Source organism: Pseudoxanthomonas sp. PXM02 (assembly GCF_014851805.1).
In the GTDB taxonomy this organism is placed as follows: domain Bacteria; phylum Pseudomonadota; class Gammaproteobacteria; order Xanthomonadales; family Xanthomonadaceae; genus Pseudoxanthomonas_A.
This window is the reverse complement of record NZ_JACVAK010000001.1, coordinates 287534-343201: the sequence shown is the minus strand read 5'-3', so window position 1 is coordinate 343201 and position 55668 is coordinate 287534. Positions and strand designations below refer to the sequence as shown.

General features: G+C 67.3%; 54 protein-coding genes and 1 pseudogene (1 of these 55 running past the window's edge). 33 read left to right on the top strand and 22 right to left on the bottom strand.

Annotated features, from left to right (window positions below; genetic code table 11):
* Nucleotides 1–534, top strand: a complete 534-nt coding sequence (locus IB225_RS01505) for an OsmC family protein (protein WP_225583176.1) — start codon at nt 1–3, stop codon at nt 532–534.
* Nucleotides 535–1512, top strand: coding sequence for an AraC family transcriptional regulator (locus IB225_RS01500; RefSeq protein WP_192309093.1), 978 nt, complete (start codon nt 535–537; stop codon nt 1510–1512).
* 15 nt (nt 1513–1527) lie between these two features.
* Here IB225_RS01500 and IB225_RS01495 read toward each other — a convergent pair whose 3' ends face one another.
* Nucleotides 1528–2130, bottom strand: a complete 603-nt coding sequence (locus IB225_RS01495) for a DUF1579 domain-containing protein (RefSeq protein ID WP_192309090.1) — start codon at nt 2128–2130, stop codon at nt 1528–1530.
* Between the two features lie 193 nt (nt 2131–2323).
* Here IB225_RS01495 and IB225_RS01490 point away from each other — a divergent pair, with 193 nt between their 5' ends.
* A complete protein-coding gene (locus IB225_RS01490) occupies nt 2324–2917 on the top strand; it encodes a hypothetical protein (RefSeq protein ID WP_192309088.1) in 594 nt (197 codons plus the stop codon).
* Nucleotides 2918–2926: 9 nt separating this feature from the next.
* Here IB225_RS01490 and IB225_RS01485 read toward each other — a convergent pair whose 3' ends face one another.
* Nucleotides 2927–3799 carry an SAM-dependent methyltransferase gene (locus IB225_RS01485; protein WP_345776559.1) on the bottom strand — a complete coding sequence of 291 codons (873 nt, stop codon included), beginning with the start codon at nt 3797–3799 and terminating at the stop codon, nt 2927–2929.
* Nucleotides 3800–3892: 93 nt separating this feature from the next.
* Here IB225_RS01485 and IB225_RS01480 point away from each other — a divergent pair, with 93 nt between their 5' ends.
* Both IB225_RS01480 and IB225_RS01475 read left to right on the top strand, forming a co-directional pair.
* Complete coding sequence (locus IB225_RS01480) at nt 3893–4819, top strand: M14 family metallocarboxypeptidase (RefSeq protein ID WP_192309084.1); 927 nt, start codon at nt 3893–3895, stop codon at nt 4817–4819.
* Nucleotides 4820–4914: 95 nt separating this feature from the next.
* Nucleotides 4915–5181 (top strand): DksA/TraR family C4-type zinc finger protein, encoded by a 267-nt coding sequence (locus IB225_RS01475; protein ID WP_192309082.1) that lies wholly within the window; start codon nt 4915–4917, stop codon nt 5179–5181.
* A 127-nt stretch (nt 5182–5308) separates the two neighbouring features.
* Here IB225_RS01475 and IB225_RS01470 read toward each other — a convergent pair whose 3' ends face one another.
* Complete coding sequence (locus tag IB225_RS01470) at nt 5309–5764, bottom strand: PA2169 family four-helix-bundle protein (RefSeq protein WP_192309080.1); 456 nt, start codon at nt 5762–5764, stop codon at nt 5309–5311.
* A 278-nt stretch (nt 5765–6042) separates the two neighbouring features.
* Here IB225_RS01470 and IB225_RS01465 point away from each other — a divergent pair, with 278 nt between their 5' ends.
* Together IB225_RS01465 and IB225_RS01460 are read left to right on the top strand one after the other, a co-directional pair.
* On the top strand, nt 6043–6885 hold the full coding sequence (locus tag IB225_RS01465; protein WP_192309078.1) for an HDOD domain-containing protein: 843 nt from the start codon (nt 6043–6045) through the stop codon (nt 6883–6885).
* A 102-nt stretch (nt 6886–6987) separates the two neighbouring features.
* Nucleotides 6988–7584, top strand: coding sequence for a DUF6151 family protein (locus tag IB225_RS01460; RefSeq protein WP_192309076.1), 597 nt, complete (start codon nt 6988–6990; stop codon nt 7582–7584).
* A 30-nt stretch (nt 7585–7614) separates the two neighbouring features.
* On the opposite strand, the gene IB225_RS01455 is transcribed toward IB225_RS01460, so the two are convergent.
* Nucleotides 7615–9690, bottom strand: a complete 2076-nt coding sequence (locus IB225_RS01455) for a bifunctional diguanylate cyclase/phosphodiesterase (protein WP_192309074.1) — start codon at nt 9688–9690, stop codon at nt 7615–7617.
* A gap of 415 nt (nt 9691–10105) precedes the next feature.
* Here IB225_RS01455 and IB225_RS01450 point away from each other — a divergent pair, with 415 nt between their 5' ends.
* The 4 genes from IB225_RS01450 (at nt 10106) to thpR (ending at nt 21591) form a co-directional block, all read left to right on the top strand.
* Nucleotides 10106–10963 (top strand): sulfotransferase, encoded by an 858-nt coding sequence (locus tag IB225_RS01450; protein ID WP_345776558.1) that lies wholly within the window; start codon nt 10106–10108, stop codon nt 10961–10963.
* Nucleotides 10960–18561: a fibronectin type III domain-containing protein gene (locus IB225_RS01445; RefSeq protein ID WP_192309070.1), complete on the top strand. Its 7602-nt coding sequence runs from the start codon at nt 10960–10962 to the stop codon at nt 18559–18561. The genes IB225_RS01450 and IB225_RS01445 overlap by 4 nt, the downstream gene beginning before the upstream one ends.
* Before the next feature lie 199 nt (nt 18562–18760).
* Nucleotides 18761–20881 (top strand): M13-type metalloendopeptidase, encoded by a 2121-nt coding sequence (locus IB225_RS01440; RefSeq protein WP_225583174.1) that lies wholly within the window; start codon nt 18761–18763, stop codon nt 20879–20881.
* Between the two features lie 119 nt (nt 20882–21000).
* Nucleotides 21001–21591, top strand: a complete 591-nt coding sequence (gene thpR / locus IB225_RS01435) for an RNA 2',3'-cyclic phosphodiesterase (RefSeq protein WP_192309057.1) — start codon at nt 21001–21003, stop codon at nt 21589–21591.
* Between the two features lie 15 nt (nt 21592–21606).
* On the opposite strand, the gene IB225_RS01430 is transcribed toward thpR, so the two are convergent.
* On the bottom strand, nt 21607–22644 hold the full coding sequence (locus IB225_RS01430; RefSeq protein ID WP_192309055.1) for a tetratricopeptide repeat protein: 1038 nt from the start codon (nt 22642–22644) through the stop codon (nt 21607–21609).
* 90 nt (nt 22645–22734) lie between these two features.
* Here IB225_RS01430 and trxC point away from each other — a divergent pair, with 90 nt between their 5' ends.
* From trxC to IB225_RS01405, 5 genes are all read left to right on the top strand, one after another.
* Nucleotides 22735–23175, top strand: coding sequence for a thioredoxin TrxC (trxC, locus tag IB225_RS01425; RefSeq protein WP_192309053.1), 441 nt, complete (start codon nt 22735–22737; stop codon nt 23173–23175).
* Nucleotides 23176–23200: 25 nt separating this feature from the next.
* Nucleotides 23201–23746, top strand: a complete 546-nt coding sequence (locus IB225_RS01420; RefSeq protein WP_192309051.1) for a GNAT family N-acetyltransferase — start codon at nt 23201–23203, stop codon at nt 23744–23746.
* Nucleotides 23743–24534 (top strand): SAM-dependent methyltransferase, encoded by a 792-nt coding sequence (locus IB225_RS01415; RefSeq protein WP_192309049.1) that lies wholly within the window; start codon nt 23743–23745, stop codon nt 24532–24534. The genes IB225_RS01420 and IB225_RS01415 overlap by 4 nt, the downstream gene beginning before the upstream one ends.
* 169 nt (nt 24535–24703) lie before the next feature.
* Nucleotides 24704–24979: a hypothetical protein gene (locus IB225_RS01410; RefSeq protein ID WP_192309047.1), complete on the top strand. Its 276-nt coding sequence runs from the start codon at nt 24704–24706 to the stop codon at nt 24977–24979.
* A 76-nt stretch (nt 24980–25055) separates the two neighbouring features.
* Nucleotides 25056–26807 (top strand): GGDEF domain-containing protein, encoded by a 1752-nt coding sequence (locus tag IB225_RS01405; protein WP_192309045.1) that lies wholly within the window; start codon nt 25056–25058, stop codon nt 26805–26807.
* 9 nt (nt 26808–26816) lie between these two features.
* Here the strand turns inward: IB225_RS01405 and IB225_RS01400 are convergent, their stop codons facing one another.
* Entirely contained in the window at nt 26817–27902 is a 1086-nt protein-coding gene (locus tag IB225_RS01400; RefSeq protein WP_192309043.1) for a diguanylate cyclase, read from the bottom strand.
* Between the two features lie 175 nt (nt 27903–28077).
* On the opposite strand from IB225_RS01400, the gene IB225_RS01395 reads away from it, so the two are divergent.
* Together IB225_RS01395 and IB225_RS01390 are read left to right on the top strand one after the other, a co-directional pair.
* Complete coding sequence (locus IB225_RS01395) at nt 28078–28740, top strand: DUF998 domain-containing protein (RefSeq protein ID WP_192309035.1); 663 nt, start codon at nt 28078–28080, stop codon at nt 28738–28740.
* A gap of 29 nt (nt 28741–28769) precedes the next feature.
* Nucleotides 28770–29114 carry a RidA family protein gene (locus IB225_RS01390; protein WP_192309033.1) on the top strand — a complete coding sequence of 115 codons (345 nt, stop codon included), beginning with the start codon at nt 28770–28772 and terminating at the stop codon, nt 29112–29114.
* Nucleotides 29115–29507: 393 nt separating this feature from the next.
* Here the strand turns inward: IB225_RS01390 and IB225_RS01385 are convergent, their stop codons facing one another.
* Complete coding sequence (locus tag IB225_RS01385) at nt 29508–30770, bottom strand: TIGR03862 family flavoprotein (RefSeq protein WP_192309031.1); 1263 nt, start codon at nt 30768–30770, stop codon at nt 29508–29510.
* A 99-nt stretch (nt 30771–30869) separates the two neighbouring features.
* Between IB225_RS01385 and IB225_RS01380 the strand changes: the two genes are divergently transcribed.
* Entirely contained in the window at nt 30870–32468 is a 1599-nt protein-coding gene (locus tag IB225_RS01380; RefSeq protein ID WP_192309029.1) for a serine hydrolase, read from the top strand.
* A gap of 152 nt (nt 32469–32620) precedes the next feature.
* Here IB225_RS01380 and IB225_RS01375 read toward each other — a convergent pair whose 3' ends face one another.
* Nucleotides 32621–33055, bottom strand: coding sequence for an FKBP-type peptidyl-prolyl cis-trans isomerase (locus IB225_RS01375; RefSeq protein WP_192309027.1), 435 nt, complete (start codon nt 33053–33055; stop codon nt 32621–32623).
* 87 nt (nt 33056–33142) lie between these two features.
* Here IB225_RS01375 and IB225_RS01370 point away from each other — a divergent pair, with 87 nt between their 5' ends.
* Nucleotides 33143–33505 (top strand): DUF6164 family protein, encoded by a 363-nt coding sequence (locus tag IB225_RS01370; RefSeq protein ID WP_192309025.1) that lies wholly within the window; start codon nt 33143–33145, stop codon nt 33503–33505.
* Nucleotides 33506–33508: 3 nt separating this feature from the next.
* Here the strand turns inward: IB225_RS01370 and IB225_RS01365 are convergent, their stop codons facing one another.
* The 4 genes from IB225_RS01365 to IB225_RS01350 are packed head-to-tail and all read right to left on the bottom strand — an operon-like array spanning nt 33509 to nt 35372.
* Nucleotides 33509–34066, bottom strand: coding sequence for an SRPBCC family protein (locus IB225_RS01365; RefSeq protein WP_192309023.1), 558 nt, complete (start codon nt 34064–34066; stop codon nt 33509–33511).
* Entirely contained in the window at nt 34063–34542 is a 480-nt protein-coding gene (locus tag IB225_RS01360) for an SRPBCC family protein (protein ID WP_192309022.1), read from the bottom strand. The genes IB225_RS01365 and IB225_RS01360 overlap by 4 nt, the downstream gene beginning before the upstream one ends.
* 18 nt (nt 34543–34560) lie before the next feature.
* A complete protein-coding gene (locus IB225_RS01355; RefSeq protein WP_192309020.1) occupies nt 34561–35013 on the bottom strand; it encodes an SRPBCC family protein in 453 nt (150 codons plus the stop codon).
* Nucleotides 35010–35372: a metalloregulator ArsR/SmtB family transcription factor gene (locus tag IB225_RS01350; RefSeq protein WP_192309018.1), complete on the bottom strand. Its 363-nt coding sequence runs from the start codon at nt 35370–35372 to the stop codon at nt 35010–35012. Before IB225_RS01350 ends, IB225_RS01355 begins: the two co-directional genes overlap by 4 nt.
* An 87-nt stretch (nt 35373–35459) precedes the next feature.
* On the opposite strand from IB225_RS01350, the gene IB225_RS01345 reads away from it, so the two are divergent.
* The 4 genes from IB225_RS01345 (at nt 35460) to IB225_RS01330 (ending at nt 39648) form a co-directional block, all read left to right on the top strand.
* Nucleotides 35460–36209 carry a sulfurtransferase gene (locus IB225_RS01345; protein ID WP_192309017.1) on the top strand — a complete coding sequence of 250 codons (750 nt, stop codon included), beginning with the start codon at nt 35460–35462 and terminating at the stop codon, nt 36207–36209.
* A complete protein-coding gene (locus IB225_RS01340; RefSeq protein ID WP_192309016.1) occupies nt 36206–37774 on the top strand; it encodes a YdiU family protein in 1569 nt (522 codons plus the stop codon). The genes IB225_RS01345 and IB225_RS01340 overlap by 4 nt, the downstream gene beginning before the upstream one ends.
* Nucleotides 37775–37905: 131 nt before the next feature.
* The gene (locus IB225_RS01335) at nt 37906–38577 is read left to right on the top strand and encodes a glutathione S-transferase (RefSeq protein ID WP_192309014.1); all 672 of its coding nucleotides are present in this window, start codon (nt 37906–37908) and stop codon (nt 38575–38577) included.
* 84 nt (nt 38578–38661) lie between these two features.
* Complete coding sequence (locus IB225_RS01330) at nt 38662–39648, top strand: LLM class flavin-dependent oxidoreductase (RefSeq protein WP_192310811.1); 987 nt, start codon at nt 38662–38664, stop codon at nt 39646–39648.
* 3 nt (nt 39649–39651) lie between these two features.
* On the opposite strand, the gene IB225_RS01325 is transcribed toward IB225_RS01330, so the two are convergent.
* The 3 genes from IB225_RS01325 to IB225_RS01315 all read right to left on the bottom strand — a co-directional run bounded on the left by IB225_RS01325 (nt 39652) and on the right by IB225_RS01315 (nt 43079).
* Nucleotides 39652–41265: a carboxylesterase/lipase family protein gene (locus IB225_RS01325; protein ID WP_192309012.1), complete on the bottom strand. Its 1614-nt coding sequence runs from the start codon at nt 41263–41265 to the stop codon at nt 39652–39654.
* Nucleotides 41266–41335: 70 nt separating this feature from the next.
* Nucleotides 41336–42514 (bottom strand): NAD(P)/FAD-dependent oxidoreductase, encoded by a 1179-nt coding sequence (locus IB225_RS01320; protein ID WP_225583172.1) that lies wholly within the window; start codon nt 42512–42514, stop codon nt 41336–41338.
* A gap of 7 nt (nt 42515–42521) precedes the next feature.
* Nucleotides 42522–43079, bottom strand: a complete 558-nt coding sequence (locus tag IB225_RS01315; protein WP_192309008.1) for a YaeQ family protein — start codon at nt 43077–43079, stop codon at nt 42522–42524.
* A 314-nt stretch (nt 43080–43393) separates the two neighbouring features.
* Here IB225_RS01315 and IB225_RS01310 point away from each other — a divergent pair, with 314 nt between their 5' ends.
* Entirely contained in the window at nt 43394–43603 is a 210-nt protein-coding gene (locus IB225_RS01310) for a cold-shock protein (protein ID WP_055942770.1), read from the top strand.
* Between the two features lie 179 nt (nt 43604–43782).
* On the opposite strand, the gene dbpA is transcribed toward IB225_RS01310, so the two are convergent.
* From dbpA to IB225_RS01290, 4 genes and pseudogenes are all read right to left on the bottom strand, one after another.
* A complete protein-coding gene (gene dbpA / locus IB225_RS01305) occupies nt 43783–45159 on the bottom strand; it encodes an ATP-dependent RNA helicase DbpA (protein WP_192309006.1) in 1377 nt (458 codons plus the stop codon).
* 41 nt (nt 45160–45200) lie between these two features.
* Nucleotides 45201–45635 (bottom strand): barstar family protein, encoded by a 435-nt coding sequence (locus tag IB225_RS01300; protein WP_192309004.1) that lies wholly within the window; start codon nt 45633–45635, stop codon nt 45201–45203.
* A pseudogene (locus IB225_RS20285) lies at nt 45632–45961 on the bottom strand (ribonuclease domain-containing protein); the annotation flags it as partial. The pseudogene IB225_RS20285 and the gene IB225_RS01300, both read right to left, overlap by 4 nt.
* A 247-nt stretch (nt 45962–46208) precedes the next feature.
* Nucleotides 46209–46997, bottom strand: coding sequence for a YbaY family lipoprotein (locus IB225_RS01290; protein ID WP_225583170.1), 789 nt, complete (start codon nt 46995–46997; stop codon nt 46209–46211).
* Nucleotides 46998–47135: 138 nt separating this feature from the next.
* Here IB225_RS01290 and IB225_RS01285 point away from each other — a divergent pair, with 138 nt between their 5' ends.
* The 3 genes from IB225_RS01285 to IB225_RS01275 all read left to right on the top strand — a co-directional run bounded on the left by IB225_RS01285 (nt 47136) and on the right by IB225_RS01275 (nt 49535).
* Nucleotides 47136–47741, top strand: a complete 606-nt coding sequence (locus IB225_RS01285) for a YdeI/OmpD-associated family protein (protein WP_192309000.1) — start codon at nt 47136–47138, stop codon at nt 47739–47741.
* 108 nt (nt 47742–47849) lie between these two features.
* On the top strand, nt 47850–48731 hold the full coding sequence (locus IB225_RS01280) for a ZIP family metal transporter (RefSeq protein ID WP_225583168.1): 882 nt from the start codon (nt 47850–47852) through the stop codon (nt 48729–48731).
* A 51-nt stretch (nt 48732–48782) separates the two neighbouring features.
* Nucleotides 48783–49535, top strand: coding sequence for a glutathione S-transferase family protein (locus IB225_RS01275; RefSeq protein WP_192308996.1), 753 nt, complete (start codon nt 48783–48785; stop codon nt 49533–49535).
* A 32-nt stretch (nt 49536–49567) separates the two neighbouring features.
* Here the strand turns inward: IB225_RS01275 and IB225_RS01270 are convergent, their stop codons facing one another.
* Nucleotides 49568–51322 (bottom strand): M14 family metallopeptidase, encoded by a 1755-nt coding sequence (locus tag IB225_RS01270; protein WP_192308994.1) that lies wholly within the window; start codon nt 51320–51322, stop codon nt 49568–49570.
* A gap of 149 nt (nt 51323–51471) precedes the next feature.
* Between IB225_RS01270 and IB225_RS01265 the strand changes: the two genes are divergently transcribed.
* Together IB225_RS01265 and IB225_RS01260 are read left to right on the top strand one after the other, a co-directional pair.
* A complete protein-coding gene (locus IB225_RS01265; RefSeq protein ID WP_192308992.1) occupies nt 51472–53088 on the top strand; it encodes an MFS transporter in 1617 nt (538 codons plus the stop codon).
* A gap of 9 nt (nt 53089–53097) precedes the next feature.
* Nucleotides 53098–53721: a rhomboid family intramembrane serine protease gene (locus IB225_RS01260; RefSeq protein WP_192308990.1), complete on the top strand. Its 624-nt coding sequence runs from the start codon at nt 53098–53100 to the stop codon at nt 53719–53721.
* Nucleotides 53722–53740: 19 nt separating this feature from the next.
* Here the strand turns inward: IB225_RS01260 and IB225_RS20280 are convergent, their stop codons facing one another.
* A complete protein-coding gene (locus tag IB225_RS20280; RefSeq protein WP_225583167.1) occupies nt 53741–54208 on the bottom strand; it encodes a hypothetical protein in 468 nt (155 codons plus the stop codon).
* A gap of 52 nt (nt 54209–54260) precedes the next feature.
* On the opposite strand from IB225_RS20280, the gene IB225_RS20275 reads away from it, so the two are divergent.
* The gene (locus tag IB225_RS20275; protein WP_225583166.1) at nt 54261–54482 is read left to right on the top strand and encodes a hypothetical protein; all 222 of its coding nucleotides are present in this window, start codon (nt 54261–54263) and stop codon (nt 54480–54482) included.
* A gap of 146 nt (nt 54483–54628) precedes the next feature.
* Here IB225_RS20275 and IB225_RS01250 read toward each other — a convergent pair whose 3' ends face one another.
* Nucleotides 54629–54832 carry a hypothetical protein gene (locus tag IB225_RS01250; protein ID WP_062355340.1) on the bottom strand — a complete coding sequence of 68 codons (204 nt, stop codon included), beginning with the start codon at nt 54830–54832 and terminating at the stop codon, nt 54629–54631.
* Between the two features lie 198 nt (nt 54833–55030).
* Between IB225_RS01250 and IB225_RS01245 the strand changes: the two genes are divergently transcribed.
* Together IB225_RS01245 and IB225_RS01240 are read left to right on the top strand one after the other, a co-directional pair.
* Complete coding sequence (locus IB225_RS01245; RefSeq protein WP_192308986.1) at nt 55031–55324, top strand: GNAT family N-acetyltransferase; 294 nt, start codon at nt 55031–55033, stop codon at nt 55322–55324.
* A gap of 120 nt (nt 55325–55444) precedes the next feature.
* A protein-coding gene (locus tag IB225_RS01240; protein ID WP_225583413.1) for a DUF3298 and DUF4163 domain-containing protein crosses the window boundary here: on the top strand, nt 55445–55668 show its beginning. Its footprint extends 571 nt past the window's final position; the window shows 224 of its 795 coding nt (coding positions 1–224); the start codon lies at nt 55445–55447; its stop codon lies beyond the right edge, outside the window.

The following is a 55668-nucleotide window of genomic DNA, read 5'->3' as shown; positions in this document are numbered from 1 at the left end:
ATGGACATGCACCACGACATCAACGCGGCATTGCAACGCGCCGTCGCCGTGTTCACCCGCCGGCCCGACAAGGGCCTGCACGACGATGTCAGCGCCCGCGCGCAGTGGGACGGCGGGATGCGCGTCACCGCCACGCATGCGTCCGGTGTGCGGATCGGTACCGACATGCCGGCCGAACTCGGTGGCGGTGGCGAGCTTCCATCGCCCGGCTGGTACTTCCGCGCCGGCATCGCCGCCTGTGCGACCACCGCTATCGCGATGGTGGCTGCAGAGCAGGGCATCGTCCTCGACCGTCTCGACGTGGAGGTCGGCAGTCGCACCGACACGCGCGGCCTGCTGGGCATGCGCGACAGCGACGGCGTGGCCGTCGACGCAGGTCCCGTGGCGATGCAGGTGGCGGTCGATGTCGCGGCGGCCGGCGTTGCACCTGACCGGCTGCGTGCGCTCGTCGAGGAGGCATTGCGGCGATCGCCGATGCAGGGTGCGATCGCAGGACAGCCGGTCATGACGGTCGCCATCACGGGTACGACCTGAGTGGATGCGCTGTCGGAAATCCTGCGCGTCGTGCAGATGTCGGGGGCGTTCTTCGTCAACGCCCGCTTCAGTGCACCCTGGTGCTACCAGTCGCCGAAAGCCGCGCTGGCGGCGCCGTGGCTGGATCCGTCGGCCGAGCAGGTGGTGATCTTCCACCTGATCACCGAGGGCGAGTGCGTGGTGGAACGGGAAGGCGCAGCGCCCGTGCATGCGCGGGCCGGCGACGTGGTGATGTTTCCCAATGGCTGTGCACACCGCATGGCGTCGACACCGGGACTGCCGCCGCCGAGCGGCGCGGCCGACCTGAAGAAACTGTTTTCCAGCCGGCCGCGCCGTCTTGCCTACGGCGGAGGCGGCGCACCGACACGCATCGTCTGCGGTTACCTGGCCTGCGATACACGGCTGGCGCGCCTGCTGCTAGATGGCCTGCCGCCGGTCGTGCGCGTCAGCCTGCGCGACACGCATGCCGGTCCATGGCTGGAATCGTCGGTGCGCTATGCGCTGGCCGAAGCGAAATCGCCGCGGCCGGGCGGCAATGGCCTGCTCGCCAAGCTTGCCGAGCTGCTGTTCATCGAGATGCTGCGTCAGCACGTGCAACAGAGCGAGGGGCACGCCGGCTGGCTGGCGGGACTGGGCGATCGCGTCGTCGGTGGCGCGCTGAACGCGATGCACCAGCGCCCGGCGCACGACTGGACGCTGGCCGAACTCGCACGCGCGGCAGGCACCTCGCGCTCGGTGCTTGCCGAGCGCTTCCAGCACCTGGTGGGCACATCGCCCATGCAGTACCTGACGCAGTGGCGCATGGTGATGGCGGCCAACCTGTTGCGACGAAGCAATGCGCCGCTATCGCGCGTGGCCGAGGAAGTCGGTTACCAGAACGACACGTCGTTCAGCCGCGCGTTCCGTCGCGAATACGGCCAGCCGCCGGCATCGTGGCGGCGCAGCCTGGCCGAAGCCGGACAGGCTGTGAACGCGTGATCCCGGCCGCGGCGCTCAGGGGCGCCGCTTGTAGGTGATCTCCATCATCTTGGTTTCCTTGCCGTCCGGACCGGGACCGTACATCTCGAACACTTCGGTGTCCTTGTCGCTCCAGCGCGTGGTCATGCGGCTGGTCTGCGGCTTCTTCGTCACCGGATCGTGGTGGGTGCCGGTGTAGGTGCAGGTGAGCTGCGCATCGCAGGTCCCTTCGCTGAGCATCACGCCGGTGCTCATGCTGTCGTTCCAGGTACCCCAGTACTTGCCGGTGACATTGTCGAAACCGTGCAGGCCCTGGCCGGTGAACGGCTGGCCCATCACCTGCGACGTCACTTCCTCCAGCATCACGCGGTTGCCGAGGATCATGCGGCGCGTCGCGGTGCCGGGATCGGTGCTGGGCGGTGCGCCGGGCGCATGCCAGCTCTTCACCGTGAGGTCGTAGTTGCCGGCCATCCCGGCCAACCTGCCGTGTTCGATGCCGGGCGTGCCGGCCTTTTGGTACGCCTCCATCTGCGCCTGCATCTCGGGTGTCATCGAGGGCGCCTTCTCCTGTGCGAAGACCGCAATCGTGGCAAGCAGTGCGGAAACGGCAACGGACAGCTTCATCGAGGTGTGACGCATGGGTGCCTCCTGCAGCGGACGGGAGCAGCCGGAATGCACGACGAAACGTTCAACCTCCGTGAAAAACCGCGCCGTTGCGCGTTGATCCGGCGACGGTCCGACGTACGGCGCTGTCCGCTGCCGCTGCGATGCCGCGTTGGCCCTGATTGCAAGCCACCGCACCACGCGGTGGCGGATCCACGGAGAATGGAACATGGCAATCCGCACGATGCTATCTGCACTGCTCGTCGTCGCCTGCGGGCAGGCACTGGCGGCTCCTCCGCCCGATGAGCTGCTCCGCAAGAGCACGCCCGTTGTCGATCTGGTGTCGGTGCTGTGCGTGCAGCAACCCGTCCGCTGCCCGCGCTTCACCCGCAACATCACCGTGCCGGCGCATGCGCTGTCGAGGTCGGCGACGCCGGGCGCGTTCGACGTGCACACGCGTGGCGTGAACTGGAACGGCGGCACCGGCGTGATGTCCTTCACCCTGAAGCGTCCCGCGGATTTCACCGGCACCCGCATCCGCCTGCGGTTCTTCTACGAGATGGTCGGGGATGAAGGCGGCGACCTGCAGTTCGTGGTCACGCCGGTGACGCTGAGGCACGGCAGTGGCTTCGAGACCTACTCGAGCTACGGCACGCCGCTGGCAGCGGTGCCGGAGTCGCCGACGATCATGCAGGAAGCCTCGCTGATCCTGACCAAGAACAGCGGTTCCCCACCGGACGAGCAGTGGTGGTACTTCGACGTCGTGCGCCAGGGCACCTTCGAAGGGCGCCTGCGCCTGTACGCGGTGGTCATGGAGTACTGACGCAGCGGCTCAGCGGCGCAGGCCGGTTACTCCGTCCAGCGCCCGCTGCGCCTTGAAGCCGGCCTTCTCCAGGCGCTTCGCCACTTCGCCGGGCACGTCGCGACCGGTGGTCAGCTTGTTGGGGCTGCCGGTGTAGTGGAACAGCGAGCCGCCCCGGCGCAGTACGCGGGCGAGCTGGTCGTAGAACGCCTGCGAATACAGCTCGCCCGCAATGCCGAAACGCGGCGGATCGTGCAGCAGGGCATCGACGGAACCTTCCGGTACCTGCGTGATCGCCTGCGACACGTCGGCATGCGTGAGCTGCAGGCGACCGCCGGCTGCGGCATCGTCCGGATCCGGCGACCACGGGTTCAGCGTGCGCAGCCACAGCACGTCGGCGTTCTTCTCGAATGACAGGATGCGCGCGGCGCCGGCGTCCAGGCAGCAGGCCGCGAAGTAGCCCAGTCCGCCACAGGTATCCAGCACGGTCCTGCCGCGCGGCTCGACCAGCGCCACCTTGCGGCGCGCGTCGTCGAGCGGGGATTCCTTCGAGGTCGGCAGCATCTTGATGCCGTCGATCTCGAACGTGGGCACGCCCCACTCGGTAGGCACCAGCTTGATCAGCGACCCGCTGTAGCGCGACACCGGTTCGAAGTCCTCGCCATCCCACCAGTACAGCGTGCGGTCCTTGAGCTTGCCGGGGTATGGATACGCCACGCCGTGCCAATGCCAGCCGTCGGCGTCCAGCAGCGCTTCACCCTGCGAACGGTCGAGGTCGAGCGAGCCTGTCCACCGGGCCTCGGCACGGTCGCGGGCGGCAAGCAGGGCGGTGGCGGTACCGCGGGTCAGCAGGGGGCCGGTATAGCGGGGCATCGGGAATTCGCACGGGACGTCGAAGCGCATTTTCGCCGCGATGGCCCGTGGGGAACAGTGCGGCGGGGCGAAAGGACCGCGCTGGTATAGTGCGGACCCCTTGGTTCCAGCACCGCCATCGCCATGACCACGTTCGAGCGTTTCCATCCCATCGGTACCCCCGGCCAGCCCTGGGGCGCAGCGGAGAAGGCGCAGTGGCGCGCGCAGCAGCGCGTGCGCAGGCGATACGTGGATGATGTGGGCGTGGCGATCGATGCGCTGCGCGAGCGTTTCGACGTGCAGCCGTACGGCACACTCGACTACGGCCCCGGCGAAACCTATCCGCTGTTTGCCGTGCGCAGCCGCGGCTGGGACGAGGCATTGCCCACGATGCTGGTGACCGGCGGTGTGCACGGCTACGAGACCAGCGGCGTACACGGCGCGCTGCAGTTCCTGGAACAACGTGCCGGCGACTACGCGGGCAAGGCCAATCTGCTGGTCGTGCCCTGTGTCAGCCCGTGGGGCTACGAGCGCATCCATCGCTGGAACGCCGACGCGCTGGATCCGAACCGGTCGTTCCGCGCCGACAGCCCTGCGCAGGAATCGGCCGCGCTGATCGACCTGGTGGCGCCGCTGAAGGATCGCGTGCTGATGCATATCGACCTGCACGAGACCACGGACAGCGACGAGACCGAATTCCGGCCCTCCCTCGCGGCGCGCGATGGCAAGCCGTACGAGCCGGGCGAGATTCCGGACGGGTTCTACCTGGTGGACGACAGCGAGCGTCGGCAGCCGGACTTCCAGCGTGCGGTCATCGCCGCGGTCGCCGCAGTGACGCATATCGCGCCGGCCGACGCGCAGGGCGAGATCATCGGTTCCCCGGTCGTCGCCGAAGGCGTGATCGAGTATCCGGTGAAATCGCTCGGCCTGTGCACGGGCATCACCGAGGCGCGCTACACCACCATCACCGAGGTCTATCCGGACAGTCCCAAGGCCACGCCGCAGCAGTGCAACGATGCGCAGGTGGCGGCGGTGGTGGCGGCGATCGACTACGCCTTGACGCACGGTTGAAGCGTCGCGGCGCAGACCCCATTTCTGTTCGTGAATACCTGATGCGGGTGCAGGCGTAAGCTGGCCGTGCACCCGCGATCCACGAGGAGACGACCATGGCAACCGGATGGGCCGGCGACGGCGCCGTACAGGACCAGATCGATGCGACCGTGAAGGACGGCATCGAGCGGGCGCGGCGCGCCTTGCCCCAGGGCCCCAGCCTGACGCACTGCGAGGAGTGCGAGAAGCCGATTCCCGTGGCGCGCCAGAAGGCCGTGCCGGGCGTGCGCCTGTGCGTGGCCTGCCAGGAGGCCGCCGACCAGGAAGAGCAGGGCGCCGGTCTGTACAACCGTCGCGGCAGCAAGGACAGCCAGCTGCGCTGATCCTTGCCGCAAGCGTCTAGGCCGTGACGCTTCCACGCCTGTTTCCATTGCCGCGGCGCATCCGCTCCCTGCCAGAAAGAAGAAGCCCCGCAGTGCGGGGCTTCGTCGCTTCGGGTCAGGTCCGCACTCAGCTGGCGCGCTTCAGGACCAGCTTGCGGTCGCGCATGACGTTGTGGCACTCGCGCACGCTGGGCAGCAGGGCCTGTGCTTCTGCACGCGCGGTGGGCGGCGTGGATTCGTCGCTGATAGTCTCGTTGAAGGCGTTCAGCAGGCGGTCTTCCGATTCTTCCAGTTCGGCGACATAGCCGTAGGTCGTGTCGCCCAGCGTGGCACGGACCTTGCCATAGAACTGCTGCATGCTGCCGACCAGAGTGCCGTGCTCGGCCGGCGTTCCGCCGGTCGAGGCGACGACCGCACTGAGGCGCGCGACGATATCCTGCTTGACGCCGGCGATACGCGTGAACAACGAGGCAAGCTCGGCGTCCTTCACCTTGCCGGCCGCTTCGGTGTAGAAGCCGTGGCCGTCGCGCGCGATCTCGATCAGGTCGTTGAGGCTGTGCTGGATCTTCTTCTGCGTGTTCATGGGGAGCTCCCATTGGGATGTGCTGCCACCGTCGCGCAGCCGGCATCAACAGCATGTAACCATGCAGTGCGGAGATTCATGAACATCGCGACGGTGCGAAAGTGCCGCAACGCGCGCTAAAGATTTTCGCCGTGCGGCCGATGGCATGAGGTCGAACATGCGGAAGAAGGCGGGTACGCGTGCCGCTGCTTGCACGAGTCACGGGGTGGTGGTCCAGGGGCCGGCGCGAGCCGGTGGCAGCGCCGTTGGCGCGTGCCGTGCCAGCGGCTGCGGAAGCCGTGGCTGCGTCCGCCCCGCCGAACGCCCCCTCGCGGGACTGGGCGCTCAGCCTGTTGCGACTTGCCGGCATGGATGCGGGGAGCTGCCGTTCGCCAGAGGACAGCCTTCCGCTGATCGCGGACGCCCGGCGCGCCCTGGTGCGTTTCGCCGAAGATCCGCAGCGCCTGCCACGGCGCCCGCAACTGCTGCCGCAACTGCTCAGCACGATCAACGATGATGCTGCCTCGGGTCGCGACATCGCCGGGATCATCGCCCGCGATCCCGCGCTGGCCGCCAACCTGCTGAAGCTCGCCAACAGCGCCCTGTACCGCACCCGTGGCGATGCCGTGGAGAGCCTGGACCGTGCCGTGGCGATGGTCGGCGTGGATGGCCTGCGCCATCTGGTCGCCGTCGCACTGATGCAGCCGGTGATGCGAATGGAGGGCGGTGTGTTCGGTCGTCTTCCCGATCTGATATGGGACCACACCCAGCGCACCGCGCTGATCGCGTCGGAAACTGCCGCAGCCGGGGGCCGGGAAGACGTGTTCGCCGCCCAGTTGCTGGCGCTGTTGCAAGGGCTGGGCGCCATCGTCGTCGTACAGGTATTGCGGGATGTCACCGCGCAGCACGGCGCAGGGCTGCCCGATGCCGAGGCGATGGCACGCCTGCTGCAACGCTGGTCGCCGCGGCTCGGCCGTGCGGTCGCGCGCGAGTGGGGCCTGTCGGAGCGCGTGATGCAGGCACTGCACGAGCAACTGGCCGACGATGTGGCAGCGATGGGTCCGCTCGCCCGCGCGCTCGCGTTCGCAGCGCCCGAGGCCAGCGATGCGATGGAGCAGCCGGCGGTGGATGTCGCGGCCTGAACCGCGCCTGTGTTCCGCCGCCAGTCAGGAAATCCACGCGCGTTTGACGCGATCCTTATCTTGCATGCGCTATCCCTCGACGTGGCACAACAACGACGAGGCATGCCAATGACACTCGAACTGCGTTGCCGATGCGGAAAGGTGCGGGGCACGGTGGATGTGCGTCGCGCGTATGCACGTGCCACCTGCTACTGCGGCGACTGCCAGGCGTACGCACGCCATCTCGGCACGTCCGGCGTGATGGATGCGCACGGGGGCACCGACATCGTGGCGATGAATCCGGATGCCGTGACCTTCACCGCAGGCGAAGAACACATCAGCGGCCTGTGCCTGCAGGAAGGCGGCCCGTTGCGCTGGTATGCGGGCTGTTGCCGTACGCCGCTGGGCAACACGCCGCGCGATGGCAAGGTCGCGTATGTCGGCATCGTGTCCACCTGCCTGCCGGACAAGGTGGCCGTCGACGCCGCGTGCGGTCCGCCGGGTCGGATCGTGTTGAATGCAGGGTCTGCGCTGGACGATGTACGGTCCACGCCGTTGGCCATGGCCACTGGTGGCCTTCGCATCGCGGCCGGTATCCTGATGGCGAAGCTGCGAGGGCAGGTGCCGTCGTTGTTCTTCGACGCGGGCGGACAGCCGCATCGGACCGCGCATCCGCTGGGGCCGCAGGAACGCGCCTCCGCGCGGCTCGAGTCGGCCTGATATGGGTCCCACGTCCGCCGGCGGCGGACGTCAGGCCAACTGGCGTCCGTCCTGCGTGGCGAACAGCATGTCCGCCGCCACCGGCTCGCCCATCAGGTAGCCCTGGTACAGGTCGCAGCCGAGCCGGCGCAGGTGATGCCGCTGCCCCGGCGTTTCCACGCCTTCGGCCACGACGCGCAGGTTGAGCGTCTTGCCCAGCGCGATGATGGACGACACGATCGCGACGTCGTCGGAGTTGGTTTCCAGTTCGCGCACGAACGCGCGGTCGATCTTCAGTTCGTCGGCCGGCAGGCGCTTGAGGTACAGCAGGCTGGAGTAACCGGTGCCGAAATCGTCGATGGAGATTTTCACGCCCATCGCGGTCAGCTCGTCGAGGATGCCCAGGCTGGCGTCCGCATCGCGCATGGCGGTGGTTTCGGTGATCTCCAGCGTCAGGCTGGAGGCAGGCACCGCGTGCCGCTCCAGTGCGCCGGCCACTGTTTCGACCAGGTTGGGTGACGAAAACTGCAGCGGCGACAGGTTGATCGCGACGTTCGCAATCTCGTGGCCATCATCGCGCCACGCACGCAGCTGGCGGCAGGCTTCGTCCAGCACCCAGTCGCCGATGGCGAGGATCAGGCCGCTGCGCTCGGCGGCGGGAATGAAGGCGCCGGGCGCGAGCAGGCCGTGCTCCGGGTGCTGCCAGCGCAGCAGGGCTTCCGCGCCGACCATGCGGTAATCGGGGGCGGCGAACTTCGGCTGGTAATGCAGCACCAGCTCGTTGCGCTCGACCGCGCGGCGCAGCTCGTTCAGCAGCTTCACCTGCTGGTGCGCACTGATGTTCATCGACGGCGCGAAGAAGGTGTACCCGTTCCGGCCGTTGTCCTTGGTGTGGTACATGGCGGCATCGGCGTGCGCCATCAGTTCGCGCTCGCTGTCGCCGTCCGACGGATACAGGGCGATGCCGATGCTGGCGGTGACATGCAGGTCGACGCCCTGCGCCCACAGGATCGTGGCGGCGACGGTGTCGATGATGCGCTGCGCGACCATCGCGGCGCCTTCCGGATCGGTGGTCGCGATGATCAGCACGAACTCGTCGCCACCCAGGCGCGAAAGCGTGTCCTGGCTGCGTAACAGGCCGCGCACGCGCGCGGCGACATCCACCAGCAGGGCGTCGCCCGCCTGGTGTCCGTAAGCGTCATTGATGCCCTTGAAGCCGTCCAGGTCGAGGAACATGACGGCGAACTGTTCGTGCTTGCGCTTGGCCTTCTCGATGGCCTGCTCGATGCGGTCCTGCAGCAGGATGCGGTTGGGCAGCCGGGTGAGCGGGTCGTGCAGGGCGGCCTGCACCAGTTCCTCGTTCGCGCGCGCCAGCGAGTGCGCCAGATGGTGCGTGCGCGCGTGCATCTGCCGGTCCAGCACGGAGACGATCAGCGCGATGCCCATGATGGCAACGGTCGCCACGACCACCAGGATCGCCAGCCACTGGGCGGGCACGCCACCGTCGCGCGCCGCGCCGCACCAGCTGTCGGCGGGGAATTCGGCTGCGGCCATGCCGGTGTAGTGCATGCCGACGATCGCGAAGCCCATGACCACCGCCGCCAGCACGCGCAGCAGGTGCTTGCGGCGCCCACCACGGCGCAGGTGGAACGCGATCCACAGCGCGGCGCCGGACGCGACGACCGCGATCACGATCGACAGCGTGAACCAGCCGGGGTGGTAGTCGATGCCGGGCTGCATCTGCAGCGCGGCCATGCCGATGTAGTGCATCAGCGCGATGCCGATGCCCATCAGTACCGCACCCAGCGCCAGGCGCTGGAAGGGCAGCTGCGCCTGCGATACCAGCCACAGCGCGAACGCCGACGAACTGATGGCGGCCAGCATCGAGCAGAAGGTCAGGGTGATGTCGTAGCCCAGCGGGATCGGCAGGTCGAAGGCGAGCATGCCCACGAAGTGCATCGACCACACGCCCAGTCCCATGGCGAATGCGCCACCGGCCAGCCACCAGCGCGCCGCGACACCCTGCGTGGTCGCGACGCGGCCCGCCATGTCCAGCGCGGTGTAGGAGGCGAGGATGGCGACCAGCAGGGAGAAGAGGACGAGGATCTCGTTATAGGTGCCGGTCATGGGGCGGTTCGTGGCCCGAGGGGAGGGCTCTCGCAGCTCTTTAGCGACCGTAACCGATGTTTCTTTAGGGGTATCCGGCCTGCATCGACCCCGTCTGGTCCAGGACTTGCATCGTCTCGACGGCCGCGCGTGTCGTCGTCGCGAGGGGTGGAGTAACTGCGATTTCGCCGTTACCATGCCCCCGTCGCGTCGACGCTGCGGGGCCATGGGGTGGCTGCCGCAATCCAGCGTTCATGCGCACGGATGCCAGGCCCGCCGCGCTTTTCGGTGGGGCTTCAATGCAACAGGGGAATCGCTTGGAAACGTTGACCGACATGCCGTCCGCATGGGCCGTCGTGCGCGCCGCAAGCACGCGCGACGCCGTGATGCACGACCGTCTGCTCCGCCTGCGGGCGTCGCAGGGGAGGCGGATCGCGTGAGCCGGCCGTTCCATTTCATTTCCGGTCTGCCGCGCTCGGGCTCTACCTTGCTGGCCGGCATCCTGCGGCAGAACCCGCGTTTCCATGCCGGCATGAGCAGCCCGGTCGCCGGCCTGATCAATGGCGCGCTGGAGCAGATGGGTGCCGGTGGCGAATCCTGGGCGTTCTTCGATGAGGCCAAGCGCCGCACGATCTGTCGCGCCCTGCTCGATGCGTATTACGCGGACACCCAGGCCGAGGTGGTGTTCGACACCAACCGCACCTGGACCGCGCGCATGCACCAGCTGGTCGAGCTGGTGGACGACTTCAAGGTGATCTGCTGCGTGCGCAATCCCGCGTGGATCATGGACAGCTTCGAGTCCATCTACCGCAAGAATCCCTTCGACTACAGCCGCATGTTCAACGCGTCGACACGACAGACCGTCTACAGCCGCTGCGAGCAGCTGATCAACAGCGGTGGCGCCGTCGGCGGCGCCTGGACGGCGTTGAAGGAAGCCTATTACGGCGAGTTCTCCGACCGCCTGCTGCTGGTCGACTACGAGCTGTTGACGCGCCATCCGGCGCGCACGATGGAGCTGGTGTACGACTTCATCGGCCAGCCGCGGTTTGCCCATGATTTCGACAACGTCGACTACGCGGAAGAAGCGTTCGATCAGGGGCTCGGCGTCAAGGGCCTGCATACGGTCAGGCGGAAAGTGGAATTCAAGACCCGGCGCAGCATCCTGCCGCCGGACCTGTTCGCGAAGTACCAGGACATGGATTTCTGGCAGGACCAGGCCGGCACGGCCGCGGGGATCATCGCCCCGCGCCGCGACGGCAGCCAGACCACGGACATCACCAAGGACACACCATGAAGCGTGCTCTGCTCAGCGGCCTCTCGACGCTGCTGCTCCCGTTCTCCGCGCAGGCGGCTGCCACTTCGGCAGGCGGCTATCTGATGCGCGGTGGTTACCAGCCGCGCAGCTACATGAAGATGGACCAGCAGGCGGGTTCCGACGTGTCGGCGCTTTCGCGCGATGGTGCGCGTGCCTCAAAGCCGCGCTTGCCCGCGTCGCACGGTGCTGCCGCCGGTTCGTTGACGGTCCGGCAGACGGCTGCCGTCACCGAACTGGTGGTGATCGACTCGGCGGTGCCTGACAAGGCGGTGTTCTACCGTGGCGTGCGTCCGGGCGTGGCCATTGTCGAAATCGACGCGTCCAAAGATGGTCTGGTGCAACTGGAGCAGGCGCTGGCGCCGTACCGCGATCTGGTCGCGCTGCACATCGTGTCCCATGCCGAGGATGGCGCGCTGCAGTTGGGAAACAGCCGGGTGGACGCGCAGCGGCTCAAGCGGGAAGTCGACACGTTCGCCGCCCTGCGCGGTGCGCTGGCCGATGGTGCCGACCTGCTGTTGTACGGCTGCGACCTCGCCAGCACCGGGCATGGTGAAGAACTGCTGGACATCCTCCGCGAGGGCTCCGGCGCGGACGTGGCCGCTTCCGCCAACAAGACGGGTGCGACCGCGCTGGGCGGAGACTGGGACCTGGAGGTCAAGCGGGGTGACATCACCGCTGACCTCGCGTTCTCGCCGCACAGCCTTCGCGACTTCAGTGCAGTGCTGGCGACGCAGTCGTACGACAGTACCGATTTCTGTCCCGGCTCAGGGAACGTCAGCCAGAACTTCTGCGGTGGTGGCTCGTTTGTGTCCACTGATGGACAGCTGAGGGTTTCCGCCTCGACACCTTATGTCTACGCGACTTCGGAGCACGCGATGAACGTGTCCCCTTCCGGGGACGCTTCGCTGATGCCCGCTTATGGATACGGCAACAGCGGTCATCTGGATTTCCAGGCCACTGGATCGCTCGCATCGTTCGTTCTGACCAGTGTCGGCAAGTCGAGTGGCACCTACGCATGCTCGAACGCTACGCTGGTCGGCACGCGAAAGTCTGACGGCATGGAAGTGAGCACGCCCATCGCCTGGGGTGCGGGCACCAGCACATTCACCGCGGGCGCACTGGCCGGGGTCGAACTCACGAAGCTGAGGGTTCGCGTCGATAATTGTCCGGGCGATGCCCAGCTCGGGCTCATGGTGAAGAGCCTCGTCATCGAGACGGTCGATCCCTTGCCCGTCGTCACCGACGGCCGGATCAGCATCTCCGGCGCCAGCGGCACCGCAGGCGCCTACAAGATCGGCGACACGGTCACCGCGACCTGGAACAACACCGTGGGCGGTGACAACAGCGCCGGCATCACGGGTGTGACGATGGACTTCTCGCAGTTCGGTGGCGGTGCAGCGGTCACGGCCAGCAACACCGCGAACACCTGGACGGCGACCTACACGATCGTCTCCGGCGCCATCGATGCGACCAGCCGCAACGTCAGCGTTACCGCGACCAACGCCAGCGGCAGCACGACCACGGCGGACACCACCAACGCCACGGTCGACAACATCTTGCCGACGGTGACAGACGGCCGCATCAGCATCAGTGGCGGGACCGGCACGAGCGGCGCCTACAAGATCGGCGATACGGTCACCGCGACCTGGAACAACACCGCCGGCGGCGACAACAACAGCGACACCATCAGCAGCGTCACGGTGAATTTCACCCAGTTCGGTGGCGGTGCGGCGGTGTCGGCCAGCAACAGCTCGGGCACGTGGACGGCGACCTATGCGATCGTCGCTGGCGCCATCGACCTGACCAATCGCAACGTGACGGTGACGGCAACCGACAACGCCGGCAATGCGACATCCACGTCGGATACGACGAATGCGACGGTCGACAACATCGCACCGTCGGTCAGCAGCATCACCCCGGCGGGTGGGGCGGTGTCGAGCGACACGACGGTCGACTTCACGGTCGACTTCAGCGAGTCCGTCAGCAACGTCTCCACCGATGATTTCACGCTGGTGGGCACGGGCAGCGCCACCGGTACCATCGCCAGCGTGTCCGCCAGCAGCGGCGACCCGATCACGGTGACCGTCGGCGCTATCACCGGCACCGGCACGTTGAAGGTGAATCTCAACGGGTCCACCAACATCGTCGATGATGCCGGCAACAGCATCGCGGCCTACAGCGGTGGCACCACCCACACCGTCAGCATCTTCACCGCGCCGGATGCGCCCACCATCGGGGCGGCGACGGCCGGCGACGGCCAGGTGTCGGTCGCCTTCACCGCACCCGCGAGCAACGGCGGCTCGGCGATCACCGGCTATACGGTCACCTCCAACCCGGGCGGCATCACTGGGGGCGGCAATGGCTTTACGACCTCGCCGATCACGGTGTCCGGTCTGACCAACGGGCAGGCGTACACGTTTACTGTCACCGCGACGAACTCCATCGGCACCAGCACGGCCTCCGGCGCGTCCGGTAGCGCAACGCCCATGGCCGACCAGACCATCACGTTCGCCAATCCGGGGGCGCAGAATTTCGGTGCCACGCCGACGCTGTCTGCGACGTCGACGTCGAGCCTGGCGGTAACGTTCAGTTCCAGCACCACCGGCGTGTGCACCATCACCTCCGGCGGCGCGCTGACCCTCGTCACCGCCGGCACCTGCACCATCGATGCGGACCAGGGTGGCAACGCCTCGACCAATGCCGCTCCGACCGTCAGCCGTACGTTCACGGTGAACGCGGTCGTCCCGGGTGCGCCGACCATCGGCACGGCCACGGCCGGCGACACGCAGGCGGACGTTTCGTTTGCCGTGCCCAGCTCGAACGGCGGCGCCACCATCACGGGTTACACCGTCACCGCCAATCCGGGCGGTTCCACCGGCACCGGCGCAGGTTCGCCGATCACGGTGGCCGGCCTGACTAACGGCGTGTCCTACACGTTCACCGTCACCGCGACCAATGTGGCCGGCACGGGTGGCGCGTCGGCGCCCTCCAATTCGGTCACCCCGGCCTCGCCGCAGGTGATCACGTTCGCCAACCCCGGCGCGCAGAGCTTCGGCACCGCGCCGGACCTGTCGGTCCTGGGTGGCGGCGCCAGTTCCACCTCGGGACTGACGATCACGTTCACCTCGTCGACGACCGGCGTCTGCACCATCACGTCCGGCGGCATCCTGACGTTCGTCACCGCCGGCACCTGCACGATCAACGCCAACCAGGCGGGCAATGCCCAGTACCTCCCTGCGACCCAGGTGAGCCGCAGCTTCACCGTCAGCCCGGTCGTCCCGGACGCGCCGACCATCGGCACGGCGGTCGCGGGCGATACGCAGGCGGCCGTGGCGTTCGTGGCGCCGTCCAGCAACGGCGGCACCACCATCACCGGCTACACCGTGACGGTCTTTCCGGCGGACGTGGCACCGGTCAACGGCGCGGCGTCGCCCATCGTGGTGACCGGCCTGACCAATGGGCAGGCGTACACCTTCACCGTGACCGCCGACAACTCGGCGGGCACAGGTCCGGCCTCGTCGGCGTCCAACAGCGTCACGCCGAAGGCGACGCAGACGATCACCTTCAACAATCCCGGCACGCGGGACTTCGGCACGACGCCGACGTTCACGGCGACCTCCGACTCCGGCCTGTCGCCGACGTTCACCTCGTCCACCACCGGTGTCTGCACGATCACCTCGGTGGGCGTGGTGACCTTCGTCGCCACCGGCACCTGCACGATCAACGCCGACCAGGCGGGCAACGGCAGCTATCTGGCCGCGACGCAGGTGACCCGTTCGTTCACCGTCAATGCCGTGCTGCCGGGCGCGCCGACCATCGGTGCAGCCGTCCTTGCCAGCGCGAGCGAGGTGGACGTCGCGTTCACCGCGCCTGCCAGCAACGGTGGCGCGGCCATCACGGGTTACACGGTCACGGCGAGTCCCGGTGGCGTCACCGCGACGGGCAGCGGCAGCCCGATCCGTATCGGTGGTCTCGACCCCGGCACCAGCTACACCTTCACCGTCCGCGCAGAGAACAGCGTGGGCCTGGGCGACCCGTCGGCTGCTTCCAGCGTTGTCGTCACCGCGGTGGCGCAGGTCATCACCTTCACCAATCCTGGTGCACAGGATTTCGGTACCACGCCGACACTGTCGGCGACGGCGGACTCCGGCCTGACGGTGAGCTTCGCGTCGACCACCGCGTCGGTGTGCACCATCACGCCGGCCGGCGCGCTGACGTTCACCGGCGTTGGCGCATGCACCATCACGGCCGACCAGATCGGCGATGCCAGCCATCTGCCGGCTCCGCAGGTCAGCCAGACGTTCACGGTGAATGCGATCGCACCGGGAGCACCGACGATCAGTGCCGCCACGATCGCATCGCCAACCTCGGCCCAGGTGTCGTTCGCTGCGCCCGGCTTCAGTGGTGGCGAGCCGGTCACGGGCTACACGGTGACGGCGAGCCCCGGCGGTGCGACGGCGACCGGCAGCGGTAGCCCGATCACGATCACCGGACTGGCGAGCGGCACGACGTACACGTTCACGGTTACCGCGCAGAGCGCGGGCGGTGTGAGCGCGCCGTCGGCGGCGTCGAACGCCGTCACGCCGATGGCGAACCAGAGCATCGCCTTCGCCAATCCAGGCGCGCAGGATTTCGGTAGCACGCCGACGCTGTCGGCGACATCGGACTCCGGCCTGCCGGTCAGTTTTGCCTCGAGCACGCCGTCGGTGTGCACGGTCACGCCGACCGGTGCTTTGACGCTCGTCGCGGTGGGCAACTGCACCATCACAGCCGACCAGGGCGGCGACACCAGCCATCTGCCTGCAGCGCAGGTCAGCCAGACGTTCTCCGTGGACGCGGTGGCCCCGGCGGCTCCGGTGATCGGTTCGGCCGTGATGGCGTCGCCGACGTCGGTGACGGTCGCGTTCACCGCACCGGTCTTCACCGGCGGCGTGCCGGTCACCGGCTACACCGTGACGGCCAATCCGGGCGGCGCCACGGCGACGGGAACCGGCAGTCCGATCACGATCACCGGCCTGGCCAGCGGCACCGCGTACACGTTCACGGTGACGGCGCAGGGCAGTGCAGGTAGCAGCGCCCCGTCGGCGTCGTCGAATGCGGTCACGCCGATCCCGACGCTGGAAGTCTCCGCCGTCAATGCCTCGCTGCCGTATGGCGCACCGGCCACGGCGCTGACGCTGTCGATCACCGGCACCGCCACCTCGGTGGCGGTCGGCACCGCGCCCTCGCACGGTACCGCGACGGTCAGCGGCACCACGATCACCTACCAGCCGGCGCCCGGCTATGCCGGCCCGGACAGCTTCACCTACACCGCCAGCGATGCGTACCAGACCACGGCGCCCGCCACGGTGACGATCACCGTCACTGCGCCGACCGTCGTGCTGGATGCGGCGAACCCGGCCAACGGCACCGGCGGCAGCACGTACGTGCATGCCTTCGCTGCCAGCGGTGGCGCCGCGCCGTACACGTTCCAGCTGACCGGCGGCACCTTGCCCGACGGGCTGGCGCTGGGCACGGACGGCCGCATCACCGGCACGCCGACCGAGGCGGGCAGCTTCACGCTGACCGTGCAGGTCACCGATGCCAGCACCGGACTTGGACCGTTCACCACGCAGCGTCAGTACACGCTGCAGGTGGCGGCCCCGCAGATCGTGTTCGCCCTGCCGGCGCTGCCGCCGGCGACGCATGCGGGCGCGTTCAATCAGACGCTGACGGTCAGTGGCGGCACCGCGCCTTACACCTACGCGGTGACGGCGGGCACCCTGCCGCAAGGCGTGTCGCTGAGCGCGGCCGGTGTGCTGTCGGGTACGCCCACGCAGGCCGGCACGTTCGCCTTCACCATCGAAGTGCGCGATGCGAACGGCTTCACCGGCGCGCAGGCCTATGAGCTGGTTGTCGCGCAGGCGGCGCAGGCCATCACCGGTTTCAGTGCCAATCCGAGCGCCCCGGTGTTCGCGCCGAACGGCACGTTCGAACTGGTGGCGACGGGCGGTGCGTCCGGCAATCCGGTCGTCTTCGCCAGCACCACGGCGCAGGTCTGCCAGGTGAGCGGCACGACGGTCACCATGCTGGCGGCCGGCCTGTGCTCGCTGACCGCGGACCAGGCAGGCGACGCTGACCATCAGGCGGCGGCGCAGGTGCGGCTGGATGTGGACATCGCTGCGGCCGTGCCGACGCTGGTGTGGCCGGAGACGCTGCGCAAGGTCTATGGCGAACCCGCGTTCGAACTGACCAATCCGCAGAGCCCGAGCAGCGGTGCCTTCACCTTCACCAGCAGCAATCCCGACGTGGCCAGCATCAGCGACCGCACGGTGACGCTGCACGCGGAAGGCGAGACCGTCATCACCGCGACGCAGGCGGCCGCCGGCAGTTACGCCGGGGCCAGCGTACAGATGCGCCTGCAGGTGGAAGTGCGCCCCGATCCGACGCGCGATCCGGACGTGGTCGGCGTGCTGCAGGCCCAGGTGGACGCCAGCGTGCGCTTCGCCAACGCGCAGCAGTCGAACATCCGTGACCGCCTGCGGCAGGTGCGCCAGGGTGCGAATGCATCCAGCAACACGATGACGCTGAGCTACGCCGGTGGCGAAGACCGCCAGGGCCTGTCCGTGCCCGTCGGCTCGGCGACCGAGGGCGCGCTGCCGGCATTGCCGAAGGGGTGGGGCGCGTGGGCGGCCGGTACGGCGACGTTCGGCAGCGGTGGCCGCATCGGTGGATACGACTTCCGCACCGATGGCCTGACGCTGGGTGCCGACCGTGCGATTGGCGAGAACCTGCTGTTCGGTGTGGCGGGCAGCCTGGGTCGCAACGACAGCGACCTCAATGGCACCACCTCGCGCCTCAAGGCAGACCAGCGCTCGCTGGCGCTGTACGGCCTGTGGCGCGCGGGCGAGCACGTGTTCGTGGACGGCATGGTCGCGACCGGTCGCCTTGACTTCGACATCCGTCGCTGGAGCGAAGATGCCGGCGCGACAGGTACCGCTGCGCGCGACGGCGAGCAGTGGTTCGGCTCGCTGGGCTTCGGCTATGCGCACCACAACGAGAAGATGGCGCTGACCGGTTACGGCCGCTTCGATGCCAGCCGCACCACGCTGGACGCGTACCGCGAGTACGGGCTGGACATCTACGACCTGGCCTACCGCCGGCAGGTGGTGGAGAACAGCACGTTCGCGCTCGGCATCGAGGGCAGCTACCAACCCGGTGGCGCCAATGGTCGCTACCGTCCGTTCTGGACGCTGGAGTACCGGCAGGCGCTGGAAGACAAGGGCGAGGCGCGGATGAACTACGTCATCTGGCCGCACCCGACCGACTACCGTCTGGGTATGAACAGCTACAACGACAATGCACTGTCGCTCGCCGCGGGCCTGGACGTGAAGCTGCGCCAGGGTTGGCTGCTGTCGCTGCTGTTCGGTCACGAGCAGGCGAGCAACAGCACGCAGGGCAGCAGCATCGGCCTGCGCCTGTCGTACGGCCAACCGTCCGGTGGCGGCGCGCCCTCTGCCGACAGCGGTCTGTCCGACGATCAGGCACGCTGCCGTGGCAGGCGGTGTGCGAACCCGTCGCAGGCCGCGCCCCGCTGATCGGGCGTCCGATGGTCTGATGTGTGCCACGAAGCCCGGCGGATGCCGGGCTTCGTTTTTTCGTGCGCGCCATCACGGCAGACGGTGGTTATCGACCTTCGTCTCACCACCTTTGGCACAGTCCCGGGCAGGGTGCCGCCGATATCCTGCTGGGTTCGTATGTGCGCGCCACGCGTGCTCCCGCTGCCGGAGAACCCTGTTGAAGAAGACCCTGCTGTCCGCCGCCACTCTGCTGGCCCTCGCCGCCGCCGCACCGCTCGCGGCCCACGAAGACCACGGTTGCCTGGATGACGGCTGCACGCTGCAGTCGCTGTTCGCCGAACCCGAGGCCGGCAGCGCCGCGACGGGCTCGACGATCGCGGCCAAGCGTTTCGGCACGTGGGGTCTCGACACCGCCGGCATGGACCGCCAGGCCAAGCCCGGCGCGGACTTCTTCCGCTACGTCAGCGGCACGTGGGCCGATACCACCCAGATCCCGGCCGACCGCTCCAGCTACGGTGGCTTCGCCATCCTGCGCGACCTGTCCGAGGCGCGCCTGCGCGTGCTGGTCGAGGGCTATGCCCTGGGTGATCCCGCCACCGGCGGCGATCCGGCCAAGATCGCAGCGCTGTACCGGGGCTTCATGGACGAGGCGTCCATCGACGCGCTCGGCGCCAAGCCGCTGCAGCCGGTGCTGGCGGATATCCGCGCGGCGAAGGACAAGGACGCACTGGCACGCCTGATGGGGCAGCGCGGCGGCTTCTTCGATACGTTCTTCAACCTCAGCGTCAGCGATGACCAGAAGGATCCGGACCGCTACACGCTGTACCTGAGCCAGGGCGGCCTGGGCCTGGGCGACCGCGAGATGTACCTGCGCGACAACTTCAAGCCGCAGCGCGAGCGCTACGAGGCCTACATCGCACAGATGCTGCAGCTGGCCGGCTGGGCCAAGCCGCAGGAGAACGCGAAGGCGATCCTCGCGCTGGAAACCCGCATCGCCGACGCGCACTGGACGCGCGCCGAAAGCCGCAACCGCGACAAGACCTACAACCCGCGCGCGATGGCCGAGTTCGCCACCACGGCGCCGGGTTTCCCGTGGGCGAGCTTCTTCACCGCTGCTGGCGTCGAGGGCGCGGGCCGCGCCGTGATCCGGCAGGACAGCGCGATCCCGAAGATCGCCGCGATCTTCGGCGAGGCGGACGTGTCCACGCTGCAGGCCTGGCAGGCGTTCCATGCCATCGACAACGCGGCGCCGCTGCTGTCGAAGGACTTCTCGGTGGCGCAGTACGAGTTCCGCGACAAGTTCCTGTCCGGCCAGCCGCAGCAGCGCGAACGCTGGAAGCGCGGCGTGTCGTTCGCCGAGTCGGCGATGGGCGAGGCGATCGGCCGCGACTACGTGGCGCTGTACTTCCCGCCGGAGTCCAAGGCCAAGATGGACGCACTGGTCGCCAACGTGAAGGCAGCGATGGGCGCACGCCTGGATACGCTGGCGTGGATGAGCCCGGCCACCAAGGCCGAGGCGCACGCCAAGCTGGAGGGCTTCGGCCTGAAGATCGGCCACCCGGACACCTATCGCGACTACAGCGCGCTGGTGGTGAAGAACGGCGACCTGTTCGGCAATGCGCAGCGTGCGGGCCAGTTTGAGTGGGAATTCCGCCGCGCCCGCATCGGCCAGCCGGTCGACAAGGGCGAGTGGGGCATGACCCCGCAGACCGTCAACGCCTACTACAACTCGGTGAAGAACGAGATCGTGTTTCCGGCCGCCATCCTGCAGCCGCCGTTCTTCGATCCCGATGCCGATCCGGCGGTGAACTACGGCGGCATCGGCGGCGTGATCGGTCACGAGATCATCCACGGCTTCGACGACCAGGGCCGCAAGTCCGACGGCAAGGGCGTGCTGCGCGACTGGTGGACGGCCGACGATGCGGCCAAGTTCGAAGTGCAGGCCGCCAAGCTGGGCGCGCAGTACGAGGCGTACACCTTCGCGCCGCTGCCGGGCATGCATATCAACGGCCGCGTGGCGATGGGCGAGAACATCGGCGACCTGGGTGGCCTGACCATCGCGCTGGAGGCCTACCACCGTTCGCTGGGCGGCAAGCCGGCGCCGGTGATCGACGGCTTCACCGGCGACCAGCGCTTCTTCATGGGCTGGGGCCAGATCTGGCGCACGCTGTGGCGCGACGACGCACTGCGCCAGCAGCTGGTCAACGGCACGCATTCGCCGGGCCACATCCGCGCCTTCGCGCCGTTGCGCAACATCGACGCGTGGTACGCCGCGTTCGGCGTGAAGCAGGGCGATCCGCTGTACATCGCACCGCAGGACCGCGTGCGGATCTGGTGATCCGCTGACGTCCGCACGGCAGGCGTGCATGCACGCCTGCCGTGCGCGATCCGGGCCGCAGGGTTGCATGGTGATGGCGTCGCGCCGATGATGCGGGGGTTGTTCCACGCCCCCGCGCCATGTCCTCCCGCCCCGTTTCCACCCCGCAAGGCGACCTGTTCGGCGGCCCGCAACCGGGCCGTTTGCATCGCCTGTTTTTCGCTCTCGTCCCTTCAGCGGGCGAGCGCGAGGGCTTGCGGCACCGCGCCGATGATTTGATGGCCGCGTTCCCGCAGGCGCGCTGGGTGCGTCCCGAGCGCTACCACTTGACGCTGCACTTCCTCGGCGAGAGCGACGGCCCGCGCGAAGACATGATCCGCACCGCATGCGAGGCCATGCAGGAATGGCAGCCCGAACCGGTGGGCATCACCCTCGACCATCTGCTATGCCTCGGCAATCCGAAGAATCCCGCGTTGACACTGGCGGCGCTGCAGCCTTCGCCGGCGGTCGTAGCCTTCTGGCGTGGCCTGCAGCAGCGTCTGCTGCGTGCGGGGTTCAAGCAGCACGTCGGCCGCAGTTTCGTCCCCCACCTGACACTGGCCTACGTACCGCCACGTACCGCGCCGGTCGACGTGACCCCGATGGTGCTGCACCCGCAGGCCGTCCACCTGCTGCAGAGCATCGAGGGCGAGGCCGACTACGACGTGCTGGGCGAGTGGCCGTTGGGGTGAGATCGAGGGCGTGCCTCAGCGCGTGAGCCGCCGCAGGGCTTCCAGTTTGGCGTGGTAGCGCTGCTGGTTTTCACCTTCGCCCAGCAGGAAATACACGCGCGCCAGACCGAAGTGGAAGCGGTGCTCGTCCGGGAACAGCTTGATCGCCTGGCGGTAGTCCTGCGCGGCGAGCTGGAGCTTGCCTTCGCGCTCGTGCAGGACGCCTTGCAGGAAGTGGTGGAACGGATCCCTGGCCTGCACCCGTTGCAGGCGCTTCTGCAGACGGGCCGCCGCCGTGATGTTGCCCGTGCGCTGGTAGTGCGCTGCCAGGTTGGAGAGGGCGCCGGGATCCATCCGATTCAGCTGCAACGCGTGCAGGTAGTGCTGTTCGGCTTGCGCAGGGTCGCCATGGCGCAGATGCAGGACACCGGTATTGCTCCAGGTGACGGAGTAGTCGGGATCCAGCATCTTGGCCACCTGCGCATAGCGCAATGCATCCTCCAGACGATTGGCTTCCAGGAGGTCGGCGGCGCGGTTGTTGTAGTAGTGCACCAGCAGGCGTTCGTCGCGGATCGCACGTGGTGGCTTGCGGGCGATCACCTGGTCCCAGGCCACGTCGACGCTCAGCTGGCGCTCGTGGATGCGGACGCCGGCGTTGACGTGATGGGTACGGTAGAGCGTGTCCTGTTCCTGCCGCCACGCCAGGGTCTCATCGATCTGCTGACCGTAGGCCTGCAAGCCCGCTTCGCGCGCGAGCGCTATCGCGAGCAGCGTGAAGCTGAGGCAGTTCGCCCGCCGCGTGGCGTACGCTTCGGCCACCGTGTGGTTGGCGTCGATGTCGTAGCTTATGCCCAGGTCGTCGGGCGAGAACAGGAACTCGACCAGCCGACGCAGGCGCTGCTCGGGTGCGCGCGGCGTGGACAACACCCTGGCGTGGAACTGCTGGCGCAGCGGCTCCGGCAGCGCCATGACCTCGGCCGGGGTCGGTGGTCGGGCCGGGGGCTCGGGTGCGGAGGCAGGGGCGGGCGCCAGGTCGGCGATGGCCAGCGCGGCCGCCAGCAAGGGGGCGATCATGGGGCGACCCTCCTTCAGGCAGGTGGTACCGGCAGTCTAGTGACTGTCGCGACGCAGCATCGCGCTACGGGTCGGCGTTAGGATGTGCGCATGGAAGTCGCCGCCCACCTGATCGCTTGCCCGCATTGCGCGGCGATGAACCGCGTGCCGGCGGAGCGGGTGGCCGAGACGCCGCAATGCGGGCGCTGCCACCTGGCGCTGTTCACGGGTCTGCCGCTGGCGCTGGGCGAGGCGGATTTCGATCGACACGCATTGCGCAGCACCTTGCCGCTGCTGGTCGACTTCTGGGCGCCGTGGTGCGGGCCCTGCCTGCAGATGGCGCCGCATTTCGAACGCGCCGCGGCGGTGCTGGAGCCGGCGATGCGGCTGGCGAAGGTGGATACCGACGCCAGCCCGGGTCTGGGCAACCGCTTCGGCATCCGCAGCATCCCGACGATGGTGCTGCTGCAGGGCGGCCGCGAGATCGCGCGGCAGAGCGGTGCGATGCAGGCGGAGGCGATCGTGCGGTGGGCGAGGGGCGCGCACGGTTGAGGTCGCTTCTGCATCGCGTATACGCATGAGCCTGCTTTCGCTGGATACGGCGCGTTTCCATCTGCGTCCTCTCGCCGCGAGGGACGCGGCGTTGTATGTCGCGCTGTATACCGATCCTGCGGTGATGCGGCATGTGGTTGAACCACTGGACGCAGCGGTGGCCCGACAAGCCTTCAGCAAGGTGGAATCCTTCAGCAGGAATGGAAGTCGCGACTATCGGACCTGGGTGGTCGTCGAGAAAGCGTCGGACCGGGAGATCGGCTTGTTGGCGCTCGTGGCGCGGGAGGGGATGCACGAGATCGGCGCCCTCATCTGGCCCGAGTGGCATAACGGTGGGGTCGCGACGGAGATCATCCGCCGCTTGATGGATTTCGCGTTCAGCGAAGACGGCTGCCAGATCGTCTTTACGCGCCACCAGGCGGAGAATGGCGGCGCCGAGGGGTTGATGAGAAAGCTGGACTTCGAGCGCACTCCCGCGGAGGGACACCGGGATGGTGGCGTAAGGTGGGAACGGACGCGGGCGCGCTGGCAGCATGCGTCGGGCAATGCAATGAAACAGGGGAAAACATGAAGAAGGGAAGTCTGGCCTGCGTGGGCACCGGGATGATGCTGGGTGCGCATATCGGCCCGCGGGCACGCAGCCATATCGAGCAGGCGGATGTCGTATTCGTCGCTGTCTCCGATCCATTGGTGGAGTTGTGGGTGCAGGGCATGAATCGCGACGTGCGCAGCCTGCAGCCTTATTACGCCGAGGGTAAGCCGCGAACCGACACCTATCGGGAGATGGTCGCGGCCATGATGGTGGAAGTGCGCGCAGGTCGACGGGTATGTGGCGCGTTTTACGGGCACCCGGGGGTGTTCGCCGTGGTGCCACACAGGGCGGTGGCCCAGGCCCGTGAGGAGGGGCATGACGCGGTCATGGAGGCGGCTGTGTCCGCCGAAGACTGCCTCTACGCCGATCTGGGGATCGATCCCGGCACTTACGGCTGCCAGCACTACGAAGCCAGCCAGTTCATGTTCTACAAGCGTCGGATCGATCCCTCGGCGTACTTGATCCTCTGGCAGATCGGGGTGGCGGGCGATCGCACGCTCGCCCGTTTCGAGACGGGAGCGCAGTTCAGGCATCTGCTCATCGAGCTGCTGGCGGAGCAGGGGTGCCCGGCAGAACATGAGGTGATCGCGTACGAGGCCGCGACCCTGCCGATCGCGAAACCCCGAATGGAACGGATGCCGCTGTCAGACCTGCCCAGGGTCCGGCTTCAACTGAGCACCACCTTGGTAATCCCGCCGTTCCGACCCTTGGAGCGCAACCACGCCATGCTGGATCGGCTGGCGTCATTGCAGGCCAGCGGCGCGTAGCCGCCGCCCGGGGCACAGTAGTGGTTCCATGTCACGAAAGCGGGTATTGTCCGCGACAAGGGGCACGCGTACGGTCCTGCCGGCGCAGACGAAGAGGCCTCCAGGGGGACCGCACATCGGAAAACCGTGGCGGTCGCAGTACATAGAAGGGCAATTTGGGGATACTCGCGTGACGAATGCAATCCAGGTGCTGGAACGTATGGGGGCGGCCCCGGTAGTGGGCCTGCAGAGCTTGGAAGCCTATTTCCGTGATGCGGATGTCACGGACCAGGAGAAGAAGGCGATCCTGACGGGTGATGTGGATACGCTCAACGGTGTTGTAGGCGCGCGCGCGATGATGGTCTGCGCGATTTATGCGCCTGAGAACGAGCCGTTTAAGGAGAATGGCGATGAAGACGGTGATCGGGATGGTCGCGAGGACGAACAGGAAGAGAAGGCGCAGTAATCCGCGCGTGACGTTCGGTCTTTCATGGACCGGGGTGCTTTGCGCCCTGGTCCTTTTGCTGTGCTCGACATCCGCGATGTCTGCGCCGCAGAAGCTGGGTTTCGACGCGCTGTTGGAGAAAGCCGAGCAGGTCCGTAGCGCGAATCCTGTGGAGTTCAGGCAGGTGCTGCGTGAGGTCAACGCGAGGAAGGGCGAGGCCACGGGCGACCAGCAGGCACAGGTTGCGTATCTGAATGCCTATGCGCTTGCATTCGCCGGTCGCTTCGACGCCGCAATCGAGGCGGCAAACAAGTTGATGCGTTCCACCTCGTCGGTGGACATGCAGGTCAGAGCCGGCTCGCTCATCGTCAACAGCTACGCGGGTACGCGGCAGTTCACCGAGGGATTGCGGCAACTGGAGCAGACCCTGGCGCTGTTGCCGGTGGTGAAGGATCCCTATCTGAAGATCCATGCGGCCGTGTCGGCGGCTGTGCTCTACAACCAGATTGGCCAGCACGAACTGGCGCTGCAGTTCTCCGAGCAGGTACTTGCGGCCAGCAAGAGCCCTCGGGATCGCTGCTTCGCGGGATTCCTGAAGTCCGAAGCGCAACTCAAGCTGGGCGAAATTCCCAACGAAGACAAAGCACTTGTCAGCATCATCGATGAGTGCTTGGCGAACAAGGAAGTGGTGATAGCCAACTTCACGCGCCAGGTGCTGGCGCAGAAGTGGGCGGCGCAGGGGGAGCGCAAGAAAGCGATCTCGATGCTGAGCGAGAACCTGGCAGAAATCGAGGGGACCCGTTACCCGCGCCTGGTAGGCGAGGTGCACTCCCTGCTCGCGCAGTTCCTGCTGGAGGAGCAGGACATCGAAGCTGCCGAGGAACACGCGAACCGTGCAGCAGCGCTGAGCGCGAACATCCCGTATTCCGTTCCGCTCGTGGCGGCGTATCGGACGCTGTACGAAATCGCGGAACGGAAGGGAGACAAGGCGCTCGCGCTCACCCAGTTCCGGAAGTTCGCCGAAGCCGACAAGGCCTATCTGAACGATGTCAACGCGCGGGAACTGGCGTACCAGATCGTTCGCCAGGAGACGCTGCAGAAAACCCAGCAGATCAGCGCGCTCGATCAGAAGAACCAGGTGCTGCAGCTGCAGCGCAAGGTCGACCAGACGGCGGCGCAGAACACCCGGCTGATCGTCATCCTGCTGGTGCTGCTGGTCGCTTCGATCGGCTACTGGGCCTTCAAGATCAAGCGCGTGCAGCTGTCGTTGAAGAAGATGGCCGAGACCGATGCCCTGACCGGCATCTGCAACCGCCACCACTTCACCATCCGCGCCGAGCGCGCGCTGGCCGAGTGCGCCCGCAACGGCGAGCAGGCCGCGCTGATCATGTTCGATCTGGATCACTTCAAGAACATCAACGACCGCTTCGGTCACGGCACCGGCGACTGGGCGCTGAAGGAAGTGGCGGAGGCGAGCAAGGGCTTCTGCCGGCGCATCGATGTGCTCGGTCGCCTGGGCGGCGAGGAGTTCGCCATCCTGATGTACGGCTGCGACCTGCGTGCGGCCGCGCGCGTGGCTGAAGACTGCCGCGTGCGCCTGGCGCAGATCGAGACCCGCGAGACGGGGCACGTGTTCGCCATCACCGGCAGCTTCGGCGTGACCTCCAGTCAGGAGTCCGGTTACAGCCTGGCCAAGCTGCTGTCGCATGCGGACAAGCAGCTCTACCGCGCGAAGCACAACGGTCGTAATCGCGTCTGCGTGAATGACCACGAGCAGGACGCCGTGCGTGCGGCCAGCAACGTGCTGGAACTGCCCCATCGCGATCGCGTGGAGCATCTCGGCGCCTGAGGTGCTACGTCAGGGCGTATCGACGAGCGGCGTCAGGTCCTCGTCGACCGCCAACTGGTTGCGACCCCGGCTCTTGGCCTGGTAGAGCGCACGATCGGCCGCTTCCATCCACGCCCGCAATCCGGCCGCGCCCGTCGTCTTCGCCAGTCCCAGGCTGACGGTGGGACGCAGTCCCGGCGCACTCTCCGTCTGCAACGCCTGCACCCCTTCGCGGATGCGCTGCGCCACAATGCCGGCCGCCTCTACATCGGTACCGCGCAGTAGCACCGCGAACTCGTCGCCGCCCAGACGGCCCGCCGCATCGTGTCCACGGATGCTGTGGCGGATCACCTCCGCCGTCGCGCGCAGTACGTCGTCGCCGGCCGCATGGCCGTGACGGTCGTTGATCGCCTTGAAGTGGTCGATGTCGATCATCAACAGCGTGGCCGGTTCACCGGTCGCCGCGCACTGTTCGAGCAGCAGCGCTGCCTGTTCCTGCCAGTGGCGGCGACTGTCCAGTGCCGTGAGGGTGTCGCGCCGGCTCAGTTCATCGAGCTGCCTGTTCTGCCGCTTCACCTTGCGGACCAGATGGTAGCTGGCCTGGCTGACGGCGATGGTGTGGATCAGCAGCATCGGCAGGCACGCGACCATCACCGGCATGCTGGTGACGGCCTGTACCTCGAAGCCCGTGGCCATGCCGGCTGCCAGCGCGCCGGCCGCCATCAATGGCAGTGACCAGTACCAGAGCCGGTCGATGCCGGTGCTGATCTTGTCCACCGTGGCCAGCGTCACCAGCAGCACGCTGGGCAGCAGGTTGAAGGCCATCAGTGGTACCCACATGCCGGCCAGGATCGAGTCGACCAACAGGTTGCGGATCTCGCCCCGGAACGGCACCGGATGACGCAGCGCCAGCCACAGCGCGAGTTGTGGCCACAGCACCGTGGTGAAGAACAGGAACGCCCACTGGCTGCCGCTGGCCCCGTTCTCTAGCAGCACCATGCCGATCGGCAGCGCCCCCAGACCCATGCCGAGCATGCGCAAGCGGTAGATCCGGCGCGGCAGGCGTTGGGTGTGGCGCGCCGGATCGGTAGCGGGCGGCGGTGCAGTGAACGGCATTGGCGCTGGAGTCCCCTTGCTCGTGGCGGCCATCCCCGGGTTGCCGGGGGATGGCGGAGTGTAGGTCAAAGCGTGATGGCGGGCACGCTGCGGAGCTTTGCCCATGACAGCGGCCGCGCGCATGGATTCTTGAGCGCCTGGACAATAATTCCGCGTCCCCCGCGATCCGTTGTCCATGTCCCGTCCCAAATACACCGACGCCTCCGCTCCACCTTCCGCGTCGACCCGTCTTGCTGCCATTTCGGCCATCGGCGGGGCCGTCCTGTTCCTGCTTGTCGCCGGGGCGTTGCAGGTCGTGCGCGGCGACCTGGACTGGCGCCAGGCCACGCTGAGCCAGTACCTGCTCGGTCCCTGGGGTCTGCTGCTGCGAACGGCGTACTGCCTGCTCGCCGCCACCATCGTCCTGCTTTCCGTTGGCCTGCGCGCCCAGTTGTCGGCGAAGGCACGCAGCGCGGCGCCTGTACTGCTGTTCTGCATCGGAGCTGTCGCGCTGGCCGGCGTGGCGATCGGCGACTCCTGGCTGCCGCAGATCGCGCCGGATTTCCATCACTGGTTCCATCACACCTGCGCGATCACGGCGTTCCTCTGCGTCACCACCGGCATGGTGCTGCAGGCCTGGCGGTTCCGGCTGGATGCGGCATGGTGCCGCCATTTTCCGTTGGCCGCGGCATGGTCGGTCGTCTGCTACCTGCTGCTGTGGATACACGCGCTGTGGCCGCCCGCGGGGCAGGGATGGGTGCAGAAGCTGCTGATCCTGCTGATCGTCACGGCCATGTTGCTGGCCGGCACGTGGTTGTGGCGTGCCGCAGGCGATGCGATGGCATCGCCGCAGCGCTAAGCTGCGTTTCCCACAACGGAGGAAACCCCATGATCCAGCGGTTCGATGTCGGCCCCCGCCTGTCCGAGATGGCCATCCACAACGGCGTGGTGTATCTGGCCGGGCAAATCGCCGAAGACGCCACCCAGGGCATCGCCGGACAGACCCAGCAGGTGCTGGCCGAAATCGACGCGTTGCTGGCGCGCGCGGGCACCGACAAGTCGAAGATCCTGCGGGCGGAAATCTTCATCAAGGACTTGCAGGATTTCGAGGCGATGAACCGCGTGTGGGATGCCTGGGTGCCGGAAGGCAACGCACCGCCGCGCGCCACCGTGCAGGCCAACCTCGCACGGCCGGCGTGGCTGATCGAAATCGTGGTGACGGCTGCGGTCTGATCGATGGCGACGCGCAAGCCCAGCCCCTGGCAACGGCCCGCGCCAAAGCGTCGCGGGGGTGGCTTGAAGCTGACGCCGGCGCAGGTGGACGAGGCGCGTGCACGGGCCGCCGCGGCCGGAAGGCGCTACCCGAACCTGGTCGACAACATGTACGTGGCCGCCAAGGCCAGGCGTGCAACGGAGCCGGAAGTGCGGGGGGGATGACGAAGCAGAATGAAGGTGCATGCAGCGTGAGGACAAGCATGCACATCCGGCCGTAAATGTCTGTAATAAAACTGCTTTGAAACGCTAACCGGAACCCAACAACCGCTCGCGTATCGTGCCGCCCACGTTCCGCAGCCGCTGCGGCACGCACTTCCCGGGGTGCGCGCCGCAGCCCCTGCGGACGACCATTCAGGCGTTGCGCTTCGCCAGCCAGTCGATCACGCCCAGTGCGGCGTGTCGGCCGCTGGCGAAGCACGCTGTCAGCAGGTAACCCCCGGTGGGGGCTTCCCAGTCGAGCATCTCGCCGGCGGCGAACACGCCGGGCAGGGCACTCAACATCAGGCGGTCATCGAGCGCCTCGATCGGTACGCCCCCCGCACTGCTGATCGCCTCGGCGATCGGACGTGGACGCAGCAGGCGGAACGGGAAACGCTTCAGCGTCCGTGCGATGCGTGCCGGGTCCGTCAGCGCTGTCTTGTCCAGGACTTCGTACAGCAGCGCGGCGCGTACACCGGCGACACCGGCTTCGCGGCGCAGGTGCTCGCTCAGGCTGCGCGATCCGCGCGGCTTGGCGAGGCGTCGTACCAGGTCCGCTTCATCGCGTCCAGGCAGCAGATCCAGCACCAGCGTGGTGTGGCCGTCGCGCGCGATCGCGTCGCGCAGCATCGGCGACAGCGCGTAGACCAGGCTGCCTTCGATGCCGGTCGCCGTGAGCACGCATTCGCCCTGCCGTTGATGCGCGGTGCCGTCGCTGTCCTGCCAGTGCGCGACGACCGGCTTGAGCGGTTCGCCGGCGAAGCGCGTGGCCAGGTGTTCGCTCCAGCTGATATCGAAGCCGCAATTCGAAGGCTGCAACGGCGCGATGTCGATGTCCTTGGCTTCCAGCGCGGCGACCCACGCACCATCGGAGCCCAGTTCCGGCCAGCTGCCGCCGCCCATCGCGAGCACCGTGGCGTCTGCGTGCGCGACAACCTCGTCGTCGGGGGTCGCGAAGCGCAGCGCACCGTCGTCGTTCCAGCCGAGCCAGCGGTGCTGTACGTGGAAGCGCACGCCCTGTTCGCGCAGGCGCCTTACCCAGCCGCGCAGCAACGGTGCCGCTTTCAGATCCGACGGGAACACGCGCCCCGAGGTGCCGACGAACGTCTCCACGCCCAGCCCGCGCGCCCAGGTGCGCAGGGCATCGGCATCGAACTCGCGCAGCCAGTTGGCAACGTCGCGCGTGCGTTCGCCGTAACGCGTGACGAAGACATCGAACGGATCGGAATGGGTCAGGTTCATGCCGCCCTTGCCGGCGATCAGGAACTTGCGCCCGACCGATCCCTTGGCGTCGTACAGGTCCACTTGCAGGCCCGCGGCGCGCAGTGTTTCCGCAGCCATCAGGCCGGCGGGACCGCCGCCGATGACGGCGACCGTCGGCGTGGAGGAGGGTGTGTCGGAACGCGGATCTGGCATCCGCATAGTATGCCGTGCCGGCATCGCGCCCCGGATCGCCGCGCACCTCCTGTGCCGCATGCGCTATCGTGCCGCGGGATTCCAGACACGGGACATACGATGCGTTCGAACCTGCCGGCGGCCACGGGCCGCGCCCTCTGGCTGCTCTGCCTGCTCGCGTCCGCTGCAGTGGCGAAGGAGGCCGCACCGCCGCCGGCGTTGCAGGGCATCGACGCCTACGTCGAATCCGTCCGCGAAGCCTTCGACGTCCCCGGTATCGCGGTGGCGGTGGTCAAGGACGGCGAAGTGGTGTTGGCGAAGGGCTGGGGCGAGCGGGAAATGGGCAAGGCGGCGCAGGTCGATGCGCACACGATGTTCGCCATTGCCTCCAACACGAAGGCCTTCACCGCCGCGTCGCTGTCGATGCTGGCCGACGAGGGCAAGCTGACGCTGGAGGACCGCGTCATCGATCACCTGCCGTGGTTCCGCATGGCCGATCCCTACGTCACCCGCGAGATGCGCATCCGTGACCTGCTGGTCCACCGCAGTGGCCTGGGGCTGGGCGCGGGCGACCTGCTGTACTGGCCCACCACCACCTACAGCAACCGCGAAGTTGCCGAGCGCCTGCGCGACGTGCCGCTGAGCGGCGGCTTCCGCGAACGCTACGCCTACGACAACATCCTCTACGGCGTCGCGCAGCTGGTCATCGAACAGGCCAGCGGCCAGTCTTACGAACAGTTCCTGCGCACGCGCTTCTTCCAGCCGCTGGGCATGCGCGAGACGCGCTACAACAGCGACACGCTCAAGGCCGGCGACAACGTCGCCACCGGCCATGCCAAGGCAGACTTCACCACGCTGCAGCCCGCACCGCGGATGACCTGGCGCAACGTCGCGGGCGCGGGCGGGATCTATGCCAGCGTCACCGATATGGCGAAGTGGATGAACGCCCAGCTTGCAGGCGGCACGTACCGCGACGCGCAGGGGCGCGAGCAGGCGTTGTTCACGCCAGCGCGGCAGAAGGCGATGTGGTCGCTGGTCACGCCGATCCCGATCGCGGAACCGAAGATCGAGGCGCTGAAGGCGGCGAAACCGAACTTCCTCGGCTACGGCGAAGGCTGGATGGTGTCGGACTTCCAGGGGCGGAAACTGGTGTGGCATACCGGAGGCTGGCCCGGCATGGTGTCGCGCGTGACGCTGGTACCCGAGCAGAAGCTGGGCATCGTGGTGTTGACCAACCAGGAAGTCGGCGCGGCGTTCAATGCGATCACGCTGAAGGTGCTGGACGCCTACCTCGCCAACACCAGTACCGATTGGTTGGCGGCTTACCAGGCGCAGGTGGCGCAGTCCAAGGGCGACGCCGATGCGCGCTGGCAGAAGCTGCTGGCCGCGCGCGATGCCGCCGCGAAGCCTTCGTTGCCGCTAGCGAAGTACGCCGGCACCCTGCGCGACCCGTGGTATGGCGATGTCGTCGTGGCGCAGGAAGGTGACGGCCTGGTGCTGCGCTTCAGCCGCACACCGGAACTGGTCGGCGATCTGCAGCCGTGGCAGCACGACACCTTCGTGGTGCGCTGGCGTGAGCGCTGGCTCAACGCCGACGCCTTCCTGACGTTCTCGCTGAAGCCGGACGGCGGCATCCGCGAGGCGCGCATGGAGGCGATCTCGCCGCTGACGGATTTCAGCTTCGACTTCCATGATCTGCGGCTGGCGCCGGTGGAGTAGGGGTACCGGTATGCGCGTTGTGGGAGCGACGTCAGTCGCGATCAATGCATTCCGGGTCGAGGTGCGTCCGATGCGGCTTCGCTTCCGGAGCCGCATCTTCGACTCGATCAAAGCTCGCGACTGACGTCGCTCCCACATCAGGCTCCGCGGAATCAATCGTGCGGCTTGACGTCGATCAGTTCGACATCGAACACCAGCGAGGCGCCCGGCGGAATGACGCCGCCGGCGCCGTTGCTGCCGTAGCCGAGGTCGGCCGGAATCTTCAACGTGCGCTTGCCGCCAACTTTCATGCCGGCCACGCCCTCGTCCCAGCCGCGGATCACCTGGCCGGCACCGAGCAGGAAGGTGAACGGCGTGCCGCGGTCTACGGAGCTGTCGAACTTCATCCCGCGCTGCTGCGGGGCGTTCTCGTCGTACAGCCAGCCGGTGTAGTGCACGCTGACATCGCTGCCGCTGGTGGCCACGGCGCCGGTGCCCGCCTGGGTATCGATGCGTTCAAGCTCGGCGACGCTGCCGCCCGGCGGCGGGCCCGGGGGTGTGCAGGCGGCGAGCAGGGTCAGCGTGACGGCAAGCAGCAGGGAACGCATCGTGGACTTCATCCTGTGGGGCGAAAGGCGCGCAGGGTAGCGCATCCCTGGCAGGAGGCGCCGGATCGCAGCGGTTACACTGCCGCCATGGCGAAACTGTTCCTCAATCTGCGCAACGTGCCCGGCGACGAAGCCGACGAGGTGCGTGACCTGCTTCGCAGCAACGCGATCGATTTCTACGAGACCCAGCCCAGTCCCTGGGGCATCTCGGCAGGCGGCTTGTGGATCGAGGACGCCGACCAGCTGGCGCGCGCCAAGGTCCTCATGGCCGACTACCAGGCCACGCGCCGCGACCACGCCCGTGCGCAGCAGGCGGCGGACGAGCGGGAAGGACGTGCGGAAACCTTCGCCGGACTGTTGCAGTCCCGGCCGCTTTACGTCGTGGGTGTGCTCGCGGCGATGATCACCATCATCGCGTTGACGCTCGCTTTGCCCTGGCTGCTGCTCTGACGTTTAGGCGTCGTCGCGTGGCAGGCGTCGCGCGTACTCGGTTTCCAGCGCTTCGTGCGTGACCCAGAAATTCGCTGGCGCACGACCTTCCAGCCGGTCGATCAGGATGCCGACATGGGCATGCCAGCCCGAGGCCACGCTGATGATCGCGTCGCGACCCACAAGCCATCGATGGGTGATCGTGAGCAACACGCGGTCACCCTGCGGCTCCAGCTCAAAGCGCACTTCCGACACCGTGCCGTCGGCTTCGCCCCAGGTGTGGGCGAGCAGGCGCGGCGGTTCGCAGGCGGTGACACGGCCTGACTGGCGATGGGTGCCGTCGGCGGTGCGATAGCGTTCGGGTGTCGGCACGTGATGGTCCGACAGCGTGTTATGGCGGAACTCCAGTGCCACGTCACCGCCCACACGCAATTCCATTGGGCCTCGCGCCAACCATTGCCCACGCGCATCGCTATCGGTCAGGTAATGCCATACCCGTTCGATGGGGCCTGGCAAGGAGCGCTGCGGACGCACGGTGCCCGGTGCCACCAGGGCGCCGAAGCGGACGTTCACGTCGTTCATGACGGGCTCTTCGGGGAAGGCGTGCCGACATGCGCGTCCGGCGCATGGTCGGCAACCAGGCCGAGCGCGATGCCGTGCTCGAGGAAGGCCTTGCAACCCGCCAGCACCAGCGCGAAACCCTCCTGCTGGTCGAGCGCGTCGCGTACCCGTGCGTCGGGATCACCCGTGAATCCGGAGGCTTCGATGGTGACGAGTGTCGTCCCGTCGCCCCGGTCGTCGAAACGCCATTCCACCGGATTGGGCCAGGTGATGCGCAAACGATGCGGACGCTCCAGCGCCTCCACGTGGACCTGGCCCTCGGCACCGTACATGTCCCAGTACCAGACGACGTCCGCACCCGCCTGCAGTGGAGCGCTGGCACGCGTGAACCAGAATCGCGACGTGACCGCAGGATCGACGAAGGCCTCGAAGACGGTGGCGGCTGGCGCCCGGATCAGCATCTGGGTACGGGCAACGGGTGCGCTGGCGGATGACATGGTGTTCTCGCAGTGCGGTCAGAAGAGGGTCTGCAAGGCGTCGAGCATCGTGGCCCAACCCTGCTGCGTGCGACCGGCGTAGTCCGCCCATGCCTTCGGCAAGGTATGCGTCAGTCGCAGCTCGCAGCCGCCCGGTGTCGGAGTGATCTCGATATCCACGCGGCTGCCGTCCTGGTCGGATTCACCGGCGATGCCCCAGGTGAAAGCCAGCCGGTGCGGACGGTCGATGACGAGGTACTCGCCGATGTGATCGATGCGGTCGCCGCCACGATCGACCAGCATCGAGAAACGGCCGCCGACACGCGGATCCACGTCGAGCCGCAGCACTTTCTCGTCGCGCACGTGCGGGCCGAACATCCATTGACCCAGCAGTCGCGGCGTCAGCCAGGCATTGAAGACGCGCTCGGCCGGCGCAGAGAAGACGCGCTGGACGGAGACGTGGACCGTATCGGCGGAAGGGGGCAGGGTCATCGGGCTTTCCGGGAAGAGGGGGCAAGGGTTGCATCGTCGGCCTGCAATACGGCTTCCAGCGCATCGAGCCGCGCCGTCCAGAACTGCTCGTACTGGCGCAACCAGGCGTCTCCCTCCGCCAGCGCCTGCGGCTGCAGATGGCACAGGTGCGTGCGCCCCTGGATCTGGCGCGTGACCAGGCCGGCGCGTTCCAGCACCTTGATGTGCTTGGAGGCGGCGGCGAGCGAAATGCGGAACGGGGCCGCCAGTTCGCCGACGCTGCGGGGCTGGCCGCCGAGACTGCGCAGCATGCGACGGCGCGTGCCATCAGCGAGCGCGTGGAAGACGGCATCCAGATGAGGGGAATCATGTTCAACCATGTGGTTGAGTATTCTGGGCGGGTTGTTGACTGTCAACCATCTGGTTGAATGAAAGAGTCTGGTGCCGACGGACGGTAAAATCGCCCCATGGTCACCAATATCGCCGCCTACCACTTCACGCCCATCGAGGCGCCTGACGCATTTGCCGCATCGCTGCACGCCCGTGCCGAGGCGCTGTCGCTGCGGGGCTCCGTGCTGGTGGCGGGCGAGGGGCTGAACCTGTTCCTGGCCGGCGATGCCGCTGCCATCGAATCCTTCCTTGCACCGCTGCGCGAAGACGCGCGCTTCGCCGGCCTGCGCGTGAAGTACAGCACCAGCCGCCAGGTGCCGTTCGCGCGTCTGAAGGTCAAAGTGAAGCCGGAAATCATCAGCTTCCGCCGCCCGGGCACCACACCGGAGGAATCCCGTGCCCCCACGGTGGAACCCCGCACGCTGGCGCGCTGGCTGGAACAGGGCCACGACGATGGCGGTCGCCGCGTGGTGATGCTGGATACCCGCAACGCGCAGGAAGTCGAGTACGGCACCTTCGCCGGCGCGCTGACGCTGCCGATCGACAAGTTCACCGATCTGCCCGCCGCGCTCGAACCGCATCGCGACGCGTTGAAGGACGCCACCGTGGTCAGCTTCTGCACCGGTGGCATCCGCTGCGAGAAGGCGGCGATCTGGATGCAGGCCGACGGCATGGACAACGTGCTGCAACTGGACGACGGCATCCTGGGGTACTTCGAGCAGGTGGGCGGCTTCGGCTATGACGGCGCCTGTTTCGTGTTCGACGAACGCGTGGCGCTGCGCCCCGACCTGAGTCCGCTGGTGGACGAGGCCGCGGACGCCGCATGAGCGGCCTGGACGCCCTGCGATTCGACAACCGCTTCGTCGACGAACTGCCCGGCGATCCCGAGCAGGGGTTCCGTCGGCGTGAGGTCCGTGGCGCGTTGTGGTCCACGGTGGAACCCACGCCGGTGGCAGCACCGACCCTGCTGGCGCATTCAAGCGAAGTCGTGGCGCTGCTCGGCCTCGATGATGCCGACGTCGCATCGCCTGCGTTCGCTGCGATCTTCGGCGGCAATGCATTGCTGTCCGGCATGCGGCCGTATGCGAGCAACTACGGCGGCCACCAGTTCGGCAACTGGGCAGGACAACTCGGCGACGGGCGTGCGATCACCCTCGGCGAAACGGTCAACCCGGCCGGCGAGCGCTGGGAGCTGCAACTGAAGGGAGCGGGGCCGACGCCGTATTCGCGTACGGCCGACGGGCGCGCGGTGCTGCGCTCCTCGATCCGCGAGTTCCTGTGCAGCGAGGCCATGCACCATCTCGGCGTACCGACGACGCGCGCGCTGAGCCTGGTCGGCACGGGCGAGGCGGTGGTACGCGACATGTTCTACGACGGCCACCCGAAGCCCGAGCCGGGTGCGATCGTCTGTCGCGTGGCGCCTTCGTTCCTGCGGTTCGGCCATTACCAGTTGCCGGCCTCGCGCGGCGAGACGGAACTGCTGCGCACGCTGGTGGATTTCACGATCCGACGCGATTTCCCGCACCTGTCGGGCGAAGGCGAAGCGTTCTACGCCGCGTGGTTCGCCGAGATTTGCGAACGCACCGCGGTGATGGTGGCGCACTGGATGCGGGTCGGCTTCGTCCACGGCGTGATGAATACCGACAACATGTCGGTGCTGGGCCTGACCATCGACTACGGCCCCTACGGCTGGATCGACAACTACGATCCGGACTGGACGCCAAACACCACCGACGCACAGGGACGCCGTTACCGCTTCGGCTGGCAGCCGCGCGTCGCGTGGTGGAACCTGAGCCGTTTCGCGCAGGCACTGTCGCCGTTGTTCGCCGACGTCGCGCCCTTGCAGGACGGTCTGCAGCGGTTCGCCGATGCCTATGCGCGCGCTGATCGGGACACCATCGCGCGCAAGCTGGGGTTTGCGGAATGTCGTGACGACGACGTCGCCCGGATGGAGGCGTTGCAGGGGCTGCTGCAGCAGGGCGAGATGGACATGACGCTGTTCTTCCGCGCATTGATGGACGCGGACCCGACCGATGTCTCGCTGACTGCATTCGATGAGGCCTTCTACGATCCGGCAAAGCGGGAGGACGCGATGCCGGGATTGCGGGACTGGTTCGACGGTTACGCCCGACGCATCGCCGAGGATGCGATGGATCCTGCGATGCGTCGCGAGCGGATGCGCCTGGCCAACCCGCGCTACGTGCTGCGCAACTACCTCGCCCAGCAGGCGATCGATGCGGCGGAGGCCGGCGACCTGTCGGGGGTGCATGACTTGCTGGAGGTCATGCGCCGGCCGTACGACGACCAGCCGGGTCGCGAGCAGTTCGCACAGCGTCGCCCCGATTGGGCCCGCCAGCGCGCCGGATGCTCGATGCTGTCGTGCAGTTCGTAAAGCGCTATCGCAGGTGTGGGAGCGACGTAAGTCGCGATCGCTTTCCCCAGCCCATCGTCGCGACTTACGTCGCTCCCACAGCGGTGTATCGCGCGCGGTAGGATGACGAACCCCACGCGGAGCGCCGACGCATGATCACCGTCCACCACCTCAACAACTCCCGCTCGCAACGGGTGCTCTGGCTGCTGGAGGAACTGGGCCTGGACTACACGGTCGTGCGCTACCAGCGCGATCCGAAAACGATGCTGGCGCCGCCGGAGCTGAAGAAGGTGCATCCGCTGGGCAAGTCGCCGGTCGTGGTCGATGGCGAACACGTGCTGGCCGAGTCCGGCGCCGTGCTCGAGTACCTGGTGGAGCGCTACGACGCCGCGCGCCGGTTCGCACCGTCGCCGGGAACCGCCGAGCACCTGCGCTACCGCTACTGGCTGCATTACGCCGAAGGCTCGGCCATGCCGCCGATGCTGCTGAGCCTGGTGTTCTCGCGGCTGAAGAAGGCGCCGATGCCGTTCTTCGCCAGGCCGATTGCGCGTGGCATCGCCGACAAGGCGATGAGGACCTTCGTTGGCCCGCAGGTGAAGCTGCACCTGGACTACATGGAGGCCGAGCTCGGCAAGGCCGCCTGGTTCGCCGGTGAGCAGTTCAGCGCTGCGGACATCCAGATGAGCTTCCCGGTGGAAGCGGCTGCGGTGCGTGCCGGACTGGACAAGTATCCGAATCTCGCGGGTTTCCTTGCCCGCATCCATGCGCGACCTGCCTACCAGCGTGCGCTGGAACAGGGCGGTCCGTTCGATCTGCTCGGCTGAGCGGGATACAGCATCCCGCGATGTAAGGTGGAATCCGCCGCCGTGCGGCCCCATGACGATGACATCGTCATTACCGGCAGACCCATGATCCCGTACTCGCTTCTCGATCTGGCCCCCGTCTGCGAAGGCAGCGACACCACGCAGGCCTTCGTCCACATGCGCGATCTCGCGCAGCACGCCGAGCGCTGGGGCTATACGCGCTACTGGCTGGCGGAACACCACAACATGCCCGGCATCGCCAGCGCGGCGACTGCCGTGCTGATCGGCCATGTCGCCGGTGCGACGTCGACGATCCGCGTCGGCTCCGGCGGCATCATGCTGCCGAACCATTCGCCGCTGCAGGTGGCCGAACAGTTCGGCACGCTGGCCTCGCTCTATCCCGGCCGCATCGACCTTGGCCTGGGCCGCGCGCCTGGCACCGACCAGCCGACCGCGCGCGCCCTGCGCCGCTACTTCGACAGCGCCGAACAGTTCCCGCAGGACGTGCAGGAACTGCTGCGCTACTTCGAGCCCGTGCAGGAAGGGCAGGCGGTCCGGGCGGTGCCCGGCGCCGGACTCGACGTGCCGGTGTGGCTGCTGGGTTCCAGCCTGTTCGGCGCACAGCTGTCGGCGGCGCTCGGGCTACCGTATGCGTTCGCATCGCACTTCGCGCCGGATGCGATGGATCAGGCACTGTTGCTGTACCACCGCGACTTCCGCCCGTCCAAGCACTTGGCCAAACCGCACGCGATGCTGGCGTTGAACGTGGTGGCCGCCGAAACCGACGAGGAGGCGCGTTACCTGTTCACCACGCAGCAGCAGGCCTTCGTCAACCTTCGTCGGGGTCGCGCTGGCCTGGTGCCGCCGCCGATCGACGACATCGAAACGTTCTGGGAGCCGCACGAGAAAGCCGGCGTCGCGCAGGCGCTGGCCTGCGCCGTCATCGGCAGCCGCGACACCGTGCGCAAGGGCATTGCCGACTTCATCCAGCGCCATCGGCCGGACGAGTTGATGCTGACCGCCAACATCTTCGACCACGCCAAGCGCCTGCGCTCGTTCGAGATCGCGGCCGAGGTGATGTCCGGCGGTTGACGGTCAGAAGGTGCCGCGCTGCACGAACGGCACCCGTTCGTACAACCGCCGTTCGCCGCCGCGCGGATCGTCCTGAAGACGGCTCACCTCGTCGAACACCATCGTCTGCCGGCGCGGCAGCGTGTACGGCGACCATGCCGGGATGCCTGCATGGTTCGGGTCGCCATGGCGGGCGAGGGCGATCAAGGCCTCGCTCATGTGCGCGGCCATCGCGCGGGCGCGCGCATCGTGTCCCGTTTTCGATCCTTCCGCGCCGATGGTGTCGAAGATCAACGGGATATCGAGCGTATGGAAAGCCCGCAGCCGTCCGTCTTCCGCCAGTGATCGCCAGTCCAACTGGTAGACCCAGGCCGGCGCGCCCTGTTTCGCCCGCTCTTCGGCCTCGATGACGGCGCCGCGCCACGAGCGTCCGGCGGTGGTCGCAGCGAAGAAGATCTCGGACGGCGTGTAGTCCGGATAAAGCCGCCGGTACTCGGCGATCACCACGTCCGGCGACAGGTCCACGAACTGCTGCTCGCGCAACCTCTGCGGCAACTGCTCCCACGTCAGGGTGAAATTTGCTGGATCGTTGCCGAGGAAGGCGCGTGTCTCGTCGCGCGTGTTGCCGATCACCATCGGGATGCGCGCTGACTGCGCGGGTGCATTCGGATAGAACGGATGCCGGGGCAGGCTGCGCGAGTCCAGCACCGGGCCGAAGTAGAGCGCGGTGTCCTCTACGCGCGACGGGTCGCGCGTGCGCAGTGCGTCGACCAGGCGCGCCATGGGTAACGCCAGCAGGCGGTCGACATCGCGCGGGCCGAGGCCGAGTTCGGCGAGGAACAGCTCTGTGCGCTGTGCGGCTGCACGCGGACCGGCTGCGGTGACCTGTTGGCCACTCATTGTCATCGCCTTGTGGAACAGGCCGTCGGCTTCCGGCATTGCCATCAGCGTGGCGATCTTGGCGCCGCCGCCGGATTGGCCGAACACGGTGACGTTGCTGGCATCGCCGCCGAATTCATGTGCGTGCTCGCGCACCCAGTGCAGCGCATCGACCAGGTCCAGCTGGCCGACGTTGCCGGCGTCCTGCAGGCGCTCGTCGCCGCTCTCGGCGAGGTAGAGGTAGCCGAATGCATTGAGCCGGTGGTTGACCGTCACCACCACGACGTCGCCGCGACGGCACAGGTTCACGCCGTCATAGAGCGGGTGCGAACCGGAGCCGGTCGTGTAGCCGCCACCGTGGATATAGAAAAGGATCGGGCGCTTGCGACCATCGCGCAGGGCAGGGGTGTACACGTTGAGGAACAGGCAGTCCTCGCTCATCGGCCGGCCGTCGGCGTCGCCGCGTTGCGGTGCCGAGGCTCCGAAGCTGCGGGCATCGCGAACGCCGTTCCAACCGGCTTCGCGCAGGGCACGCTGGAAGCGGCGTGGCGCCGTGTCGGCGCCGTAGGGCACGCCGCGGAACACATGGATGCCGTGATCCAGCTGTCCGGCGATGCGGCCACTGCGGGTGGTCGCCAACGGGCGCGGAGAGCCTGTCGCCCAGGCGGGCAGGGCAGAAGACAGTGCGATCAGGCCGGACGCGCCGGCCAGTTGGGTCAGGAAGTGGCGTCGGGACGTTTCGGCGGACGGCTGGGACATGGCAACCTTGGCATGACACCGGTTTCCATGAGGCTAGCAAAGGGGGCGGGAACAGGAACGCCGCAGTGCGTCAGGCGGCCATGCCGGCCGCGTGTCCCGACGCCCAGGCCCATTGGAAGTTGTAGCCGCCCAGCCAGCCGGTCACGTCCAGGACCTCGCCGACGAAGAACAGGCCCGGTACCCGCTTGGACATCATGGTGCTGCTGGACACGCCGTCGGTGTCCACGCCGCCCAGCGTGACCTCGGCGGTCCGATAGCCTTCGGTGCCGCTGGCGACCAGGGGCCAGTCGGCCAGCAACGTCGCCGCATCCTTCAACTGCGGGGCGTTGAACTGCTTCATCGGCCGGTTCGGCAGCCAGACTTCGCACAGGCGCTGGGCGAAGCGCCGCGGCAGTACCTCGGACAGCACGGTTTTCAGCTCGGCGTCGGGACGCTGCTTCTGCTGGTCCTGCAACCAGTCGAGTGCGTCGCGGTCGGGCAGCAGGTCCAGGCGCAGATCGTCGCCGGGCTGCCAGTACGAGGAGATCTGCAGGATCGACGGCCCGCTGACACCGCGGTGGGTCAGCAGCATGAAGTTGCGGAAGCGCGCCTTGCCGCAGCGCGCCTCGACCGGAAGGGCGACGCCGCTGAGGTCGGCCAGGCGCTCCTGGTGCTTGCCGCTCAGCGTGAGCGGCACCAGACCGGCGCGCGTCGGCAGCACCTCGTGGCCGAACTTGCGCGCCAGTTCGTAGCCGAAGCCCGTGGCGCCCATGCTCGGAATCGACAATCCGCCGGTCGCGACCACCAGTGAAGGCGCGGCGAAGCGACCCAGCGTGGTGTCGAGCCGGAACACGCCATCGGTCTGTTCCACCTTGTTCACGCTGCAACCCGTTTCGATCCGCACGCCCGCCGCCAGGCACTCGTCCACCAGCAACTTCACGATCAGCTTGGACGAGACGTCGCAGAACAGCTGGCCCAGTTCCTTCTCGTGGTAGGCGACGCGGTGCCGCTCGACCAGTTCGATGAAGTCCGTGGGCGTGTAGCGTGCCAGGGCCGATTTGCAGAAGTGCGGATTGGCCGACAGGAAGTTGGCGGGCGTAGTGCCGGTATTGGTGAAATTGCAGCGCCCGCCACCCGACATCAGAATCTTCTTGCCGACCTTGTTGGCGTGTTCGATCACCAGCACGCGCAGGCCGCGCTGGCCGGCGGTGAGGGCGGTCATCAGGCCGGCGGCGCCGCCACCGATGACCAGCACGTCGTGGGTGGGCATCATGTGGTCAGGCGGCGCGGGAAAGGCCTGCCTGGCGGATGGACGGGACGATGGCGACCACCTTGTCGTCGGTCATCCACTGCATCTCGCCGTCCTGGATCATCACGTTGAAGCGCATGCTGCGGACCATCAGGGCGGTCAGCGCGTCTACGGATTCGGTGGCGATGTCGAGCACGGTCAGGTTGCGGTGGCGCGCCAGCAACGCCGCGTTCTTGTCCCACCACAGGTCGGCGGCGCGGCCGCCGTAGTTGACGACGACCACCTCGTTCGCCCTTCCGCAGGCCTTGCGGATGCGGGATTCATCCGGCTGGCCCAGGTCGATCCACTGTTCGATCAGCCCGGTGTAGTCCTTGCGCCACAGGTCGGGTTCCTCTTCATTGCTGAGGCCCTTGCCGAACTCCAGCCGGTTGTCGGCGTGCAGGGCGAACGCCAGCAGCCGGACCATCAGCCGCTCGTCCGTCTCGGAGGGGTGCTGGGCCAGGGTCAGGGCGTGGGTACCGTAGTAATGCCGGTCCATGTCGCTGATCTGCAGTTCGGCTTTGACGACGGTGGACTTGAGCGCCATGGCGGGGGTTCGGCAAAAGGGGCGCCATCATACGCCGCCGGCGCCGGAAGGCCTGGCGGGCAGGCTGCAACCGCTTACACGGACGCGCCGGGAACCCCCTGTTCAGCTTTCCGGAAACAGGGATTCGCTTTTACGTGAAAAGCCCGGTAGAGTGCGCGGCACTGTGCTTGCCAGGGTCACCGTGAATCGTGAGCCTGATGCGGTAGATACATCTGCTACATCTTCCCGCTTTACCAACGCCTGCAAACCCAGTCCCGTCCCGGTCACATGCCGGGGTTGTGGTCCTTTCATCCATGTTTCAGGAGTTAGTAAAGATGTCTGATCGTCAGACCGGCACCGTCAAGTGGTTCAACGACGCCAAGGGCTTCGGCTTCATCACCCCGCAGAGCGGCCCCGACCTGTTCGTGCACTTCCGCTCGATCCAGGGCAATGGCTTCAAGTCGCTGAAGGAAGGCCAGGCGGTCTCCTTCGTCGCCGTGCAGGGCCAGAAGGGCATGCAGGCCGACCAGGTGCAGCCGCTGTAATCCAGCGCTGAACCCAACGGTTCAAGAAAACGCCGGTGCGCAAGCGCCGGCGTTTTTGTTTGTGCGGGTTTTTCTTCTTGTTGTGGGAGCGACGTCAGTCGCGATGACGCGTCGACATTGTCTGTGGGTACGCAATCGCGACTGACGTCGCTCCCACATCACACTCTCGCGGGGAGGGCTCAGAGCTTGCGCACGCGGAAGCTGCGGCCCTTGATCTTGCCGGCATTGAGGCGCGCCAGTGCCGCGGCGGCCTTGTCGCGCGCGACGGCGACGTAGGTGCGCGTGGGAAAGACGTTGATCTTGCCGATCGCGGACGCCGACAGGCCGGCGTCGCCGGTCAGCGCGCCCAGCACGTCGCCCGGTCGCAGTTTGTCGGTCTTGCCGGCATCGATCCGCAGCGTGGTCATCGCGGCGGGCGGAGCCGCATGCGCTTTCGGCGCGGCGGGCACGTGGCGGTCCCACAGCAACGGCGCACCCAGGCGTTCCTGGATGACATCCGCGCGCGGCAGCTCGCGCGGCGTGCATAGGCTGATCGCCAGGCCGTCGCGACCGGCACGGCCCGTGCGGCCGATGCGGTGCACGTAAGTGTCCGCGTCGCTCGGCATGTCGTAGTTGACCACCAGCGCCAGGTCTTCGATATCCAGTCCGCGCGCGGCCACGTCACTGGCAACGAGCACGTTGCAGCTGCGGTTGGCGAAGCGCACCAGCACTTCGTCGCGGTCGCGCTGTTCCATGTCGCCATGCAGGGCGAGGGCGGAGAAGCCGAAGTGCTGCAGCGAGCCGGCGACTTCGTCCACGTCCTTGCGCATGTTGCAGAACACCACGCCGGATTCCACGCGATGCTGCGCGAGCAGGCCGGCCAGTGCCGTCTGTTTGCGCGCGGGATCGACCTGCAGGAAACGCTGCTCGATCACCGCCTGTTCCTGCGGCGCATCGACGGTGACTTCCAGCGGGTCGCGCAGCGTGTTGCGGGCGATCTCGCGGATGGCGTCGGTGAACGTGGCCGAGAACAGCAAGCTCTGCCGGTCCTTCGGCGTCTTGCCGATGATCTCGCGGATCGGCTCCTCGAAGCCCATGTCGAGCATGCGGTCGGCTTCGTCCAGCACCAGCGTGCGCACGCCTCCGAGATGCAGCGCCTTCTTGCGCAGCAGCTCCTGGATGCGGCCGGGCGTGCCGACCACCACATGCGGGTCGTGCGCTTCCAGCGAGCGCAGCTGAGGCTCCAGCGGCATGCCGCCGCACAGCGTCAACACCTTCAGGTTGGGAATGCCGACGGCGAGCTTGCGCAACTGCTGCGCCACCTGGTCGGCCAGTTCGCGCGTCGGGCACAGCACCAGCGCCTGTGTGCGGACCGTGGCGACGTCCAGCTTGTGCAGCAGGCCAAGGCCAAAGGCAGCCGTCTTGCCACTACCGGTCGGTGCCTGCGCGATGACATCGCGGCCGTCGAGGATGGCGGGCAGGCTACGGGCCTGGATGGGTGTGGGCTGGGTGTAACCGAGCGCCTGGACGCCCTGCTGCAGGCCGGGCGCCAGCGGGAGAGAGGTGAAATCGAGCATGCGGCATTTTCGCAGATCAGCGCCGCCGCTGCCCGGTGGCGCTATTGCAGGTCGGGGAAATCCTCTTCCGGCAGCGCAATGAAGGCCCAGAAAGGTACCTCGTCCGTCGCCCACGCCTGCGAGGCCTCGTCGAGGATGTCGAGCAGAGTGTCGAAGTCGGTCTCGGCGCGGTCGCGCAGTTCGTGTGCCTGTTCGAACAGCAGCACATAGCCCGGCGCCTCCAGCCAGGACAGGTCGCGCAGGCTGTCGGACAGCGCGTCCCAGTTGCGCCCGGAGGTCTGCGGAAAGTCCAGTACCGTGGCGATGCGGAGCAGCAAGGCCGATTTGCTGTCGCAGCCCGACAGGTCGATGCGGCGCGCCAGCAGGCCGGCGTCGCGCCCGACGGCGGACAACGGGTCCAGATCGTCTTCGGTGACGAAGAACACGCCCGCGCGCGCCGGATCAGCCAGGCCAGGGTCGAAGCCGGAGTCGCTCATGGCGTGGCTCCACTGCCGATCTCGAACCGGCGGAAGCTCTCGTAGTGGTCGTCGGTGTAGTAGTACTCGCGGGGCGGCTTGCCACCCGTGACGATGCGACGAGCGCCGCGGTGATCCAGTCCGGGCGTGTCGACGGTGTACTCGCGGTAATAGCCACGCACCTGACGGGGCAACCGGCCCTCGCGGTTCTGGAAAACGCTGCCGTCCTGCCGATGCGGAAACGGCCCGCCACGCTGGATCAGATCCAGCGTCTGACGCGCTTCCGCCGGCAGGAATGCAGGCAGCGTGTCGGCGCTCTGCGAAGGCGCGGGTGCTGCGGGCGGTGCGACGTCGGGCACTTCGCCGGCGAGTTCGCCAGGGCGGGTTTGCTCCACGGGCGGGAGCGCGAGCACGGCACTGGTGTGCTTCGGGTCGGGCGCCTCCTGGCTGGTGACGGCGGGTGCCGCAGGTGCTTCATCGCGCTGCGACCACCACCAGGCACCTGCGCCCAGGACCAGCAGCGCGAGGAAAGCGAACAAGGGCAGGCGTTGGCGGCTCTGGCGGCGTGCGCGGGAACGTCGACTCATGCGTGCATCATTCCGTCAGGAAGCGGCCACAGCCGCGGTAGGTCTTGTCTGCCACGATCAGGGTCGCCGAGGCCGGGTATTCGGTGTCGCTCATGCCGTCGCTGCAGGTTTCCTTCTTCGTGGTCAGCGACACGGGCAGGCCATCACCGGTTGAGCCGGCATACCCGTCCGCAGTCTTTCGCGCCTGGGCGACCTCCACCTTGCGCTCGCCATAATCCAGATCGGCCTGGAGTCGGGGTGTCGCACCGCCCCCGACTTCCACGGACCAGCCCGGCTCCGTGCCGATGCCACGGAAGGCGCTGCCGCGCGCCTTGGCCTGGTCCCAGGGAGAACCGGCGGGCGGGGCGGGATCGCCGCCGGCGCGCACCATGCGGAATTCCACCGGCACGGACGACCCGGGGATGACCGGAACGCGCGTGCCGGTGACGAACCAGAGCTTGCCCGCACCATCGCGCAGTCCGGCGTGGAGGCCGTACTGGCCGTTCGGACGCAGCTTGGTCGCGTCATACGGCAGGGTGAACGCGAACGGCGGTCCCTGGAGGTCGGCGAAGTCGGCACTGGCGATGACGGCGGCCGGCGTGTCCGCCAGCAGGTTGTCGACCAGTTGCACGCTCAGCACGGCGCCCGGCGGCGGCGCGATGCGCTCCAGATAGACCGCACGGCCGTGCACGACGCTGGCGGGCGCAGGCGCAGTCGCAGGCGTTGTCGGTGCATCAGGTGGCGAGGGGGACGCCGTGGGCGACTGGCACGCGGCCAGCCCCAGCAGGCAGGCAGCCATCAGCAGTGGTCGGAACATCGTGCCTTCTCCCTCGGCAGGCGGGGGGCCAGCATAGCCATCACCCCTGTAACGGTTCGTCAACGCAGCAAGCCGTGGTGAACGGCCGCGTGGCGCGTCGCCGCGCTACAGTAGCGCGCACCTACGGAGGCCGCCGACATGCCCTCGCACGATCCGCGCGTGGATGCCTATATCGCGAAGTCCGCCGACTTCGCGCGTCCGATCCTCGAACAGTTGCGCACCGTGGTGCACGCGGCCTGCCCGCAGGTGGAGGAAGGCATCAAGTGGAGCATGCCCTCGTTCCAGTACGGGGGCCGCATCCTCTGCCAGATGGCGGCGTTCAAGCAGCACGCGTCGTTCGGTTTCTGGCAGCACGCCGAGGTAATGGGAGGGAAAGCGCGCGACGGCATGGGTAGCCTGGGCCGACTCGAGACCCTCAAAGACGTGCCGTCGAAACGCGAGCTGACGGCGCTGATCCGTCGCGCGATGGCGCTCATCGACGCAGGTGGTGCCACCAAACCTGCGCGCGCAAGCAAGACGGCACGTCCCGCATTGAAGGTTCCCAAGGACCTTGGCGACGCATTGGCCGGCAATGCGGCGGCCAAGGCCACGTTCGACGGCTTCAGTCCAAGCGCGCGACGGGACTATATCGAATGGATCACCGAGGCCAAGCGCGAAGACACCCGCGTACGGCGGCTCGAGCAGGCGGTGGCGTGGATGGCGGAAGGCAAGATGCGCAACTGGAAGTACGCGACGCCGCGTTAGGCATCGACGCCGCCCATCGGAGCGATTCAGTTTTGCGATGGGTCTCGATCGCGGCGCGGCGCTAGTATCGGGCGCGATGCCTTCGCATCGCGCATGGAGTCAGCCGGCATGAACCGCGTCCTGCAGCCGTTCGCGTACACCCGCACACAGGTCGCATGGCCTTACGTGGCGGCGGTGCTCGCGATCGTGCTGGCGGCGCTGTGGCTGGTGGCGACAATCCCGGTCGACGACGGCAGCGGCATCCGTCGTGCGCTGCGGGGGGGCGCGCTGTGCGCGCTGGCGACGGCCCTCGGTGCGATGCCGGTGTGGGTGGTGAAACGCTTGCCGCAGCAGCTTGCCGATGGTCTGCTGGGGTTCGGCGCCGGCGTGATGCTGGCCGCGACCGCCTTCTCCCTGGTGCTGCCCGGATTGGCCGCCGCCGAACAGGCGGGTTACACCGCGTGGGGTGCGGCCGCGCTGATCAGTGCCGGCGTGCTGCTGGGCGCGCTGGCGCTGTTGGCCCTGGACCGCGGCGCTGTCGACGATCCGCGCGATGCGCAACAGCACCTCGTCCCGTCGCGCGTGATGCTGTTCGTGATCGCCATCGTGCTGCACAACGTGCCCGAAGGCATGGCGGTTGGCGTGGCGGCCGGGGGCGGACTCAGTGGTGCCGAAGGCCTGGCGATGGGAATCTCGCTGCAGGACATTCCGGAAGGGCTGGTGGTGGCGCTGATCCTGGCCGGCGCCGGCATGGCGCGCAGCAAGGCGGTTTTCATCGGCGCGCTCTCGGGCGTCGCCGAACCCGTCGCCGCCGTGCTCAGCGCATGGGCGGTCGGTGTTTCCGCATTGCTGTTGCCGTGGGGCCTGGCGTTCGCTGCGGGTGCCATGCTGATTGCCGTCGGCCACAGCGTGATCCCCGAGTCCACCCGCCACGGCTACGGCGCCACCGCGTCGCTGGGCCTGGCGATCGGCTTCTGCCTGATGATGACGCTGGATACCGCACTGGGTTGACCGCGCGGGCCGGGATGCGCAGGCTGCCGTCGTCCCCGACGGAGCTGAGGCATGAGCGAACCGCTGACCATCATCGGCAACTACCTGTCGCCCTATGTGCGCAAGACGCTGGTCTGCCTTGAACTGAAGGGCATTCCGTACCGCATCGATCCGATCGCGCCGTTCGTGGGCAACGAGGACTTCAGCCGCCTCAGTCCGCTGCGGCGCATCCCGGTACTGATCGATGGCGACCTGGTGCTCAACGACTCCACGGTGATCTGCGAGTACCTGCAGGACCGTTTCCCGGACGTGTCGCTGTATCCGGCCGATCCGGTGCAGCGGGCGAGGGCGCGTTGGCTGGAGGAGTACGCGGACTCCTATCTCGGTGACGTCATCGTCTGGCGCATGTTCTTCCAGAAGGGCGTGCGTCGCTTCCTGTTCAATGAAGGCACGGACGAGGACGTGGTCCGCAAGGCGCGCGAGGAAGAACTGCCGGTCGGACTGGACTATCTGGAGGCGAATCTGCCGGAGGAGGACTGGCTGTTCGGCGACCTGTCGATCGCCGACATCAGCATCGCTTCGTTCTTCCGCAATGCCTTATTCGTGCGTTACCAGGTGGACGCCGCGCGCTGGCCGCGCGTGGCGGCTTTCCTTGCGCGCGCCTGGGCGCTACCGGCCTTCAGCACGCTCGCAGCCTACGAAGACGGCATGCTGCGCACACCACTGCCGGAGCAGCGGGCGCTGCTGGCGGCGATGGGCGCGCCGCTCACCGAGACGACGTGCGGTGATGCGTCACCGCGTTACGGATTGATGCGGCTGGGGTGAGTGGTCGTCTCGTCATCCCTGTAGGAGCGACGTCAGGGAGCCGCGTCCACGCGTAGCACCGGATACAACTGGTAGCGCTCGTCCCACGACGGATGACGGCGATAGAAGAACTCCAATCGCGCGTTGGGATCGCCAGCGAACGTCTTGTCCTCACGCAGCTTGCGCTCGAACTCCACTTTCACCGCCGGGTCGCGCAGCATCTCGCGCGCAACGCTTTCGGCCACGTAGTCTTCCATGTACTCCTTGCGCTCGAAGGCGTTGTTGAAACGCCCCCAGGCGAGCAGTGAATCCGGCGCCAGCGGTTCCAGCAGTGCCATCACCAAGCGCGACTTCGCCTGCGCGATCGGCACGAACAGCGAGCCCACCGGCACACCCTGCGCTTCGCGCCGCCAATTGCCTTCCACGGTCAGGCGCTGGTGGGTTTCCACCGAGCCGGTACCGAAGCTGGCCTTGGTCGCACGGAAAGCTTCCGCGTCGCCCTGCCACGACTTGCCCAACAGACGGTATTCCACGCCATGCGTCTTCAGTACAGCGGCGACCCAGGCCGCATCCGCGGCAGGCACCAGGTAACCGGCCTTCGGCGCGGCCACCGAGACGCCCGGCACGATGGTGTCCTTCAGCGGCACCTTCCAGATCTGCGGCGTGGTCTCGTCGTAGCGCGTCATCAGCGTGCCGGAGACATCGGACTTCGCGCGCGTATAGGCGTAGCCGCGGAAATCGACGGTGCGTGCCGTGGGCGCGGCGACATAGGTCAGCGGCTCGGACTGCCCGCCCAGCGCGGCGGCGGCGGTATCCGCCTGCTTCGCCGCGGCCTGCCATGCGGTGCCCTCACGAGCCACGTGCTCGAGCACGGAGACCACCGTGTTGCGGGTGATGCGCACGCGGACCGGATAGTCCTTCCACGAATGCGTCTCGACGAGCATCGCGATGCGGTTGCGCAGCAGGTAGTACCCGTGGGAGAAGCGCGGTGGCGGCACGCCGTCCTCGAAGCCGGAGGTCGGATCATCCTGCACCACGAAAGACGGGTAGTAGGGCAGCGGCAACGAACCCTGCTTCGCCAGGTCGTCGATGACGCCGGTGCGCAGCGCGAGGCCGGCGGCGCGCAGCCCGGCATCGCCGGCATGCACGGGCTCGACCTGGATGGAGATGTCGTGCTCGAACTGCGCGCCGTTGGTGGCATGCAGGTCCACGGTCACCAGTGGATCCCAGCGCTGCACGAGCTGCAGCATCGCCTGCATCTCGGGCGTGTCGGCCTTCAGGTAGTCGCGGTTGAGGTTGTAGTTCTGCGCGGTGGTGCGCCAGCCCATTTCCTTCGGGCCGCGCTGGTTGGGACGGTTCCAGGCACCGAAGCGCTCATGGCCGTCGACGTTGAACACCGGCACGAACACCCACACCAGCTTGTCCAGCGCGCCGGCCGCAGCCTTGCCTTCCAGCACGTCGCGCAACGCAAGGAAGCCCGCGTCCTTGCCGTCGATCTCACCGGCGTGGATACCGCCCTGGATCAGCACGACCGGCAGGCCACGGCGCTGCGCCTGTTCCGGCGTCAGTGCGCCGCTGGTGGATGCGACCAGCGCCTTCATCGGCCGCCCTTCCGGCGTGGTGCCGAAGGTGGTGCAGCGAACGGCTTTCGGATACTGGCGCGCAAAGGCATCGCACAGCGCGGTCACCTCGTCGTAGCGACCGGTCTCGATGAAGCCCGAGCGTTCGGACACCGTGGTCAATGCGGACTGGGCGTTCGCCAGCGGCACCAGGGCCAGCAGCAGGGAAGCGCAGAGCGGTCGCAGCATGGGGAATTCCTGAACAGGGCAGGGGCGCATGATGCCCCGCAATCGCGGTCAGTCCCAGTCCCCTTTTTGTCCTGTCGCGACGACATGGCTGTTCGACCCTGCGCAGGCGGATACGGTAACCTTCCGAGACTTTTTCACCGGAAGATCGGATGAGCACGACTGCAGAAGCCAGCCAGGGCCGCATGCCCCGCCAGATTCCCTACATCATCGGCAACGAGGCGTGCGAGCGGTTCAGCTTCTACGGGATGCGCAATATCCTGGTGCCGTTCCTGATCAGCTCGGTGTTGCTGGCCTATCTGCCGGACCAGGCTGCGCGCGAAGGTGCGGCCAAGGACCTGTTCCACAGCTTCGTCATCGGCGTGTACTTCTTCCCGCTGCTCGGCGGCTGGCTGTCAGACCGTTATTTCGGCAAGTACAACACCGTCCTGTGGTTCTCGCTGATCTACTGCGCCGGCCACGCGTGCCTGGCGCTGTTCGAGAGCAACGCCACCGGGTTCTACACCGGCCTGTTCCTGATCGCGCTGGGGTCGGGCGGCATCAAGCCGCTGGTGGTGACGTTCTGCGGCGACCAGTTCGACCAGAGCAACAAGAGCAAGGCGAAGCTGGTCTTCGACGCGTTCTACTGGATCATCAACTTCGGTTCGTTCTTCGCCTCGCTGCTGATGCCGCTGGTGCTGCGGAGCTGGGGACCGGCGTGGGCGTTCGGCATCCCGGGCATCCTGATGTTCATCGCGACCTTCATCTTCTGGCTGGGTCGCGACAAGTACGTCAACGTGCCGCCGTCGCGCGGCAACGATCCGGATTCCTTCCTCAACATCGTGCGCAGTGCGTTGCTGGTCAGGGGTTTCGGCGCCGGCACGCTGGTCGCGGCCGTGGGCATGGTCGGTGCCGTCCTGATGCTGGCGCTGTGGGCGCTGAAGTTCGCGGGTGTCGGGATCTGGCCGGACGCGTGGGGCTTCGTGATCACGGCGTGCCTCGCGTTGGGCGCCATCATCGCCGGTGTCGGCTTTGGCGCTTCGTTGCAGCTGGAGCGTGCGCGCGGACTGCATCCGGATGCCGCCATCGAAGGCGTGCGTTCGGTATTGCGCATCCTGATCGTGTTCGCACTGGTGACCCCGTTCTGGTCGCTGTTCGACCAGAAGGCATCGACATGGGTCATCCAGGGCAAGGCGATGGTGATCCCGCACGACCTGTGGTGGTGGCCGAGCTGGCTGGTGAAGGACGCCACGCAGATGCAGGCGCTGAATCCGCTGATGGTCATGCTGCTGATCCCCTTCAACAACCTGGTGCTGTACCCGGCGCTACGGAAGATGGGCTTCAACGTCACCGCCTTGCGCCGGATGGGTTGGGGCATCGCGATTTCCGCGCTGTCGTGGATCGTCGCTGGCATGCTGCAGCTGCAGATGGACGACGGCGAGCAGGTGTCGCTGGCATGGCAGACGCTGCCGTACCTGCTGCTGACCTTCGGCGAAGTGCTGGTGTCGGCGACCGCACTCGAATTCGCCTACAGCCAGGCTCCGATGGCGATGAAGGGCGTGATCATGGCGTTCTGGTACCTGACCAGCACGTTCGGTGGCCTGTGGGTGCTGCTGACCAATGCCAGCGTCCGCGACCCGGCGGTGATCGGCTGGATCCAGTCGCAGGGCTGGACGGAGAACGCGTTCCTGATGTTCTTCTTCGCCGGCTTCGCGTTCGTGGCGGCCTTGGCATTCGCGTTGTACGCCAGGACCTATCCGATGCAGGACAACTACCGCACCGCAGCCTGAGGACAGACGATGAACGCCCCCATCACGCTGCTGCTGATCGCGATCACCTGCGTGGTCAGCCTACTGGCACTGCGCACGCCGTCGATGATGATGCGATTGATCCTGTGGCCGCCGGCGATCGATCGCCAACGCCAGTACGACCGCCTGATCACCCATGGATTTCTCCATGCGGACTACTGGCACCTGCTGTTCAACATGGTCACGCTGTTCTTCGTCGGGCGCCTGATGGAGCCCCTCATCGGACGGCTCAGCGGCAACAGCCTGGTGTATGCGGGCTTCTACCTCTCCGCGCTGGTGGTGGCGATCCTGCCGACCTACCTCAAGCACCAGAAGGATCCCAACTACTACGCGCTCGGCGCCTCGGGCGCGGTGTCGGCCGTGCTGTTCTCCTTCATCCTGATCGACCCCTGGGCGATGATCATCGTCTTCGTCATTCCCATGCCTGCCATCGTGTACGCGGTGCTCTACGTCGGCTACAGCATCTGGATGGACCGGCGTGGACAGGGACGCACCAACCACGGTGCCCATCTGGCCGGCGCGGCCTACGGTGTGCTTTTCATGGTCGCGATGGAGCCGCGCGTGCTGCAGCATTTCCTCGAGCAGATGTCGCAGCCGCGTTTCGGCTTCGGTTAAGCCGCCATTGCGGCTTTGCTCACCTGCATTGAAGGTGGGCCGTGCTATCCCGGTGGCGTGTCCCACCCGTGGAGGAGCGCATGGCGACCCGCAAGGCAACAGCCAAGAAGGCAGTCAAGAAAGCCGCGAAGAAGACGGCGGCCAAGAAAACCACCGCCCGCAAGGCAGTGAAGAAAGCCGCGAAGAAAACCACGACGAAGAAAGCCGCTACCAAGAAGGCGGCCAGGAAAGTCGTCAAGACCACCGCGAAGAAGGCAATCAAGAAAGCCACACGCAAGACGGCCGCACCGCGCAAGGCCGCCAAGAAGGCCGCGAAGAAAACAACAGCGCGCAAGGTGGCCAAGAAGAGCGCCGCCCGCAAGGCGACGAAGAAGGTCGTCCGTAAAGCCGTGAAGAAAGCCGCAGCACCTCGGCCCGCAGCTAAGAAGGTGGCAGCCAAACGTACGGTGGCGCGCAAGACGCCTGCGAAGAAAACCGCCGCGCGCAAGCGTGCTCCCAGGAAAATCACACCCGCCCAGGCGTTGGCGAACGCCCGCTCATTGCTCGAACAGAAACAGGAGCACGACCGTCAGCCAGCACCCTGGCAGCACCTGGATCATGAGGGGCAGGGTGGTGCGCCGGGTGCGGGCTTCGTGTCGAACGAAGCGGCAGGCAAGGCGATGGAACTGCATGCGGCAGAGAGCCGCATGAAAGCGATCCAGGGCAGCGCGGGCACGCAGGACCGGCGCAACCAGGGCAAACGCGATCACCGCGGCGAGTAGCGCGCCACGTCAGCGTCGAAGAGGAAGGGATTTCGTTCTGCCTGCACCCATGGTGCAGGTGGGACGGGTCTCCGGCGCGGCAGTCACACCCGAAGGCGGACCCCTGCGCCGCGCCGGAGCGCCCGGTGAGGGTCTTGCGGGATGGATCAGTCCATCAGGGAGTGCACGGCGTGCACGCCTGCGGTCTCGCTGCCGGAGTAGGTGGACATCAGGCGCTCGTACACGGCGTTGTTGAGTTTCTCGAACTCCCACGCGTCGGTATGGCCGGTGACGGTGAGCTGGTACAGGCCTTCCAGCAGGGTGAAGTCGCTGGCGTTGGAGACGTCGGGCAGTGCGTCGATCAGGCTCATGGCGGAACTCCGAGATGCAGGTCTATGGCCCGTATCACGCAGCAATCGTGCCAACTCTGGATCTGCGATGTGCGTCACGCTAGCGCGCGCCAACTTTCTTTTCACAAGCATGAATGTGACGCGCTGCGTCCAGTTCTGCCACAGGCCCAGCCGGGCATTGCGTCACAATGTAGGTGAGTCCCCTACCACGGAGCCGCCATGACCGGTGACCTGCCTTCCCTCGACGTCCATCACGACCCCGCCGCCCGCCGCTTCTCCACCCGGCTGGAAGGACATGAGGCCGAACTGGTGTATTCGCTGCGGGCGGAGCGCATGGTCATCGACCACACCGGCGTGCCCGAGGTAATCGGTGGCCGCGGTGTGGCGGCGGCGCTGGTGAAAGCCGCGCTGGATCACGCGCGTGCCCAGGGTTGGCGCGTGGTGCCCGCCTGCTCGTACTCCGCTGCTTACGTTCAGCGGCATCCTGAGTACGCTGATCTGGTGGATGCATGATCGCGATGGAGGACGGCGCAGGTGCGGCCTAGAATGACGGCCATCACACGCGGAAGGAGCCCGAACGTGTCATTTGTCCCCCATTCCCCCCACGCGCCCCGGCTGGTCGGTCTTGCGCTGATGACGGTCGTGGGGCTGGCAGCCTGCAAGCGCGAGTCCGCCCCGGTACCCGCTGCGACCGGTGAGTCGCCAGCGCAGGTGACCGCGCCTGTCGAGGCGCCGGACGCCCCGGTCGAGTTGAAGGACGTCATCGAGACCAACGACCGTTATGTCGTGGGCATCAGCTATCCCGCCACGATCAACCGCTATCCCGGCCTGGCCAAGGCGCTGTCGGCCTATACCGA

Excerpts from the sequence above, each read along its gene's own strand:
- IB225_RS01505 (WP_225583176.1), top strand. The coding sequence starts at position 1 with ATGGACATGCACCACGACATCAACGCGGCATTGCAACGCGCCGTCGCC.
- IB225_RS01495 (WP_192309090.1), bottom strand. The coding sequence starts at position 2,130 with ATGCGTCACACCTCGATGAAGCTGTCCGTTGCCGTTTCCGCACTGCTT.
- IB225_RS01490 (WP_192309088.1), top strand. The coding sequence starts at position 2,324 with ATGGCAATCCGCACGATGCTATCTGCACTGCTCGTCGTCGCCTGCGGG.
- IB225_RS01485 (WP_345776559.1), bottom strand. The coding sequence starts at position 3,799 with ATGCGCTTCGACGTCCCGTGCGAATTCCCGATGCCCCGCTATACCGGC.
- IB225_RS01480 (WP_192309084.1), top strand. The coding sequence starts at position 3,893 with ATGACCACGTTCGAGCGTTTCCATCCCATCGGTACCCCCGGCCAGCCC.
- IB225_RS01475 (WP_192309082.1), top strand. The coding sequence starts at position 4,915 with ATGGCAACCGGATGGGCCGGCGACGGCGCCGTACAGGACCAGATCGAT.
- IB225_RS01470 (WP_192309080.1), bottom strand. The coding sequence starts at position 5,764 with ATGAACACGCAGAAGAAGATCCAGCACAGCCTCAACGACCTGATCGAG.
- IB225_RS01460 (WP_192309076.1), top strand. The coding sequence starts at position 6,988 with ATGCCAATGACACTCGAACTGCGTTGCCGATGCGGAAAGGTGCGGGGC.
- IB225_RS01455 (WP_192309074.1), bottom strand. The coding sequence starts at position 9,690 with ATGACCGGCACCTATAACGAGATCCTCGTCCTCTTCTCCCTGCTGGTC.
- IB225_RS01445 (WP_192309070.1), top strand. The coding sequence starts at position 10,960 with ATGAAGCGTGCTCTGCTCAGCGGCCTCTCGACGCTGCTGCTCCCGTTC.
- thpR (WP_192309057.1), top strand. The coding sequence starts at position 21,001 with ATGTCCTCCCGCCCCGTTTCCACCCCGCAAGGCGACCTGTTCGGCGGC.
- IB225_RS01430 (WP_192309055.1), bottom strand. The coding sequence starts at position 22,644 with ATGATCGCCCCCTTGCTGGCGGCCGCGCTGGCCATCGCCGACCTGGCG.
- trxC (WP_192309053.1), top strand. The coding sequence starts at position 22,735 with ATGGAAGTCGCCGCCCACCTGATCGCTTGCCCGCATTGCGCGGCGATG.
- IB225_RS01420 (WP_192309051.1), top strand. The coding sequence starts at position 23,201 with ATGAGCCTGCTTTCGCTGGATACGGCGCGTTTCCATCTGCGTCCTCTC.
- IB225_RS01415 (WP_192309049.1), top strand. The coding sequence starts at position 23,743 with ATGAAGAAGGGAAGTCTGGCCTGCGTGGGCACCGGGATGATGCTGGGT.
- IB225_RS01405 (WP_192309045.1), top strand. The coding sequence starts at position 25,056 with ATGTCTGCGCCGCAGAAGCTGGGTTTCGACGCGCTGTTGGAGAAAGCC.
- IB225_RS01400 (WP_192309043.1), bottom strand. The coding sequence starts at position 27,902 with ATGCCGTTCACTGCACCGCCGCCCGCTACCGATCCGGCGCGCCACACC.
- IB225_RS01395 (WP_192309035.1), top strand. The coding sequence starts at position 28,078 with ATGTCCCGTCCCAAATACACCGACGCCTCCGCTCCACCTTCCGCGTCG.
- IB225_RS01390 (WP_192309033.1), top strand. The coding sequence starts at position 28,770 with ATGATCCAGCGGTTCGATGTCGGCCCCCGCCTGTCCGAGATGGCCATC.
- IB225_RS01385 (WP_192309031.1), bottom strand. The coding sequence starts at position 30,770 with ATGCCAGATCCGCGTTCCGACACACCCTCCTCCACGCCGACGGTCGCC.
- IB225_RS01380 (WP_192309029.1), top strand. The coding sequence starts at position 30,870 with ATGCGTTCGAACCTGCCGGCGGCCACGGGCCGCGCCCTCTGGCTGCTC.
- IB225_RS01375 (WP_192309027.1), bottom strand. The coding sequence starts at position 33,055 with ATGCGTTCCCTGCTGCTTGCCGTCACGCTGACCCTGCTCGCCGCCTGC.
- IB225_RS01370 (WP_192309025.1), top strand. The coding sequence starts at position 33,143 with ATGGCGAAACTGTTCCTCAATCTGCGCAACGTGCCCGGCGACGAAGCC.
- IB225_RS01365 (WP_192309023.1), bottom strand. The coding sequence starts at position 34,066 with ATGAACGACGTGAACGTCCGCTTCGGCGCCCTGGTGGCACCGGGCACC.
- IB225_RS01360 (WP_192309022.1), bottom strand. The coding sequence starts at position 34,542 with ATGTCATCCGCCAGCGCACCCGTTGCCCGTACCCAGATGCTGATCCGG.
- IB225_RS01355 (WP_192309020.1), bottom strand. The coding sequence starts at position 35,013 with ATGACCCTGCCCCCTTCCGCCGATACGGTCCACGTCTCCGTCCAGCGC.
- IB225_RS01350 (WP_192309018.1), bottom strand. The coding sequence starts at position 35,372 with ATGGTTGAACATGATTCCCCTCATCTGGATGCCGTCTTCCACGCGCTC.
- IB225_RS01345 (WP_192309017.1), top strand. The coding sequence starts at position 35,460 with ATGGTCACCAATATCGCCGCCTACCACTTCACGCCCATCGAGGCGCCT.
- IB225_RS01340 (WP_192309016.1), top strand. The coding sequence starts at position 36,206 with ATGAGCGGCCTGGACGCCCTGCGATTCGACAACCGCTTCGTCGACGAA.
- IB225_RS01335 (WP_192309014.1), top strand. The coding sequence starts at position 37,906 with ATGATCACCGTCCACCACCTCAACAACTCCCGCTCGCAACGGGTGCTC.
- IB225_RS01330 (WP_192310811.1), top strand. The coding sequence starts at position 38,662 with ATGATCCCGTACTCGCTTCTCGATCTGGCCCCCGTCTGCGAAGGCAGC.
- IB225_RS01325 (WP_192309012.1), bottom strand. The coding sequence starts at position 41,265 with ATGTCCCAGCCGTCCGCCGAAACGTCCCGACGCCACTTCCTGACCCAA.
- IB225_RS01320 (WP_225583172.1), bottom strand. The coding sequence starts at position 42,514 with ATGCCCACCCACGACGTGCTGGTCATCGGTGGCGGCGCCGCCGGCCTG.
- IB225_RS01315 (WP_192309008.1), bottom strand. The coding sequence starts at position 43,079 with ATGGCGCTCAAGTCCACCGTCGTCAAAGCCGAACTGCAGATCAGCGAC.
- IB225_RS01310 (WP_055942770.1), top strand. The coding sequence starts at position 43,394 with ATGTCTGATCGTCAGACCGGCACCGTCAAGTGGTTCAACGACGCCAAG.
- dbpA (WP_192309006.1), bottom strand. The coding sequence starts at position 45,159 with ATGCTCGATTTCACCTCTCTCCCGCTGGCGCCCGGCCTGCAGCAGGGC.
- IB225_RS01300 (WP_192309004.1), bottom strand. The coding sequence starts at position 45,635 with ATGAGCGACTCCGGCTTCGACCCTGGCCTGGCTGATCCGGCGCGCGCG.
- IB225_RS01290 (WP_225583170.1), bottom strand. The coding sequence starts at position 46,997 with ATGTTCCGACCACTGCTGATGGCTGCCTGCCTGCTGGGGCTGGCCGCG.
- IB225_RS01285 (WP_192309000.1), top strand. The coding sequence starts at position 47,136 with ATGCCCTCGCACGATCCGCGCGTGGATGCCTATATCGCGAAGTCCGCC.
- IB225_RS01280 (WP_225583168.1), top strand. The coding sequence starts at position 47,850 with ATGAACCGCGTCCTGCAGCCGTTCGCGTACACCCGCACACAGGTCGCA.
- IB225_RS01275 (WP_192308996.1), top strand. The coding sequence starts at position 48,783 with ATGAGCGAACCGCTGACCATCATCGGCAACTACCTGTCGCCCTATGTG.
- IB225_RS01270 (WP_192308994.1), bottom strand. The coding sequence starts at position 51,322 with ATGCTGCGACCGCTCTGCGCTTCCCTGCTGCTGGCCCTGGTGCCGCTG.
- IB225_RS01265 (WP_192308992.1), top strand. The coding sequence starts at position 51,472 with ATGAGCACGACTGCAGAAGCCAGCCAGGGCCGCATGCCCCGCCAGATT.
- IB225_RS01260 (WP_192308990.1), top strand. The coding sequence starts at position 53,098 with ATGAACGCCCCCATCACGCTGCTGCTGATCGCGATCACCTGCGTGGTC.
- IB225_RS01250 (WP_062355340.1), bottom strand. The coding sequence starts at position 54,832 with ATGAGCCTGATCGACGCACTGCCCGACGTCTCCAACGCCAGCGACTTC.
- IB225_RS01245 (WP_192308986.1), top strand. The coding sequence starts at position 55,031 with ATGACCGGTGACCTGCCTTCCCTCGACGTCCATCACGACCCCGCCGCC.